This window comes from Paenibacillus vini (assembly GCF_018403325.1).
GTDB classification, from domain to species: domain Bacteria; phylum Bacillota; class Bacilli; order Paenibacillales; family Paenibacillaceae; genus Fontibacillus; species Fontibacillus vini.
Genome location: NZ_BOSL01000010.1, coordinates 174,955 through 222,346 on the forward strand (window position 1 = coordinate 174,955; position 47,392 = coordinate 222,346).

A 47,392-nucleotide genomic window follows, 5' to 3' on the forward strand; every position below is an offset into this window, starting at 1 on the left:
ACTTGTAAGTATATACAAAAAACGCGGCCCCCGGAAATTCCGGAGACCGTGAAGGATAGTTACTGGTAGAATCGAATATTATACTTTTTTTACCAGAACGACGACTATACTAAAGGTGGATTTAACGTTCAAATCTCTGGTAGAGCTTCTACGTTGAAAAACCGGCACGCTCAAGCTCCGGCAACCGAATATCCTAATTTAATTACAAACATTAATTTTGGGAAAACTGTGGTCGATTGCTTTCAGCTTTTTGTCCTGAACACGTGTCAAGGCTTCCTCTAAGGATATGATATCTTCAATTGCCCGGTAAGGACGTCTCCTCGATCTAAGACTCCACTAGGTCGTTTCTTGTAACTGGGATCGTCTTGGTTATCCCGGTCTTCTCATCATGTACCGTCATAACTTCCTTGATCACCTTCAATTCGTACAACACCCGCCGCTGCTTCTCACTCCGCAATAGCTTCCTTTCCATTTGAGATTCTTACCCCAGGATAAATTTGTATCCCCTTATTTAACCGCCTATTTAGTTTCATTCTATGAAGGACAGTAAGAAAAATATATTTCACAGCGACCACTCCATTTTTCAAAATGTTACCTTTAATTTTACATTCAGAAACCATTTTATTCTATTGTGCATAAAAGACCGGCTCATGCTGCCATCGGTACTGTGACCAGCCGAAGGAAGCGGCGTTCTTCACCCAGACGCATTGTGACCGGACCACAATGCCGGCAGCCTCCATTGCATCTTCAAACTCCCTCTGCTTGGAAGAAGGGTGAAATACATAGATCGCCGCCGTTGGATCCATAATTCCGGCGTAGCGTTTAAACACGGCATGAAGAAAGCCCGCAAATTCCTCCGCGGGCATATCATCGTTCATTATGAGTTGGTGCCGGCTTCTGCTAATCGTGCAGAATCACATTCCACGGCCACATTGTAAGGAGGATCCGTGACAACCAGAGTCGCCTTCGCATCGCCCATCAACATGGCTACATCCTCCGGATCCGTTGCATCCCCACACATCAGCAGATGCGGGCCGAGCTGCCAAACATCTCCGCGCTGCGTCTCAGGTTCTTTAATATCGCCCAATGCCTTCTCAATGTCAAAATCATCTTCGATTACCGGCGGATCCATTTCTGTGATACTCGGTAATGACGCGATCAGTTCACCGATCTCCTCCTGGTCAAATTCAGATAGGCCGATATCTGCCCCGGTCTCCTGCTGTTGTTCGAGCAGCACGGCCAGCGCCTCCTCATCCCAACGACCGGAAACTTTGTTCAAAGTGAGGTTAAGCAGCCGTTCCTGCTGGTCGTCCAGGTCAACGACGCTGACGGCCAGCTCCGTATGCCCCTGTTCATTAACCATGATTTTATACCGCTGCTTGCCCGCCGACCATGTTGCCGGTCCGCTCATTCCAGACAATCGGCTCTACATACCCGAACGAAAGAATAGAGTGCTTAAGCTTCTCATATTCCTTATCACCAGACTGAAGGTAAACTCGCGGGTTATAAGCTGCTGCGTTTATTTGATCGATAGGTATGATTTTGATGTTCATGATGCACCCCCAAAAGAAAAAGCACCTAGCAGGTGCTTAAAACTTATAATCTATCTTTTTTAATTCCAACTTATGTGTAACTGTAACGTCGAAACAATCTGGGTTGAAAAAACAATAATTAACTCCATCTGGATCAACTGCGCTTTGATATCTAATCCCATCAAACCCTTTCAATTTTATGTATTCTGCTATTGCTTGAGTGGGAAGATACTCAATATCTGCGATATTCGGACGGACAGGGGCGGATAACTTCTCGCTAATTTGTCGTTTGAAACTATTAGGTCGATTTTTTTCCTCTTCCGTGGGAACAAAGTCAATAACATTCATTTGCTTCTTAGGCGTTACAGTAGCTATAACAATTGTCGCATTAATCCAAGGTCTCATTTCAGCAGCAGCGGTTTTATCACCTTCTGCAGCATACAAATAACGAATTCTTCGAGGATTTAGTCTGCCTATGCCTACGTATTTTTCTGGAGGTGCTGTTAAATCTGAATCTGAATACTGATCAACACCCTCATCCAAAATTCTAGCTCTGAAGAGAACCTTATCTGGTTCAATAATATATGGTGTTTTCATAATTGTTTCTATATGTTGACTTAGTAAAGTAGTATTACTATTAATAAAATATCTTGAAGTTTTAAATGAATCCCAAAACTCTTTTAAAACTTCATCTGTGTCTTCAGGCGTGGCCACGTAAAAGTCGATCATTCTTCCCCTCCTTGTCTTTGTATAATTCAAAAAAGAACAAAACTCAAGCGAGAAATTGCAGAAGTAGTAGCTTGCGACGCTTACTGAATCCTAGCTTATGAAACCCCGCCGACAAAAAACAATAGCCTGGATTCGAACTCCGGACTTTCAATTGATCAACATATGTGATTATGCCGTCAGGTGGCGGCTGGCCCCATTCATCAATAGTAGCGGCCACTGCGATGCGGATCATGTCGCTACTGAGATAAGTAGATTCATTGCGGAAGATAGTACACTCCCATGCAAGGAGGCCGTCGTCTCGGATGCCTGACCAGGTAACCCAAACGGCGTTGCCGGTTGCTGTTCGCAGCACAAGATTACGTCCTGGGCGGCAGAATTGAGGACTCCCTACAGTCTGACGCGAATAGTGTCGATCAACAAGAAGGCGGCAAGATCGGTCGCCCTTGTGTGTCAATAACCATGGACCGTAGTCGGGTAAATTAAGCATTAGTTGCTGTACCTAACTGCCTCCTTTAAGTTGAGTTGGTTTCCCGTACGCAGGCGCAACAAACAGGGCCGTACAGCAACGCTGTGGTCCCGTCCTGCGATTCTCTTAACTCTTGCTTATATTCGCCCCCAGAACATATGTGCCTGTCCTAGGCAAAAGAAAAGCACCCGAAGGTGCTATTTTAGCCAGTCGCGAATTTCAATTAACCCCTTGTATGCTTTCCCCCACATACTATTATCTTTTAGGTATTGCTCACCTTTATCAGTTATTACTGGCCCTATTTTAAGGAGGAGAGGTCTGTTATCAGCCCAGAATACTCCAGCGATGTAATCTTCTCGCGAGAGATAATTCACTGCGTTATCAAACTCATCTTCACTGACTCCAAAGTCTTCTTCGGTTAGAGGTGTGTTTCCTTCATTGATTTCCTTTAAGATTGCAAAACGAAGTTTATCTTTATTCATAGACACTCAGTACCTTTCTAAATCAAAGTTTAGGATAGAAAAGAGCAATATGCCTTTCATCAAATGATGTTATTGTCTTTTCTCAAAGGTCCAGAACCTACAAACGAAGCTCTCCCAATCGTTTGGCCAAAGTTCTCATGGGTCAAAAGAATTTCTCCAGTGTACAAAGAATCATCAATCCCCCATGCTTCAAATTGAACATTAGAACCATGAATGTCATTAAAAGATGATTCTGAAACTGCTACATCTAAATCAAATGACTTGAAGCCGTTCGAAACATACCAGGATAGGGACGCATTTTCAAACGAAATGTCCTTCCCATGGATGTTTAATGATTTCAAAGATACCATTGACATTTTGCACTTCCTCCTTTGCCATCAACTTTTCAACATAAAAGATTTACTAAGAGTAAAAAGCATCCGAGGATGGTTAAAATTCATTAGATTGACAATTGATCTGCTATTTTTCTCAGAATAACTTCCCTAAGTATTTGATGAATATCTTCTGGAAATACCTCAACACTGATAGGAAAACTAGAATCATCAATGAGCGTGAGCACCTTGATGTCGTCTGGGTGAATTGTAATTATAACTCTGCCCACATTAATAAAACTAATTGTAACTTTTCATTCAAGAGGACTTAAGCCAATTAGTTCGCTATTTGAATGTATACCGTATGGTTCTGCCTTTAACTCTAATAAAACCTCCTGTAACGCCTTTGTGATCCTGTCTCTTTCTTCAATGTATTCATCAACCGTAGTTTTTAATTTTTCGCGCCAATCCATTTTAAGCGCCTCCTTCCTAAATCAAATTTCGACATTAGGAAGGACTTCCCTGCTTGATGCATCGGCTGGTTACTGTAGAACTGTTTCGCTCCTGTCCACGAACCCCACATGCATCTTTTGCACTTTGCTGGCTGCTTCGGTTCCGATCGCGGACGTTGCAATTGATTACGCTTACCGGCCATGTCGCCGTTCACCTCGGTTCCTCGGCGGTTCTATTCTGCCTTGTGTCACTTTAAAAAGGCTTTTGATGATTCTAATTCTCCCGGGTAATCACGCTCCTAAATATATAAAATTGATAGTCCCTTCCTCCTAATTAATTTCCTTTAATTCCATTATTTATATCATTAATTGCATAATATTGTTAAATTGGTATAATATAAGTACTTTACTATATTTTACAGATTTGAAAGTGAATCAGAGTGTGAAAGGAGGTAGCAAGGTAGAGCATTTATTTTCTAAAATTATATGAAAGAGGGATGAAAATGTTTAAAAAGGCTATTTTATTAATTTCACTTTCTTTGTTAATGGTGATCACACCAATTTCACAACCGGCAAGTGCATTCGAAAGGCAGAAAACTGATAAATCTAATATAGTAATATATCCAAAAGGTTTATCAATACCACAGGATATCATTCAAGATTTGAAAGATAGTAACCCTGATGCCGGAATAATTACTATTTATGAATATAGTGAGGTCCCAAGCGTTGAAGATAGAACTAGTCAAAATAGTGTCTCCCCCTTGGGCCTTCCTACAACATACGTCTATAAGTATATAAATAGCACAAAGGTTACTGTGGCCGATGCACTTAACAAAGATGAGTTCAAGTTTTCGGTGGCTAGAGGTGAGGAGGTAACATTATCCCGGACATATACTGGTTCTCTTACAGGGTCTCTTTCTGGATCACCTTTTGATAAAGGTGCTATCGGTGCCAATATAACTATAACAGCACAATACACTAAAGGAACAAAATACACAGGGCCATCTGAGTCCTCTAGCTTTAACACAAGAGAATTCAGAATGAAATTTTATGAGGAACGGGGCACTTGGAAACAAATCAAACAAGCTATCAGCACTATAAACCAAGAGGTAATAGCTACTGACACAAAAGAAGGTACCTATAAAAAGCCAACCCGTTTCCTATCTTATAGTATTGACAAGAAAATCTAATGAGAAGACGTAAACACACAATAGGCATTATCACTATTCTGTTACTTCTAGTTTCTTTACCAGCTGGAGCGATATTAGGAAATTTATCTCTCAAATTAGTGGATTTGACACCAGTGATGCAAGATGTTTTTATCCTTTTATCTATAACAATTTGCATATTAGCATCAATTATTTTTTATATAACTTTTTCAAAAGAAACTAAACCTTAAAGAACCTAAACACGGGAGGGTGTCACGAAGGTCATCAAGATTGATTAAGTGACTACCCTCTCTCCCTTTCCCTTTGGATAAAATAACCTCATATAGGTAGTTAAGGATATTCCCTATATGTGTACAAAAAAATAATATTTCAAATACATATGAATTTTTAGAAATGATACATACACTCTCAATTCGTATAGATCCTGATAATTGAGAAACTTTCTACTCCTAGATTAAGAAAAATTAAATAGATAGGCGAGAAGAGTTACGCCCCGGTTTCAATGCCGCATTCATGCGGCCGTGCATGTCATTCCCGCCTTTTTCCATGCTTACATTCTACACGGCAATTAATTCAAGTGGTGTTCAAATTTAATTCAACTTATGGTCAATTTTATCCGTCATTTATATGAAAAAGATGAAACTATTATTCAACTAGAAATTTTTACCTTCTCCCTTATTGGTATATATTGTATTATTTAATAGTATTATTAAAAAAAGTGAAGAGGTGCATTAAATGAAACATCATGTATTTAAGAAGGTTTTACTTGTGTCGTCTGTCATGCTTTTGTCGATCACTGGTTCCGCTTTTGCTGAAGATGCCGTAATTACAAATAAAGGTGAAAGATTACCTTTAGATGCAAATGTTCGTCTTTCCGTTAGCTTGAAGGATTCTGTAACCCCTGTAATCTTGCAAAGTGAATTGACTCTTGTCTCTGAGGAAATTGGAGTATATAATCAGCAAAAGAATGTCACGGTTTCAAGAGACTTTGCTCCAAACGAGACTATTCCTTCATCAATTATTTATACCGAGGATAACGGATCTCAAGGAAGATGGGGTGGAACCCTTAGTAGAACTAATGATCCTGCACCAGTAGCGCTTCCAGGTGGTGGACTTAGAGTCTACTACAAAGGAACTGTTTATAAGGATGTTGACTAAGCACTAATTTATTTTTAAATTGATAAAAAGCAAAAAGAATAGTTCCCTATTCTTTTTGCTTTTTTATTTGTTAAAGTTTCTATATCTCATCGTCCTCAAAAAATCCCATTAACTTCAATATGTTCGCTATGCCCACCGTTCCCTCTTCGATTTTCCACCGAATCGTACTGTCGCTCATGCTGTGCCGAAAAAACAACAACGTCTCCTTGCGAGAATAGCCCTGTATATATCTATAATCAATCGCCCGCCTCTCTTCAACATCTAAGATAAGCCCCCAGGCCCGCCGCAACTGCTGCGTATAAAACTTATATTGTTAATACACCCAACGTTGCTTTTCGATCAGGATTGCCGCGTTCGCAGTCTTGTCCGCATAAAGGTCTTCCTGATCGATCTGGCGCGCCGTTCCCCCTACGACTGCCGTCTGCTTCAGTTCCTCTTCATGTTCATCGAAATCCTGCATCAGCATCATCATCTCTTTATATTTCCCTAGCAGGTGCGCTGGACCTCCTGCTTCGAAGCTGTTGGAAAGAGTTCTTCTTGTTCCCATGCCATCGCACTCTTCCCCAAACTAAAAAGGTGAAGTTTGAAGTACGGAATGAGGATCAATTAAGAATATTCCTTGATTATGCTAAACGCAAACAGTACTTTATGGCATTCGAACTCGCTTTATCAATCGGAATGCGGCAAAGCGAAATCCTTGCGCTTCGCAGGATGGACGTCCATCTTGCCAATGAAACCGTATCCGTTCGCAAAGCATACACACTAGCTGAAGTCGGTCATGATTTTGATGATACCAAGAATGATTTTAATACCCGATCAATAGCCCTTTTTGAGAGTACTGTTCGGTTTTTAAAAGAACACTTTGACACTTCCAGCCGAATTATTGCTGAAAAACCCACTTTACTTAACTAAAGGGTAGAAAAATGGTAGAAACATCACGAATTGAACAAAAAAGCGCGGCCCCGGAAAATCTCGGAGACCGCGCCGTGCTTGAATCTTAAAGATGCTGATGAAGGGATTCGAACCCCCGACCTACGCATTACGAATGCGTTGCTCTACCAGCTGAGCTACATCAGCAGATTCACTTTTAAAGTGAAACAAAAATTATTATACTCCGTTTCGGGAATATTGCAAGGTCCAATCTCTGGAAAAATGGGAATTCTAACTCGGCCCTGTTACTATCCGAATCAACCGTTACAAGCCCAGCTTATCCTGCACTGACCGGAGCTTCTGCTCGGACGAACCCTCTTTGTCCCTGCGATCATCGATTTTGATCGATGTAGATACCCGTTTGGCATCGGAGTGAAACGGCGCCTCATGAATCGCCCGGATTGCGGCGAAAATATCATCCAGCGGCCCTTCAATAATGGTACTCATCGAGGTGAGCGTGTACTTGATTCCCTTTTGTTGTTCGAGTACTCGTTGCAGCTCGGCAACATAGGAGCTAAGACTAGTGGACCCTGTACCGATGGGAATAACCGTTACTTCCGCAATCGCCATAATTAAGCGCCTCCCTGATTATACGCATTATTATCTTGCCTTCCCTTATTGTAACAAGATTCGCTCCGGAATATCAAACCGGGGAACCACGAGTTATAAGATAAAAATCAGGGGGCGCCATGGATGTACACCGCGTTAGCGAGAACTTTGTTTCCCAGCCTTTAAGCCGACTGGTCTCCGAGCTCCTCCAGATCATCGTCTACCGGAAGCGAAAGACTCTTTTTGAGCAGTCCTTTGATGATGTTGGCGGACTTGACCTTGATATCTAAAGCAGGCGACACTTCAATCCGGTAAGCTCCCTCCTGAATCAATACTTTGAGTTCCTCCACGGTATCGAAATTCCGGTCAAACTCATTCAGGACGCTACCGTACTGCATGAACTGGTGCGTGTCGCTTCCGGCGACCACGGGGCGGCCTAGCCGTTTCGCAAACTCCCCGATTTTAGCGTGGTAAGCTTCGAGCCCTTGGGCGTAAACGTCTTTACCGTTCAGGTCAAAGGCATCCAGACGCTTCAACAATTCATCGGGCAAATGATGAAGCGGTGTCCCTTCCCGGAACGGATGGGCTCCGATTCTCAAGAACCCTCCCTCTTCACTCCAGTCGAGCAAGGTGCGAAAATCGACGAACCGGCCTTTTTCCGTATGCGGCTCCAGACGGCTTCTAAGCTCAAGCACGTTGTCCCGCTGACCGATGATCAGGATGTGTCCCGTCTCTTTAATGTCGACCTCGATGCCCGGGAACACCTTGATTCCCTCAGCTAAATAATAACCGTGTTCATAGGGATAATTGCGATCCAGCATCTCGTAAATATCCTCATAGCGCAAAGTGTTGAAATGCTCCGTCATTGCAATGGCGTCCAGCCCGTTCCCTTTAGCCTCGGCCATCATCTCCCTGAAATAAGCGGGGCTGAATTCACTCTTCTTGGAAAGCTTCACATGGGTGTGCAGATCGATTTTCATAAATGTTCTCCTTTATTTAGAGGTTAAATTGTGCGGCAAGAACATACAGAGCGGCCACATAGATCACCGAGACGGCCAGGAACAACGCATCGCGGCGCGTAAATTTCATGTGCGATAACTTGATCCGTTTGACCTCGGGCGATTGGTAGGCATAGGAGAAACCTTTAGTTTCCAACGCTTCCACCGTGGTGCGCGTTCTTTTCGCGATGCTCAGTATTAAAGGGTAAAAAGAGAGTACGGCGATTTTCAGAAAATAAACGATACTCCGCAGATATAAAATACCGTGCCGCTCCGGGGCCTTTCCGCGCAGCCGGAACGACAGGAAAATATGATGGTATTCCTCCAGCAGACTAGGGAGCATCCGATAGCCGTAGGCTATGCCAAATGAAACCTGCTTCGGCACTCCGATACTAAGCAGACCGTCGCTCAGCTTCTCCGGATCCATGGAACAGAACACGGTAATGCTGGCCAGCGAGATGACGGACAATTTCAGCGTCAGCTTCAGCAGCGGCAGAATGGTTTCCCCGCCTCCCCCAAAGAGCCACGATACGATCAGCAGATACCCGGCCTGGCTCAGCAGTCCGAGGCACAGTATTCCAATAATAAGCGGACTAACCCGCGACATCATCGTCGTCAGGGCCATAAGGAAGAACAAGCCGAACAATAAAATCACGTCATGGATGAACCACGGGGCAATCCCGAAATACAAATACCAAAGGAACGGGGTCCGCGGGTCCAGCTTGGCGAGAAAAGTATCGCCGTTGCCGTAGGCCGTATTAAGCAATTCAATTTTGACGCCCTCGACCGATACCCGGTCCATAAGCTTACGTACATACTCCATGAGCCAACGCCTCCCTTCTTCCGGCAGCCTTCCAGCGCTGCGCGAATTCATCCACCGTGTAGCAAAGCTGCGGCATTCCAAGAGACCGGCTCAGCTCCAAAATTTGCGGTGCGGTCAAACCGGCCAGCTCCAGCAAATCGGCATCGGCGAACACCGACTCCCGGGTACCGTTTCGGATCATCCGGCCCTGATGCATAACGATGACGCGGTTGGCCCACTCCGCAACGAGCTGCATATCGTGAGTCGCTACGATCACCGTTTCCACGTGGCGGTTCAGTTGCTGAAGCAGCCGCGTAATATCCTTGCGGGTTGCAATATCGAGATTGGCCGTCGGCTCATCCAGCAAGATGACCGACGGATTCATCGCTACTCCGATCGCCAGCGAGGCGCGCCGCTGCTGTCCGCCGCTCAGCAGGCGTCCGTCGCGGTGCTGAAGCTCCGTCAGCCCGAAGCTCTCCAGAATATCATCCACTTTCCGCTCGTATCCTTGCACGCTGCGGGCCTTCAGGAAGAACTCCACATCCTTTCGGATCGAGTCCTCAATGAACATCTCCTCGGGATTCTGGTAAATGTAAGTCACCATATCCGCCAGTTGCTCCGGTGGTGTTCGCAGCGTATCTACGCCTTTCACCCGGACATGACCGGCTTCCGGCTTCGTTACCCCGGTGATCAGCTTCAGGAAAGAAGACTTACCGGCTCCGTTATTTCCTACGAGGGCAACCAGGTCGCCCGGGTTGAAGGTTACGCTGACATCGTCCAGCACAATCTTCCGTTCCCTCGTAACCGTCCGGTAGGAGAAACGGGCATGCTTGACCTCGATGACCGGTTCAGAACCGTTTATCGAGTTTTCCGAGCTTATCGAGTCGCCTAGCCCCATCGTCGAATTGACGATCTCCAGAGAACCAAGGGGATCAACAGCCTCCCCTTCCCCCTCACGCTCCTCGCGATGCTCCCCCTGAAAACGGCCAAAATACTGTACAGCTTCCTCCAAGGTAACCGGATACTCCCCAATCCCTTCTCCGGTTCTTCCAGTCCCTTGCACATTACCGGACTCACCCACTTTTGCGGCGGCCTGCGTGACCTGAGGCGGAAAAATATGACTCGCCTCCAGTTGGCGCAGCTCGCGCAGCGCTTCCTTAACCGGCTTGGACCAGAGAACCCGCCCTGCATCCATAAGCACGACCGTCTTGCAATATTCGGCGATAAATTCGGTATGATGCTCGATCACGATAATCGTTTTTCCGTGAAATTCGTTCAAATTCCTCAGCAGATCGTAAATCTTCCCGGCATGGCTTGGGTCTAGCTGAGCCACCGGCTCATCGATAATCAGGATGTCGGGATCCAGCGAGATGGCACCGGCCAAGGCGAGCTGATGCTTCTGTCCGCCGCTGAGCTGCCAGATGAACTCCTTCGGATCGCACTGAAGATCAACCAGCCGTAGAGCCCGGCGCCCGCGCTCCATGTAATCCTCGAAGCCATAGTTCAGCGGGGCGAACCCCGCATCGTCCAATACCGTCGGGCGAATCAGTTGATTTTCGAAGTCCTGATACACGTAACCGACATGGCGTGACAGCTGCGCAACATTATGCTTCAGCGTATCGAGTCCGTTCACTTGAACGTTGCCCTCGTAATCGCCGACATAATAGTGCGGTATCAGCCCATTCAGCGTTTTGCACAGCGTGGATTTGCCGCTGCCGTTCCCTCCGATCACGGCGACGAAATCGCCGCGCTTGATCTCCAGGGAAACTCCGTTCAACACCGATTGCTCGGCACCCGGATATGTAAATGTGACCCCTTCCATGACAACGATATTGTTTTCATCACGCATTAAGCCTGACCGCTCCTATCTATTTGCTGTGGTGTTCTTTTGCCTTTGCGGATCATCAGCAGAATCGTAATCAATGCCACGATGGCAGCCGCACCGATACTAACCCAGATGAACCACCCGCCGATGCTCTCCAGGAAATCCGCATCCCAGTCGATCAGCGCCATATCCGACTCCGCCAGAAATTCTGCGCCGAACGCTGCAAAAGCCAGAACTATCGAGATAACGATCAACCGAGGAGCGATGATTTCACCCAGTGAATATTTCATCCGGTTATCGCGCGGTTTCATGCCGAGCAACGGCTCAATTTTGCCATATAAACGTGGGACCAGATACAAGGTCGGCAACAAAGCGAACAAAATACCGGAGAACAGGACGTCATTTAGAAAAGAAACCCCTTCTACAACCACTACGCTTTGCGCCAAGCCCGGCACGGCTTCGAATTCCTCTACCCCCACCCATACCTTGGCAATATCCACCGCACTGCTGATAAACTGGTGGATGACAACTCCGGTAATCGCGGCAATCCCGACCTGTCTGCGGTTACGCGGATCGTTGACGAGACTTCCGGCAATGAACATGGCGAGCGAAAATCCGATGAATTTCTCCAGTTCGCCGAGACCCCCGAATTGACCAAGCATAATCTCGCCGAATATCACTTCGCCCAGCGCTGCGCCGACGGCGGCATAAAACGGATGGAACAGGATACATAATGTCAGCGGAATAAACGCGAAGTACTCCACCGAGAATTCCACCGGGCCGAGACGCAGGGATGGAATCAGCTCCGTAATCATGTTGGACAAGCCATACAAGGACATAGACAACATAAACACCATCATTTTTTGCGATTGCGTAAGTACATATCTTTTTTGGGATTGAATCACTTGCTTTCCCTCCTTTTATATTTGGGTTGTTCAAACGCCCTTTCTTCAGGCTAATCCTAATATAGAGTCCAATTATTAAATTCGATGCCCGGGTACGTTAAAATAATGTAAATAAACTTACATAAATTATATTTATGAAAAAATACACGTCATAAGCCGTCCGTTCGCTGCTATTCGGATTGGGCATGAGTCGCTTTTGCCCTTCCTAAATCCGGTATGTTAATCTATTTCTAGCAACGCACCAGACAATGAAAGTGAGGCCGTCTCTCGTGAAACTGGACTGGAACACCGAGGCCCTGTCGCCGGGTCAGTTTAAAATTGCGGACTATATCCAAAAAAACTCGCAAACCGTCCTGTTCTCCACCGAACAGGAAATCGCCGACGCGCTGGGGCTGAGCATTGCTTCGGTCTCGCGGTTTTGGCGTACGGTCGGTTTCAAAAATATTAAAGATTTCAAAACCAAGCTGCGGAGTCAGCTCGACGTGACGCCCGCGGCAAAAATGAAAAATATTATGGACAAAGCGGACGCCAGCCCGCTCCCCCAGCAATTTCTCGCCACCACCATGAGGCATCTCGAAGAAACGCTGACCCATTATTCCGCGGATTCCTTCGAAGCCGCCGTCACGGCTCTGACTTCGGCAAAGCGCATCTACATCTATGGTCCGGGCCCTTCTGCCGGACTCACGGAATTGCTTCATTACAGGCTTGGCCGATTCGGCCTGTCCATCCATCGGCTGGACCGCGGCGGAAGCGAGATGTTTGAAGATCTTCTACATCTGGGCGAAGAAGATCTCGTAGTTCTGTTTGGGTTCGTCCGATTGCTGCCGGAAGCGAAGGTGATCGTCGATCATGCCAAAGAGACTGGCTACCGGACTTTGCTCATCACGGATCGGCTCGTTGCCAACTTTTCCGATCAATGCGATATCACGCTGTTTGCCAGCCGGGGTGAAACGTGGGAATTCCACTCTATGATCGCCCCTACGTTTATAGTAGAAAATTTAATTGTCGCGGTAGGAATGAGAAATCAGGACGATCATCTCCGCAAATTGAATGAGTTGAATCAACTACGAAAAAAATACGCCCATGAGCTCCCTAGATGATCAAAATATAAACCTGCTTTTCGTAATTTGGAGTCAAAATTTTTTTAATATTTTTTTCATCCCCGCTGGCCCGCACCGCGGTTGCTTTCAGAGGAATTTTCATTATTTTCAATCGTCAAATTCGAGCTAGGCCCATTTACAAACACAACATATTGGGGTAAATTAATATCACTACAACAAAATATAGTGTGAACGGGTGGTCCGGCGCCCAAGACGCCGGGTCTTAAAAGGGAAGGCGGTGAAAATCCGCTGCGGTCCCGCCACTGTAATCGGAACGCCTGGGAATCCGTCGTGATCCTCCCAAGGCAATTCGCCCGACATGATGCCACTGAGGGAATTTATCTCTCCCCCGGGAAGGCGTCGGCGCATCACCGAAAGTCAGGAGACCTGCCCGTTTGGAAGACACCGCGCTAACCTGCGAGGAACAGGGAGGTGTCCGATGCAGCTCATGCATAGCTTTGTTTTAACTTCTTTTGTTACGCCTTCCTATAGCTATCATTCTGGAGACATTCGGGCATTTTCAACCTTGCCGGGTTGGGAATGCTTTTTATATGCGAGTATTACCCAGTTATCAGGGAGGAGAACTAAGATGTCGTTGTTGAATGTAATCGATACGGAAGTAAACCGGGAGCAAATGATGGAGGAAGTTATCCGTCTTGGCGAAGAAATCGTCGAGAGTTCAAATTTGGAGATCCTGCGCGAAAACGCCAACTTAAACGGTGAAAGCTTCTCCGGCAAAATGAGCAAATTCGGCAGCGAGTACTCGAAATGGTATGCAAATCATTTTGTTATGCCGCCGCGGATCGTTCAAGCGATCAAGGACAATGTAGTCTATGTGCATGACCTCGATCAATACGCGATCGGCACGACCAACTGCATTTTCATTCCGTTTGCCAAGCTGCTGCGCGAAGGCTTCAACACCGGCAATGGCAGCGTCCGGCCGCCGAACTCGATCATGACCGCGATGGCGCTCGTAGCGATTATTTTTCAATCCCAGCAAAACTCCCAATACGGCGGCGTATCGGCCAACATGATTGACCACGACCTGGCTCCTTACGTAGCGAAATCCTTCGCCAAATACTTCCGCAAAGGACTGGAGTATTTTGAGGAAGGTGACGGCGAGGCCGACTTTGGCGGCGAAATCAATATGAGCCGGAGCGACCTTCAAGAGCAATATCCGAAATCTTTTAAATATGCGTTAAAAGAAACCGAAAGCGAAACGCTGCAAGGCGCGGAGAGTCTGATTCATAATCTGAATACGATGTCCAGCCGCGCGGGGGGACAAATCCCATTCACCAGCATCAACTACGGCACCTGCACGTCTCCGGAAGGCCAGCTCGTCATCAGCTCTCTGTTGACGGCAACGATGCGTGGACTCGGCAGCGGAGAAACACCGATTTTCCCGATTCAGATTTTCAAATGCAAACAAGGCGTCAACCAAAATCCGGGAGAGCCGAACTATCATCTCTTTCTGAAGTCGGCGGAATGCTCAGCCAAGCGGCTGTATCCGAACTTCGCCAACCTGGACGCCCCGTTGAATCTCATGCACTACGATCCGGCCGATCCGGATACCGAATTCGCTACGATGGGCTGCCGCACGCGGGTGCTGAGCGACCGCTTCGGACGCAATCACCTGTCCGGCAAAGGGAACCTTTCCTTTAATACGTTGAACCTCGTCAAGCTCGGACTTGAACATGGGATTGCATTGGGACGGAGAAACGTTGCGGATGAGCGCGGTTTCTACCATGAGCTCGACCATTACCTCGACATCGCGCTGGAAGGCCTGCTTCACCGTTACCAAATCCAGGCCGCGCAAAAAGCGAAGGCTTCCGATTTCATGATGCGCGAGGGCGTTTGGGAAGGCGGCGACAAGCTGGACCCCGAGGATAACGTCGGCGAATTGATCAAACACGGCTCCCTGTCCATCGGATTCATCGGGCTGGCGGAATGCATGAAGGCGATGTACGGCAAGCATCATGGCGAAGATGAACAGGTATACCAAAAAGCTTATGACCTGATCGCCTACATGCGCGACTACTGCGACAGACAAGGCGATCTGCACAACCTGAACATCACGTTGTTCGCCACGCCGGCGGAAGGGCTGTCCGGTAAATTCACCAAGCGTGACCAGGCCTTCTACGGCACCGTGCCGGGTGTCGTCGACCGGGAGTATTACACGAACTCTTTCCATATTCCCGTGTACTACAAAATTAGCGCCGCGAAAAAGATTCAGCTGGAGGCCGCGTTCCACGGACTGTGCAATGCAGGAGCCATCTCTTATATCGAATTGAACGGAAACGCCCGGAGTAATCCGGCGGCATTCCTGCAAATCGTTCAATATGCCTTGTCGCAGCAGGTCAGCTACTTCAGCATCAACCATCCGATCGACCGCTGCTCCGCGTGCGGGTTTGAGGGCATCATCGGGGCCACCTGCCCTTCCTGCAGCAGTCACGAAAAGGATGTTTACATCCGCCGGTTGCGCCGAGTGACCGGGTATCTGACCGGCGACTATCAGACGCGCTTCAATGCCGCGAAACAGGCCGAAGTCCGCGACCGGGTGAAACACGACGCATGAACATATGCGGCTACTACCCGGAATCCATCAATGAAGGCGAAGGACTTCGCGCGGCCATCTTCATCAGCGGCTGCCGTCATTACTGTAAAGGCTGCTTCAGCGCAGCCACCTGGAATTTCAATTACGGCGAGCTATTGACGCCTGAACGCGAGTTGGAGATCATCACCGATATCATAAACAACCCCCTGCTCAGCGGGGTCACCATTCTAGGCGGGGATCCGTTCTTCTCCGCCGCCGAGGTCGGCGGCTTAGTCGATCGCTTGCGCCTTGAAGCCGGGCGGTCCATACCGATCTGGATTTACAGCGGGTATACGTACGAAGAATTGACGGAGCACCGGGATACGCCGGAATTTCGATTACTGGAACGCTGCCAAGTGCTGGTAGACGGGCGTTTCGTCGAAGAATTGCGGGATCCCTCCCTGCTCTACAGGGGCAGCTCCAACCAGCGTCTTATCGATATTGAGGCCAGCTTGGCGCAAGGTCAGCCTGCCCTCTGGGAGCCAACTTTCTCTTTCTAGCTGTCTTACTTTCTAGTATAATTGATAATCTGTGATGCTTTTTATAGACAACATCCTACAAAAAGCGTCACAGGTACTCAGCAGCTTGATTTATTTAGGCTGCGGGGGCCCCGGGAATATAATCATTTGCATATATAAACATCATTCGCGTCTTTCCGGACGCCCTTTTATCCTCAATTATTCTCAATTTGAGAATTAAAAGATTAATAGATTTAACCGGATTGCATCCGGTCCATTATCTCATGCCAGGAAAGCGAGGAATTTTATTCATGCCACTACTCGTCTCTAAACCCAACAACCGTCAACTCGCGTTCGATAACGAACGTCTCGGTGTTTATGCCGATCGCATTCTGGACGGATTACATACCCTGGACAAGGAGCGGCTGCTGCGCGGCGTCAATGCCAAACTCAGACGCGACGAAGTTACCGGTGAGGAAATCAGCAACGCGTTCACCATGTCCGCCTTGGAGCTTGTTACCAAAGAAGAGCCCGACTGGAAATACGCGGCGGCCCGCTCGCTGCTTACCTCCCTTTATAAGAAGGCGGCCGTCAACCGCCGCTACAAAGCTTACCCGGAAGAGCCTTACGGGTCGTTCTACCATCTGATCACCGATTTGTGCAAAATCGGCATCTACCGCGAAGAATTGCTGGAGTGCTACACCAAGGAGCAAATCGAGGAATTGGGCCACACCATCGACGCTTCCCGCGACCTGCTGTTTGACTACATCGGACTGCTGACCTTGACCGAGCGTTACCTGGCTACCGATTTCGAAGGCCGGACGATGGAGCTGCCGCAAGAGCGTTATATGGTCATCGCCATGTACCTCATGCACCGCGAGCCTGCCGAAACCCGTCTGGAACTCGTTAAAGAAGCTTACTGGGCGATGAGCAATATTTATATGACGGCTGCAACGCCAACGATGTCCAATGCGGGTAAAAAAGTCGCCGGTCAGCTCTCCAGCTGCTTCATCGATACGGTTGACGATTCGCTGGAAGGCATCTTCGATTCCAACACCGACGTGGCCCGGCTCAGCAAAATGGGCGGCGGGATCGGCGTCTACCTCGGCAAAGTGCGTGCCCGCGGCTCCGACATCCGTGGTCACAAAAATACCAGCTCCGGCGTTATCCCTTGGATTCGCCAGCTGAACAACACCGCCGTCAGCGTCGACCAGCTCGGCACGCGCAAAGGCGCGATCGCCGTTTATCTGGACGTTTTTCATAAAGATATTCTCGCCTTCCTCGACCTCAAGCTGAACAACGGCGACGAGCGGATGCGCGCGCATGACGTGTTCCACGGCGTCTGCCTGCCGGACCTGTTCATGGAGGCTGTTGAAGCGCGCGGCGAATGGAACCTGTTCTGCCCGCACGAAGTGAAGAAGACGATGGGCTGGAAAGATGAGAACGGCCGCCCGCTCGGCCTGGAGGATTTTTACGATAACGAATTTGGCAAAGGACAATTCCGCGAGAAATACGAGGAAGCGGTCAATCACCCGACCTTGTCCCGCATCACAATGCCGGCGATCGATATCATGAAACGCATCATGAAATCGCAGCTGGAAACGGGAACGCCTTACATGTTCTACCGCGATACGGTCAACCGCGCCAACCCGAACCGGGCGCACGGCATGATCTACTCGTCCAACCTGTGCACGGAAATTATGCAGAACCAGTCGCCGACCGTAGTCGAACAAGAAGAACTCGTGACGAAGGACGGGCAAACCCGGATCGTCGTTTCGAAAATCCCTGGCGATTTCGTGGTCTGCAACCTGAACTCGATCCATCTGGCCCGGGCCGTACCGGCCGGCGTACTCGACCGTCTTGTGCCGATCCAGACTCGGATGCTGGACAACGTCATCGACATTAACAATATCGAAGTGTTGCAAGCTCAATATACGAACAGCCAGTACCGGGCCATCGGCCTCGGCACGTTCGGACTGCATCACCTGCTCGCGCTCGAAGGCATCCGCTGGGAATCCGACGAAGCTGTAGCTTATAACGATGCGCTTTACGAGAAAATCAACTACCTGCTGGTTAAATCCAGCATGGAGCTGGCCATCGAAAAAGGCCGCTATCCGAAATTCGCCGGTTCCGACTGGGAAAACGGACATTACTTCACCTACCGTGGATACACGGACGGCTCCCGCGAGGGCAAATTCGTAACGACGGAGCAATGGAAAGAGCTTGCCGAGCAAGTCAGCAAGAACGGCGTCCGCAACGCCTGGATGTTCGCGATCGCACCGAACGGCTCGACTTCGATCATCGCCGGTTCTACCGCAAGTATCGATCCGCTCTATGAGCTGCTCTCTTATGAAGAGAAAACGACGTACAAGATCGCTAACCCGGCACCGGATCTGTCCGAGAAAACGATCTGGTACTACAAGACGGCGTTCCTGGTCGACCAGCACGCGTCCATCAACATGGCGTCCGCTCGCCAACGCCACGTAGACCAAGCGCAAAGCTTCAACTTCTACGTGCGCCCGGATATCAAGGCGAGCGAGTTCCTGGAACTCCATCTGCACGCCTGGAAGGCCGGTCTGAAATCGACCTACTATGTGCGCAGCCGGGCCTTGACCATTGAAGAGTGCGAGTCCTGCGCATCGTAAGCTGTTACAGTTATAGCTTTCTCTAATTCCGCACGAGTCGGGCATGGTTGGAAAAAATACAGGGAGATTACCTTGATGACTCCATGCCAAGCCTCTCGATTGGATAAAATCCAATGAAGCGGCCTCAAAAACGCTACTTTAGCTTAAAAAGTGATTTTTGATTGGATTATATCCATCCATGCTTGGGAATTAGCTCATTTTAACGATAATGATTGGAAATATTCCAATGAGAATAGCATTTCCATTCCATCCGTAACTCAGAAATGAAAAGGGGCCGACATGGCCCCTTATAATCAAGGAGATGAAATCCATGCAACTGCAAACGATTTTTAATACGGAGGCACCGAACAAATCGACCCGGATCATCGGTGGCGAGTGCTCGGGGATTCTGAACTGGAACGACATCCGCATGCCACACATGTATAAGCTGTACAAAGTGCTGCTTCTCAATCACTGGATTGCCGATGAAATTCCGATGAATAAAGATGCCCAGCAATTCGCCCAGCTTGATTCCGAAGAACAGCGCACCTTTAAGATCAACATCTCGCTGCTCGCCGTGCTCGATTCGATGCAGACGATGTTCGTCGGCGACGTGAAGCGGTATTTTACCGACTCCTCGCTGGAGGCCATTTCGGCCATTATCGGGCAGCAGGAAGTCGTGCATAACCAGTCCTATTCCTATGTTCTCTCCTCCATCGTTTCCGACCAGGAGCAAAAGGAGATTTTCGAATACTGGAAGCATGACCCGGTTCTGCTGGAACGCAACAAATTCATTTCCGACATCTATCAAAACTTCCGTAACGAAGCTTCTCCGCAAACCTTTTTCGAGGCGCTGGTGGCGGATCTTATCCTGGAAGGCATTTTCTTCTACAGTACCTTCGCCTTCTTCTACAACCTCGCCCGCGACCAAAAAATGATGGGTACGAGCCAAATGATCTCTTACATTCAGCGTGACGAGAACCAGCACTGCTACTTCTTCGCCGAAGTGTTCAAGCAATTGCTGATCGACTATCCGGAGCTGAACACTAAAGAGAACATCGACTACTTGTACCGGACGATCGACCGGGCCGTGGAGCTGGAAACGAATTGGGCTTACTATACGCTTAAAGAAGTCCGTGGCATCGACCTGAACGAACTGTCCGACTACATCAAATACATCGCCAACAAACGCCTCACCCTGATGGGTATGGAAAAAGCCTATCAAGGCGTTGACGTGAACTGCATGCCTTGGATCAAGCCGTTCTCCGACGAAGCGCTCAATGCGACGAAGACCGACTTCTTCGAAGCCAAGTCCCGCAACTACGGTAAAGTCGGCGACGACAACGGATTCGACGATCTGTAAAAAAAGATTTGTAAAAAAGATCTATAAAAAAGAGGCCTTGCCCATCGGCAAGGTCTCTTTTTCATCCATCCATGATGGCTAACGGACATAGGAGCCGTTATTCGACTCATTTTCGGCCATTTCGGATTTTAACGGTCACAGCGGCTCTTATACGGCATAAAAGACAGACTTTGATTACGATTTGGGCCGTTTAAGGTCTATGGTGTCCGTTAAATATAAGAATGGCGTATTTTTCGACTGATAACGACTCTGGTGTCCGTTACGCTCCTTCGTAAGGGTTTATCGTTAAATCACTTCTTACTTCTTACTACTCACTTCTCACGTCCCTTACCTTCTCCCACGCTCTCTACGTTTATAGCTCTCACGCGAAGGGCGGACCAAGGCAGCGGAGCGCCATCCGGATGAGTCACGTAAACCGTTCGGCTCTCGCCCGGAAGCAAGTCGAAGTAGTTATCGCTGTAGCGGACGCGGCCGAGCGGGAGCTCCAGCTTGACGAATCGGGCGGCTCCCGAGCCCACCGCTTTGACAGTCACACTGCCCCCTTCCTCATCCGTCCGTACTTCGAGGACGGCGGACGGCAGAGAGATATCCTTCGGGGCACGCAGGTAGTATCGGTTCGCGGGGGCAGCAAAGCCATCGGCGATCAGCTCGACTAGTACTTCCTCCGGCGCTGCATCCTTCAGCGCTTCCGCTTCGCTAAGCGAGCCGATGCGAAGCGCAGACAGCGGGGCGACCTCCACTGGAAAGACGGCGGCGATCCAGGTGTCTGTCCCGTTTGCGTCCACATCCACGTCCACAAACTCCTTTGTCTCCAGCCTAGACACCTTGACTCGGACTTCTCCCTTCAACGTGTCCAAGCTGTCGTTGACGACCCAAATATTCAGGTCTTCTCCAGGCTCATGCTCCAACGACACCAGTAATGGGTGGAAGAACGTCTTGGCATAATAGTAAGAAGCCTTTGGCAGCAGTTCGTAATCGATCATCGACCAGCTTGTCCCCGGCCAGCTGTCATTCAATTGCCAGACGAGCGCCCCGCTATTGCGGTGACGGTTTCTCCGGAAATGTTCGATCCCGTACTTCAGCCCTTCAGCCTGTGTCAGCATCGAGAAATTCATGTATTCCTCTATGCTCTGGGGAATGCCTGTGTAACTCTCCATCAGCAGAATCCCTTTTTGATGATTCGTATCCTTGTTGCGATAAGCCATCTCAGGGCTGCCCCAATAGAACTCCCCTTCCGGAATATACTTCTCCAGCGTATAGCGGTTAGCTGACGCATGCATCCCGAACTCGCTGCTGAATAACGCGAAGTCTTGCTTGAAATTTTTGAACGACACGCCCTTCATGCTGTAATCAAGCTGCGGCGGCTCTCCCTCCATCCTCGGATAGACGGACCCGTGCCACACCTGCCAATTATGCCGGTCTCCGGTATGGGGATCGTTCGCATCGTAACCGTCTTCGGCCCCGTAAGGCGAGGACGGCCAGTATGGCCTTGCAGGATCCAGATCCTCCAGCACCTCGGGAATCAGCTCGTGGTAAATGCTTTCCCCAAAAAAGGCACCCGTAATATCCCCGCCGGCCGACTTCATATCGTACAGCCAGTCAATCTCATTGTTCCCGCACCAAAGTGCCAGCGAAGCCCGGTTCCGCAAACGTCGGACATTATCCTCAACTTCCCGGCGGACGTTGTCCATGAAATCGCGGTTAAAGTCTGGAAATAGCGCGTTGGCGAACGCAAAGTCCTGCCATACCAGCACCCCTTGACGATCGCATTCGTCGTAAAATACTTCTTTCTCATAAATGCCACCCGCCCACACGCGCAGCATATTCATCCGGCCTTCCACGGAAAGTTCGATCAACTCCCGGTATCTCGAATCCGGAATGGCCCCGATGAGGTGATCGGCCGGAATCCAGTTTGCCCCTTTGGCGTATATCCGAACACCGTTCAGGACAAAGGCAAACAAGCGCTCTCCCTCTGGATCCTCCAGCGCCAAATCAAGAGTTCTGATGCCAAATGGTTGTTCATACCGGTCCAACACCAGGCCATCCTCTGACCGCAGTACCACTTCTAAAGTGTACAAATACGGCTCGCCAAGGTCATGCGTCCACCAGAGACGAGGGGCTTCCACACCCAATTCCGCAGCAACCGTGATTTGCCGTCCTCGGCTTCCCGGTCCGTAAACTTTTTTCCGGGAACCAAAAGGGGCGATTGGCCTTACAGCCGTTGAACATACAGCACTTGGTTCTACAGCTCTCTGTTCTACAGCACTCGGTTCTACAGCTCTCTGTTCTACAGCACTCGGTTCCACAGCATCCGAACTTACAGCATTCGGTTCTGCAGCACTCGCTGCTGCCGAGCCCGTCACCAACTGCCCCCCGGCTTTCAACAACCGAATCTCTACTTCCATAGGAAGATCGGTGCGATAAGCCGTGACCTCCGTTTGAACCGACACCTTCGCCTGGGCTGAATCGGCCGTTATCGTATAGGCATAGACGCCTTCCAGTTTTGCGGAGCGCCGCCGTTCCAGCCGGACCTTGCCCCAAATGCCGACCGTAACCATCCGGGGGCCCCAGTCCCAGCCGAAGTTCATCGCGGCTTTACGCAGCCACGGTCTTTCTTTTGTATAAGAGGACCATTCGAATAGCTCTTTGTCACGGTTGTGGAGATACAGCGGATCGAATTTCACGGCCAGCGAATTCCACCCCGGCCGAACGATTCTCGTAACATCAAAGGAATGAGCCATAAGCATATTCTCGGCTGCTCCAACCTCATGTCCATTGACATAGATAGTTGCAAACGTATCAAGTCCTTCAAAAGTTAGCTCAAACCGTTCGCCCCCCTCTAAGTCCGGAGAAGCTTCTATAGTAAATCCCGTACGGTACCACCATTCCTTGCGCTCAATCCAACGGGATTTGGCGTCATTGTGACCCGTATACGGGTCGTCGATAATCCTTCTGGCGACCAATGTGGAATGCACATCCCCCGGGACCGATGCCGTAATCCAGAACCGGTCGTCCAAGCCGTAGGCGGCAAGCTCCTGCGGAGGTCTCTCTCCCGGTTCAAAATGCTGTATTTTCCATGGCCCTGTAAGCTCCATCATTAATCTCCCCTTTGCCTCTTCTTCACATCGTACTTGTTTCCAGGCCGTTCCCCGATATTACGCCGCCGCTACCCTCGCCGCCGCTAATATCTTCACCACTGCCAGGCAAGACTCCCTCCCGATATTCGCTGGGTGTTTTGCCCGTATGCTTCTTAAACAGCCGGCTAAAATACTTCACATCTTCATACCCTACCATCAGGGCTACTTCGCTGACCTTCGCCGGGGTCACGGTCAGAAGCTGCATCGCCTTTCGTATTCTCATCCCGGTCACGAAGTCGCCAAAGGTATTGCCGGTCTCTTTCTTAAACAGCTCGCTCAAATGGCCGGGATGAAGATGCACATGGCCGGCAACCTGCTGCAGACTCAGCTCCGGCGCCGGGCAGGATTCGATAAATGCTTTTGCCCGTTCGACATGGGATCGCTGACCTTCGCCCAGCCGGCTATGATAAATCGTCATCATTTCGTGCAAATGCCGGAACAGTTCTTCTCTCATTCCGGCCGCCTCATTCTCGTCCGTATTCCAAGGCTCCATCCGGTATTCCTCTTCCCGGCCGATGACGCTCAGCGTCCGGGCCAACCAGCGGTGGGCGGCGAGCACGGCCGAATGAATACAAGCCATATATGATTCCACCGTGCATTCCGGGTCGCTGATCAGCCCGTCGATCAAGCTTCCTGTCCATGCCCGCAGACCAACGGCATCCCGATCCAGAAGCAAAGAACCAAGCCGCGTTTCTTCATCTTGAGTTAGTACCGTTCTGCCGCCCCTTCTACTTCCAATCCCATCATAGTCCAGAATTTTTGCGGGAATCAAGGCATGATAACGGAACGCCGCCACGGCGGTGGAATAACTGTAATGCAGCTTCCGGGGAGTATCGGCGAGTTCTCCAACGGCCAACCGCAGCCTGCATTTCAACTGGCGTTCGACCCAATCGACCGCATTGCCGAGCCGCCCCAGCCGCCGCTGATGGTCTCGCTCTGTCGGTAATACGCAAATCAGGCACTCCCGCTGCATAAGGATCGACGCTTCCAGTAGCAGATCCTCCAGCATATTTTGCACGGCAAACAAGAGCAAGGATGGCGAGGAACCCGAGTCCCCCCATCCCTCAGCCTCTACTATGACAACCTGCCATACTTCCTCCCCGGCTCTGTCGAACTCCTCTTCGGATCGCAAAAATGCGGGAACCTCGGAACCGTCCAGGGCGACGTCTCCCTCGATAACCCATTGAAGAAATTGCCTCCGTTCTCCTTCCTTCGAAAGCCGCTCGGTCCTGGTTTCTTTTTCCCAGCGCTCAAGCAATCTGCGCTTCGCCTGAATAACCGCTTTCATGATTTCTTCGGGCTTGCTCGTCTTCAGCAAATAATCGCCGACCCCTTGGCGGAGCGCTTGTTGGGCGTAAGCAAAATCTCCATACCCCGACAGAATGATGACCTCAAGCCCGGGCAATATCCCGCAAGCTTCCTCTGCCAGCTGCAGCCCCGTCTTCCCCTTCATCCGGATGTCCGTCAGTAGGATTTGGGGCTTTTCCTCCAAAATTCGGGCCATCGCCTCCTCGGCGGAAGCGGCCGGAGTCAGCAGCGTAATCCCGAGCTCCTTCCAAGAGATCACACTGGCCAGACCCGTACGTATAATCGGTTCATCGTCCACGATCATCAGTTTCATGATGCCGAATCCTCCCTGAGCGGAATTGAAAAGGCAATTCGTGTTCCGGCTCCTTCCCGGCTGTCCACTTCCAATCGGGAAGCGGGTCCGTAGTGGAGCAGCAATCGTTCATTGACATTTCGGAGCCCATACCCGCTCCCTGAGGATGCCTCGCTCCTATTCTCTTCCTCCGTCTGCCCAGGTAGTCCGGGCTGTTCCTGCTCCTCCATCAGAAGCCGGATCTCCTGCAGTCTTTGCGGCGTCATTCCGGCCCCATCATCCAGCACAGTAACTGCCATGCGCTCCTGCTGCGACTGAAGGAGTATCGTGATCGTTCCAGAGCTGCCCTTTTTCTGAATGCCATGGATCAAGGCATTTTCTACGAGCGGCTGCAGCAACAGCTTTAGCATGATCTTGTCAGGCAAGCTCGAGTCCACGATATAATCGACGGTAAACTCCTCAGGAAAGCGAATCGACTGCACGCGGACATAATTGCGGATATGATCCAGCTCCTGTCTCACCGGACAAAATTCCTTGCCTCCGTTGAGGCTGATCCGCAAAAAATCGCTCAATCCCTCGACCATATCCGCAATCCGCTTTTCGCCGGACATGAGGGCGATCCAATGGATCGAAGATAGCGTATTGTACAAAAAATGAGGGTTCATCTGCGCCTGCAAGGCGCGCAGGTCCGCTTCCTTTTTGCGCGCCTCGCCCTGGATGACCTCTTGCTTGAGCCTTTCGATATGCGCGCCCAGCAGGTTATAGCTTTGGCCCAGCCTGCCGATCTCATCGTCCCGTACGGCGGGAAACCGCGGCAGCGGGCGGTCCGGATCAATCCGGGACAAGTGGCGGGTCAACACGCCGAGCGGCCGGGTGATCCGGCGGACCGTGAACCAGACGAGCACCGCGCTCATCAGCGCCGCTACGCCGACTGCTGCGGCGGTCAGGCCCAAAATGTACCGGTTCTCCGACCGGTACTGCTCGTAGGGAACCGTACCGATAAGCAGCCAGTTCGTGATCGGTTCACGGCGGTAGAGAACGGTAACTTTACTGTCCTCTTCTCCATAGACAGCGCTTCCGAAGCTTCCCTCCGGAATAAGCGGAAGCAGACCCGGAGAGAATTGCTCCAACGGATAGCCTAGCCGGGTTTTGTCCGCGGAGGACAACAGCAGCCCTTGCGAGCTGATCAATTCCACCGTCCCTGTGTTCTGCCCGAAATCGGGATGCCTCCAGTTCCGGGACAACTCCTCCTCGTCCAGGCTGATCGCCAGCCAGCCCAAGTGCTGAAAATTGTATACGCTGCGGATCGGGCGGACGAGCGTAATAACGTTCTGCACACCGTTATAGTTCTGAACCTGGTAGACACCTGACCAGGTCTTCCCGCCTCCGGCCGCTATTTCCGCAGGAGCGGGAAGACCATCGTCCGCCCAGGCCGCAGTGGACAGCGCGGGGCCGAACCGGTCCGGATAAATGGCGATGTTGGCGATATAAGACTTCGATGCGGCCAAATTCGTCATTCGTCCGACGATGGCGGCCCGGGTGGTCTCGTTGTCCTCTTTTCCCGTCAAATAGGACTGAATATCCCGCTCTCCGATCAGGAACACGGATAACGTCTCGGCATCGCCGAGCATAAACCGGAGGTTCGCTTCGATTTGCTCCAGCATGTCGCTGCCGGTCAGCTTAGTTTTCTCTTCCGTCACCTTGGAGGAGGTCAGAAATGCAAACAGTCCCAACGCGAGCAGCGGTACGATCACTGATCCGGCAATGACGACCGACAGCCTCCGTTGCAACGAAGTAGCCAGCCAGCTCCGCAATTTGACCCCTCCTTATCCGAGAACCCCGCCCCGCCGCTATTGCGGTTTACCCTTTGACCGCGCCCGCTGTCATACCTTTCATCATCTGCTCCTGGAACAGAAGATACAGCACGATCGTCGGAACGACGGACATCGTCATCGCCGCCAGCGTCAACCCGAAGTCCGTCTGATATCCGTCGGCGAAATTGGCAATGGCAAGGGGCAGTGTTTTTAATTCCGTTTTATTAATAAATACAAGTGCAAATGAAAAGTCGTTCCAGGCATGCAAAAAGCTCAGAATCGTCACCGTCGACAGCGCCGGCAGGGAGATGGGAAGCATGATGCGGAAAAACAACCCCCATAAGCCTGTTCCGTCAATAAAAGAGGCCTCCTCCAGCTCGCGCGGTATTCCCGTGAGGTAGGCGGTAAGCACGAAGATCGCCGTGGGAAGCGCAAAGGCCGTGTAGGGCAGTACCAGTGCCCAATACGTGTTCAACAGCGACATTTGCTTCATTAGTATAAATAACGGAACCAGTGTGCTGTGGATCGGAATGAGCATGCCGATAACAAAGAATACGGAGACCCAGCCTTTCCAGCGAAATTGAAATCTGGCCAAAATAAATGAACAAAGTGCCGCGAGGAACAACGTCAGCGCCAGCGAGCCGATCGAGACAATCAGCGAATTACCGAACGCCGTCCCCATCCTGGAGCTGTCCCAGGCACGGAGGAAATTCCCCCCGTTCCATACGTCGGGAAGTCCGAACGGCCGGTTATAGAAGTCCGTATTCGTTTTAAATGCGCTAATGAGCAGCCAAAAGAACGGATATAACGTTAAAATACCATAGATCCCGAGAGCCGTCCAAAAAATGGATTTCACTATTTTACGCAAACCCACCGAGGGGCCGCTGCGGATCGGCCTTTGGATCGTTGCCATCTGCGTTTTCATTTGCGGTTCTCCCTCCCTTTAGGTCTGCTTGCTCTTGTTACGGTTTGCAAGCCACTGGCTTGTTCCGATCAGGAGCAGACTGATTAGCATAATCGTCGTCGAAATAGCGCTGCCGAAGCCGTAGCGGTACGTGGTAAACGTGGAGTTGTACATATAAGTCGCGAGCAGTTCCGTCGCATGGGCCGGCCCGCCCTTTGTCATGATGTACACCAGATCAAATGACTTCAGACTGCCGGAGATACAGAGAATGACCGCGACCTGAACTGTATTTTTAATGATCGGTAAGGTAATGGTGGCAAGCTTTCGCGCCCCGGATACCCCGTCGATTTTCGCCGCGTCGTGGATCTCGCCGGGAATGTTCTGCAGGGCCGACATGAAGATAATGAGATACAACCCCACATAGCTCCAGATGAGCGGCGGAAGCAGCGAGTAAATCGCAATATCCCGGTCGGAGAGCCAATCGAGCTTCCAGCTGGAGAGGCCGAGTGAATCGAGCAGAAAATTAAGAATCCCGATTTGCGGATGATAAAAATACTGCCAGATCATCCCGATCACGACCGTGGACAGCACCATCGGCAGAAATACGGCCGAACGCAAAAAGCGCTGGAGCCAATTGCTTTTGTGGAGCAACACCGCCAGTGCAAGGGCCAGCGGAACTTGACCGAACACGGAGGCGAGGACGAAGATGACGTTATTTTTGAGCGCCCGCCAAAACACGGGATCACGCAAAATTTCCGCATAATTGTCCAAACCGATATACTTGGCCTCTCCGATGCCTGACCAATTAAAAAAACCGTAATACGCCGACCAAATCACGGGGACGAAAACAAACAACGTATATAGAAGGACGGCTGGCGCCAGGCCCGTCAGGATGAAGCGCCTGCTGCGCAGTGCATTCATGAGGTCTCACCCTTTCTAGGTAAAATAAAGCCCCTCCCCCTAGAGGGAAGGGGCTTCTCAGATTCAATTTCCGACGGCCGTCGCCTGCGCGTTCTGAATTTTGCTGGCGATATCCTCTGCTTTGCCTCCGGTCAACAGCTCCTGAAGTCCGTTGTTGACCACTTCTACGGTTGCCGAACCCAGCTTGGAATCGTAAACCGGGGTGATTTTAACGTGCTGCATTAACTCGTAAAGTTCCACGAACAGCGGATGCGCCTTCTCTTTGTCCAGATCAAGCTTGTAGCTGACAAGTGTGCTGCTGTTCAAAGTCGCCTGCTGTCCCTCCGGACCGGCCATTTCATAAAATAGCTTCATAGCGGCTTCCTTCTTGCTGCCGGTCAGCTTTTTGCTCACGCCGAGGCCCGTGCCCACAACCCCTGCCGTCGTTTCCGGATCGCCCTTGCCGCCTTCAATCGCCGGAAGGATGGTAATGTGGGTTTGATCCAGCACTTCCGGCGGCGCGTTGTTCACGAGATTGGCCAGCGCCCAGCCTCCGTTGATGACCATCGCCGCTTTGCCCTGGAAGTACAACTGCATCATTTGGGTTTCATCAATGCTGTTGAAGCCATCCTGGAACGCTCCTTTTTCACCGAGCTCTTGGAGTTTCGTGAGCGCTTCGATGAATTCGGGATCGGTAAACTTCGCTCCATCCTGTTCTACCGCCTTCAGGAACCAGTCCGTACCCGTTATGCGGTCCGCCAGCGTACTAAAAATCGTGGACTGTGCCACCCAGTTCGTCTTGTTACCCAGCACGATCGGGATGATTCCCTTGTCCTTGAACGTCTGAACTGCCGTCTCCATCTCGGCCCAAGTCTCAGGCACCTTGACATTATGCTCCTTAAAAAGGGCGTCATTGTAGTAAATAAATGAGCTTGGAGCTAGATTCATCGGCACGGAGTAAATTTTGCCGTCTACCGTGTAGCCGTCCAGTGCATTCGGAATGAAGTTGTTCTTCCATTCAGAATTCGCATTCAGCTCCTCATCAATCGGCTGGAGCAAATTGCCCTTGACGAACTCCTTCGTCATCGCGTCCGGCCACATCACGAATAAATCCGGCATTTCGTCTGCCGCTGCCACAGTCCGGAGCCGTGTACGCAGTCCGTCCGTCGGCAGACCTTCGTCAATTACTTCTATAGCCGGATTCTCCGTCCGGAAATCCTCGATGATTTTGCGCATCGCCACAGCCTTCGCATCCTGCCCTGTCCAGTTATGCCAGATCGTAATGCTGACCTTTTCCGTTTTATCCCCGTTCCCGGAGGTCTCATTCCCGCCGCAGCCCGCCAGCAGTAAAGCCAGCATCGCTGCCATAACCATAAACGCTAACCCCTTAAATGCAATCCCCTTTTTCATCTTCCGGCATCTCCTTCCGTGTGATTAAACTCATTGTAGGATAACTCCTGGGCTTCGATAAGGGGACGATCGGCGGATAAGGGGGTGAAAAATATCGGCTCCTTCCTCGAAGCCTAATCCTGCAACTACGGCAAATAAGGCGACATTAGGACTCGACGATCTGTAAAATAAAGAGGCCTTGCCGATGGGCAAGGTCTCTTTTTCATCTATCCATGATGGCTAACGGACATAGGAGCCGTTATTCGCCTCATTTTCGGCCATTTCGGATTCTAACGGTCACAGCGGCTCTTATCCGGTATAGAAACCAGACATTCATATCGTTTCCGGCTGGATAAGGTCCATGGTGTCCGTTAGATTTGGAAATGGCGTATTTTCGCCTTGATAACGGCGCTGGTGTCCGTTACGCCAGCTTTCAAGCTCCATAGAGGATAGCGATTTTTTATAGGGTTATCCTTTTCTTCTGACCGGGATCCAGACCTCGCTCTTGGAATCCACTTGCCGTTTGTCCAGCCAATAATATTTTTCGATGCACGGTCCTTCTACCTGCTCAAAATTAGCTGAAGGGAACCATTCGGCATAAATGCGACGCCATACTTCCTGAATTCCTGTTCCGATTTCGATATCTTCGGTAATCGCCTCGTAACCCTCAAATACAACATACGTTTGCTGCGGCGGAAGCTCCAATACAGTCAGATCGGAAGGAGCTTCGCGATCACCGGGAAACTCGCAGCCCATCAAATAACGTTTGCTTCCGTCCTCGGCGAAATCATAATGGTAGCCAAAAAGCAGCGAACCCGCTTCCCTGCCGGCAGCCTCATTGATCGCGTCATGCGTTCCGTCCTTCCAGATTTGCTCTACAAACCTCGGCACCTCGTCATTAGGATCGCTTTGGACGATAACCTCCTTGCCGATGACGGTATAACCCTTTTCCTCCACAATACGATAGTTCATTTCCGTTACCCCTCTAATTTGAATTTGAAAAGAGAGCGGCGGAAACGACTTCAGCTTCACGTCTTTCTTTCGGGCCGTGGAAGGCGATACGCCATGCAGCCGGATAAATGCCTTGGTAAACGCCTCCGGGCTGTCATAACCATACTTCAACGCGGTATCGATCACCTTACAGTAACCTCCGGCCAACTCCTCCGCAGCCAGCGTCAGCCGCCGGTTCCGGATGTACTCGGTTACGGTAAAGCCCGTCAGGGCATGAAACATGCGCTGAAAATGAAACTTCGAAGACAACGCCGCCTTAGCCACATCGTCGATCACGATTTCCGTTTGCAAATGCGTCTCGATATAATCGATGGCGTCACGCAGCAACCTCAGCGTTTCCATTCGCCTCATCTCCTTTCAAACCCAGTGTACCGGGGAATAAACAATTCTACCTGTCCGTTAATGCGCCATGTTGTCCGAAACCAACGGCATCGCGATCCCGGCGCGCGGTGCTTGGTCACACGGATCAAAATTGTGTACTATGCTCTCTCCCTATCAGCGGTGCCCAGATCTGCCTAACTCCTGATGCAAAAATGAATAGACTTTGGCGGCCGCCAGGGTCAAAGGTGCTTCCGGCACCCTGCTCAATAGGCCGAGGCTCATATCGATCGGCATCTCCATTTGTCGCGCTACGGTTCCGGCAGGTATCGGATTTAGCCCGATTTCCGGGACGAGCGCGATGCCGAGACCGGCTTCAACATAATGTTGAAGCGCCGTCATACCGCCGATTTCCATCGTATCCAGCGGAGTAGCTCCCGCTTCCTTAAGCACCATCTCCAGCTTTCTGCGGTACGGGCAAGTGGCCGATGTGATAAGCAAGCGATGCCCCTGAAAATCGGCCGGAGCCAAGGTTGACCGGTTGGTCAGAACATGGTTCTCGGGCAGAAGGACAACGAACTTTTCGTGAAACAGCGGCTCGAAATATAGACCGGTTGTCAGATCCGGGGCCGAACAAAGGGCGAATTCCAATCTGCTCGCTCATATTCAGACTGCTGCCAATATCAACGGACAGCTTTATTTTCGGATAGATGGCTTGGAATCGGCCTAACAATCTGGGCAAACGGTAGCTGGCCGTCGGCTCTGTCACGCCGAGGCGGACATGCCCCGCTTCTCCCGACTGAATATCCGCCAGATTACTTTGCAATTGCTCCAGCCTGTTCATGATTTGCAGGCTCTGCTCGTAAAACAGTCGCCCCGCCTCCGTTAGCGCGATGGTTTTGCCTCGTTCGAGCAGTTCCACGCCCAGTTCGGATTCAAGTCTCTGCATCTGCATCGTTACCGTAGATTGCGCATAATTCATTTCTTCGGCGGCTCGTATAAAGCTTCCGTATTTTACGATCAAGTGAAATGTCTTCAGGTTTTTGATATCCATGCTTTGCTCACCGAATTTCTAATTCAATATTTTTGAACATTTTAATCATTTAATTCAATTATACAAATAACTGAAGCGGAGATAAAATACGTTATATCACACCAATCAACGGGAGGTTTAACCATGAACCTGAACAATAAAGTAGCGCTCGTCACCGGTGGTGGAACGGGCATCGGCCGGGCGATTAGTTTGGCGTTAGCAGAACGCGGTGCTATCGTAGGGATCAATTATTCCCGCTCAAAGGACGAGGCGGAAGCCACGGTTCAGGAAATTACTAGCCTGGGAGGCCGCGCCGTCGCCATTCAGGCTAATGTGGCCAACGAGGCGGAAGTCCGGCATATGACCGATCAATTGGCCGCGCAATTCGGATCGATCGATTTGCTGGTGAATAACGCCGGAATTACGAAGCATATCCCGGTGGACGATTTGGAGGCGGCCAATGAAGCCGTATGGGACGAACTGTACGCGGTGAATGTAAAGGGGATGTTTTTCTGTGCGCGGGCGGTATCCCCCTGGATGAAGAAAAGCAAGGCCGGAGCCATCGTCAACCTTGGGAGCATAGCAGGCCAAACGGGATCAGGCTCCTCGCTTCCCTATGCCGTTTCCAAAGCAGCAGTTCACGGCTTGACCAAATCGCTGGCCCGGGCATTGGCCCCGGATATCACGGTCAACTGCATCGTGCCCGGTGCGGTGGCCACCCGATGGTGGGAGGGCAAAGAGGAACAAATGCATCAGCTTGCCCCTAATCTGCTCCTTCAGCGCATCGCTGAGCCCGAGGATATCGCCCGCATGGTATGCGCTGCCCTGGAGCAAGAGGCGATGACCGGCCAAATCATCACCGTGGATAGCGGACAAACGTTGTAAACGTTGGGCGGTGATGATCGCTGAGCTTGCCACTTTCCTGCATCTTTCCGAAATAAGCTAAAAAACCTCCAGCTATTCAAACGATTTTAGGCACATAAGTCCTCTAATCCCTGAATTAACTGGAGGTTTTCCAAGCGTCACATCATATTTACAGTGTTCTTCTTCTACGTATTCATGCTGATGTCATTCCAGGCTTCATCCCGGTGGCCGATCATCCAGAATAAGGCCCGGCGGCGCTCAAGCACGACGCTTTCGATCAAGCCGGCCGGGGCTTCTTCGCCCTTAATCCGCGCGTTGACGCAGGCCCAGTGGAGACGGTAGATTTTATCCGCTTCATCCAACATTTCCTCCGGGCGCCGGATAGACGTTTTATTCAAAAACTCGTCGAAAGAATCGCAGCTGGACACCACATTAATCGCATAATCGCAATCACAAGTTTCATCCGGGAAATCCAGCTCTTCCAACAGGCCAAGCCCCCATAACAAGCCCCAGTAGGCTTCATATTGCCAGACCAGATTGATGGCATCCTGCCGATCCGGCTCCGATTGCTCCAGCAGATCCCGTTCAAATTCAGTCAGCTCTTCAGTAACTCCGAATTTGTCCAGCATATTCTTCACGAACGCCTTCGATTCACTCAAGTCCTCATCCTGATTCACATCGCAGGCATATTGTATGACGATCAGCAGGGCAACGGCTCTTCGGGCGATTTGCTCCCGCGACTTCACGGCAAGCTCCTCCAGAGGAGGAAGCTCCGGTAAAGTTTCCAGATACGGAACTCCGTGCTCCTTCAGGTACTCGATACTTCTCTGTTTTCTTTCCCCGCCCTCCGCAGAGGATTTGTCTTCTCCCCGGATCTTTCTCGTGCAGGCAAAGGGTCTGAAATCGGAAGGACCGGATTTGCCGTCACCCGTTACGATCACCTTACCCTCCCCGTCCAACAGCATGCCGTCCGGAAGAAAACCGATGCCATTCAATTTTCCGGCCAGATCAGCAAATAATTTCAGATAGTCCTGGCCGTATTCCTTCTCGGTCTCGATCGCCAGCATCGTATTGATGACGGAAATCTGCGTCAAAACCCGGTATTGCAGGTCTTCGTCCTCGAACGGAATGCGTTGATAGAATCCCATCATCCCCGGGATATTGTTCTCAAAATAATCCGGATCGCTATCCTCGGAGGCTACCCGGATCGTGATTTTGTTTTTGTTAAACCAGCCTTTCGGTTGAATGACCCATTCAGGCGATGATCCTCCCACCTTGAACCCGCCGCTAAAAGTCTCATGAATAAGTGCATCGATATCCCTGGTATCGTTTCGCGATGCAAAGATCGTGAAGTATGGCATGCATTTTCCTCCTAGATATAAAGTAGATATAATTTCATCTCATCAATCATTTACGCGCTAAAATAAAAAAGCGATGCTCCCGGCTTGCTACATATCCATCTTGATTCAAACTTTTCTGCAGCTTGCAGAGCTGTCCGTAACAACGGTCCACCGAAAATCCGGGGAACTCCCATTCGATGATTTTGGCAAAGTACACCAATGCACCGATATCCAAAAACCGAACCTCAGGAAAGGCCTCCCGTTGTTCCAACACCGTAAAACCGGCTTGTTTCAACTCTCGAACACTATGATCCAAATCGAATTCCGCATCGGTGATCATCACATCCCCGCCCAGCAACAACCGGGACAACTCGCGATTGTTCATTCCGCCTACTTGCTGGGTTATAAATATTCCACCCGGCTTCAAAATCCGATAGACTTCCTCTACGTTGAACGCCTCATGCCGATTAATTACGAGGTCAAACATACCGCTCTCCAACGGCAAATCCGCATCATCCTCCACCAGTCTAACCTCTATGCCATATGAGGGCAGATGGGCACGACACAGCTCATAGTTGGGAAGATAGGCCTCAGTCGCATAGGTCCTGCCAGCCGGAGGCGACAGGGATAACAGAAACTCACCGCCACCTGTGCCCATATCGAGCATGACGGTTTGTTCACTCATGTATTTAGATACAACTTCTTTATAGTCCCAAGACAAGGACTCCTCCGCCATACGGCCGCTTAAATGGGAAAAGTCCCAACCCTGGAAGCCCTTCGCCTCTTCTAATTTCCAATACGCTTTTAAGTTCTTTTCATTCATAGATCTGTACCCCTCTCCCTTTTTTGTTCGCAAAAAGATAGAGCAGGTGCAGCCGCCTGATAACGCCAATCTTCAGCCCGGTACATTCGGTTATCAGCAAAATTGCAGCTGCACCGGGCAGTTACCGTATTGAATCACCTGTAACTTTAAAATCATCATGATCTCATCCCCCCATGCTTTCGAAAAGTTCTTTGATTTTCAGCTTTAACTCCTCATTGTGTATGTAATAATGACCGTTCGTGCTGCTTGGAGTAAATGACAGCTTCGCTTCCTCATGCTCGTATAAAGTGACCGCATACAAGTAACCCACTCGGTCCTCCTGATTAGGATCAGGGATAAATTCAAAGTGACGTACTTCGCTTACCCAATCTCTGATCACTGCCTGATCTTTGATTCTCACCAGCTCTCCGGTTGAACCGTCACGGATTTCGATATAGTCAACGTTGTCGATATCGCCAGGATATAATTCATGCAGTTCTTGGGTCGTCAGCTCCGGCTCCGGTTCGCGTTTGCCGCATCCGCTTAGCATCATAAGCAGCGAGAGCAGCAGAACTGCCGCAACTACCAGCATCGGTATTCCTATATTCCGTGATGATTTCCGGTTCATTTTTCTCGCCCTCCCGCTCTTCTTGCTCTCCCTATTCCAACAACTCTCGCAACATTTTGTCGCGATGGTTCATAAATTCCTTCATGATTACGAAATGATCGGTCTCCTCCAAATTTACCGTGCGGACCCCCTCGGGCGACAGTTGGTAAATCACGCTGTCCGGGTAAGCCATCAAAATGGGGGAGTGCGTCGATATGATGAATTGGGAATGTTGACCCACCAGTTCATGAATGCGCGCCAGCATCGCCATTTGCCGGAACGGAGATAGCGCCGCCTCCGGTTCGTCCAGAATATACAACCCTTTTCCGCCGAAACGGTTCATGAAAGTGGCAAAAAAAGATTCCCCGTGCGACATCATATGCAAGGATTTCCCGCCGTAGGAGTTGATGATCGGTGGCCCGAAGCTGGGCTGCCGATCCAATTCGTCAATTTCAGTCGCCAGATTATAGTAGCTTTCCGCCCGAAAGAAGAATCCGTCCCTGGGCTTCTGGAGCCCCCGGATCGGCCGGAGATAACGGTAAAGCTCCGAATGCGTAGCCGCCGTGGAAAAGGTGAAGTTCAGCGTACCTCCCTCCGGATTAAACCCGAGGGCCACGGCGACCGCTTCCAGCAGCGTCGACTTGCCCATCCCGTTTTCACCGACAATATACGTTACCTTCGGATGGAAATCGAGCCGATCCATCGAAGCGACGGCAGGCAGCTCAAACGGATACCTTGCAAAAGAGGGAACCTCTTCCCGCTGCAAAACCATGCTTCGCAAATACGCCTGTTTTTCGAACAAGTCCATTGCGCTTACCCTCCGTTCCCAGGTTCCGCTTCGGCTTCACGGTCTTCGATTTGACCATTATGCAGCTGGTTATAAAAGCCTCCTTGCCGCAGCAGCGATTCATGGGTCCCTTGCTCGATCAGACGGCCTTCCTTGAGCACCAGAATCTTATCGGCCTGGCGGACCGTGCCCAGCCGATGGGCAATGACGAAGCTGGTCCGGCCTTGCATCAGGCGCTGCAGCCCGTCCTGGATTTTAATCTCCGTTACGGTATCGATGCTGCTCGTCGCTTCATCCAGAACAAGAATAGAAGGATCGGCCAAAATCGCCCGCGCAATCGCCAACAGTTGCTTCTGGCCCTGGCTGATTCCTTCTCCGCCCACGCCAAGCATTTTATCGTAACCGCCCTCCAAGCGGACGATAAAGGAGTGAGCATTCGCCAACTTGGCCGCCTCCTCCACTTCGGCATCACTCGCGGACAGTCTGCCGAAGCGGATATTTTCCCGGATCGTCCCTTGGAACAGGAATGAATCCTGCAGTACAAACGCCATATGGCTGCGCAGACTATCCCGGGTAATCCCGGTAATATCGCGGCCATCCAGCGTAATCGTCCCTTTGTCCGGATCATAGAACCTAGACAGAAGCTGGATGAGCGTTGTTTTCCCCGCCCCGGTCGGCCCGACAAGGGCAATCATGTCCCCGGGCTCGGCCGTGAAGCTGATCCCCTCCAGCGTGTCCGCTTCCCCTTCATCTTCTTTTCCATATGAAAAGGTAACTCCCTTGAAGGATACGGCTCCCTTAACCTCTTTCAAAGTCGCCGCCTCCCGCTCATCCCGGGATTCCTCTTCCTCGTCCAGCACTTCAAACACGCGTTCCGCCCCGGCCATTGCCGAGAGCAGCGTGTTCCACTGGTTCGCGAGATCATTGAGCGGCCGCGTAAATTGTCTGGCGTACTCGACGAATACGATAATAACCCCGACCGTCACCGTTCCCCGGATGGCCAGAATGCCGCCAACCCCGGCGACGAGAGCAAAGCTGAGGTTGTTGAGCGCATTCATCAGCTTCGGGATGAAGCCCGAGATCGTTTGCGCCCAGAAACCGGACTGGCGGATCGCCTTGTTTCGCTCCCGGAATTCCCGGATCACTCGCTCCTCCTGAGAAAATGCCTTGATAATCCGCTGCCCGGACAGCGTCTCTTCGATATAGCCGTTCAAGTTGCCAAGATCGCGCTGCCGCTGTTTGTACAACGGCCCCGTCCGCCGGGTAATCCAGCGCATGCCAATCGCCATCAAAGGCACGATAAGAAAAGTCAGCAGAGTTAACAGCGGGCTAAGCAGCAGCATCACGGTTACCGTTCCCACCAGCGTCAGGACACTGGAAAAGATCTGGATCGCCGAGCTGTTCAGCGTCGAGCTGACATTCTCGATGTCATTGGTAACCCTGCTCATGATTTCGCCCTGCTGCCTTTTGCCGTAATAAGGAATCGGCAGGCGATGAAGCTTGGCAAACAGTTCGCTTCGCATGCGGTACACCGTCTCTTGAGCGACTTCGATCATCCATATATTTTGCAGCCAGCCGATCAGCGAGGAGCCCGCATAAACAAGCCCGAGCCCGGTCAAAAATAGCGCCCAAGGCCGTCCGCCACTTCCTTCGAGATAATTGTCGACGGCTACGCCCAGCAGATAAGGACCCAGCAGCGATAGTCCCGAGCTGAACACAACCATCAGCAGCACCAGCATAAGCTTGCCTTTTCGCCGCGCTAGATAATGCCAGAGCCGGCCCAGCGTGCCGGACCAGTTCTTGGCTTTCGCCTTTGGCTTCCGTCCCGCGCTTCCTCCCTGCTTGATCAACGACTCGGGAAACTCATGCCGGAACGGCTCAACGAATGCCTTGAACATGTTTATCCCCCTCCTCTTGCTGCGACTCCACAATCCGCCGGTATAACGGGGACTCCGCCAGGAGTCTCTCATGCTTGCCGCTGCCGATAAGGCGTCCGTCGTCGAGCAGCAGAATCAGGTCCGCGGAAGCGGCCCCCCGGACCTTCTGAGTAATCAAGAACGTCGTGCAGGACAGAGTGTCCAGCTCTTTAAGCAGCGCGGCCTCGGTCCGCGTATCCAGCGCGCTCGTGCTGTCATCCAAGATCAGGATCGACGGCCTCCGGACAAGAGCCCGGGCGATCGAGAGCCGCTGCTTCTGGCCTCCCGACAGATTGACGCCGCGCTGACCCAGCATCGTCTCGTAGCCGTGCGGCAGCGACTCGATCGTATCGTGAATCTGCGCTTGCCGCGCCGCTTCCTGAATTTCCGCCAGCGTTGCATCCTCCCGTCCCCAGGCGATATTTTCCCGTACCGTACCGGAGAACAGAATTACTTCCTGCGGCACATAGCCGATCGATTCCAACAGCAGGGTGCTGTCCATCTCACGGATATTCCTGCCGTCAATATTCACGGCTCCCTCCGTCGGCTCCTGTAAACGGAGAATCAGCTGAACGAGCGAAGATTTCCCGGACCCGGTCGACCCCAAAATCGCCACCCGTTGCCCCGGCTGAACCCTAAAGTTAATGTTCTCCAGAACGGCCAGATCGCTGCCCGGATATCGGAAGCCGACATTGCTAAATTCGACCTTGCCCGATATCGTTTCCTCATTGCCCTTAGAAGGTCCGCCTAGATGCGTATCCGTATTGCGATCCTCTGTGGACAGCACTTCACTAACCCGCTGACCCGAAGCCGCAGCCCGAGAGTAGGAAGTCATGATCCAGGACAACGCCGATAAGGCGTGGATGATCCGCAAAGAATAGTTGGCTACCGCCACTACCGCACCAACCGTTGCACCGCCGGAGGCGATGTCGATCCGTCCGAACCACAGGATAGCTAAAATGCCCGCATTCATAATGAACAACGCAAACGGCATGGTTGTTTCCGCTAATCGAAGCGCCGACACCGTCCCGTCCATCAATTCCTTGCTCTGCCGCTCAAAACGGGCATTCTCATGGTCCCGGCGCACAAACACCCGGATCAGCCTCATGCCGACCAGATTCTCTTGAACGACTCCGTTCACGCTGTCCAGCCGTTGTTGAACCTTTCTGAACCAGACCGAAGTCCGCTTGATCATCCAGAACACAAAAGCCAACAAAAGCGGAACCAACACCGTCAGCATCAGTCCCAGCTTCACGTTCACGATCATCGCCATAATCATACTGCCGAGCAGGACCAGCGGCACACGCGTCGCAAACCGCAGACTCATAAACACCATATCCTGAAGCTGGGTCACATCCCCCGTCAATCGCGTAATCAGCGACGAGGACGCAAACCTGCTGAACACGGGATACGAGAATTTCTCCACTTTTTCATACAGCTTGTCCCGCAGGTCGTAGCCAAACCCCTGACTTGCATGGGAAGCAAAAAACGAACTGGAAATTCCGGCCGCAAACGCGACCGCCGCGCTGACCAGGAGTACGCCTCCCCACAGCCAGACTACCGGGAGCTGATGCTTGCTGATGCCGTCGTCGATGATTTTGGAAATGAGTAGCGGCTGAGTCAGTTCCACCGCGAGCTCGATCAGCATCATACAGAACGCCGATATGGCGGCGACCCGGTATTTTTTTAGAAATGAAAAAATAAAAGCCATGAGTATCCCTCCTGTTGCGCAAGAACGGTCCCCTTCGCCCCAAATCCGCGATCCGAGCCGCTTGTTCATCAATGGCAAAGCCATGACTGCCCTGTAAACGTTTGGTAAACCACATTATTTTATTATAGAACAGATAGACTGCGATTTGTATGCCTTTACATAAAGGAGATGACTTTCGAATTTAAACTTGAGCCGCGTCAAGGTAATAGGAAGAATCGAGCTCTATACTTTAACCAGAAACATAAACCATCCCTTAAACGAGGAGGAACTAAAAATGAAGAAGCTCGTATTTGGCCTTGAACCGTTGTCCTGTCCTTCATGTATTAAGAAGATTGAGACCGCGTTGAATCATACATCCGGTGTGGAGGATGCCAAGGTCTTGTTCCATTCCGGCAAAGTGCGAATTCAATTTGATGAAGCAGTCGTTCAGCCTGAAGCACTGAGACAAATCATTACCCGGCTTGGCTATCCTGTGATTTCGGAAAAATCATCCTGAAGTGAGGTGGCGACATGAATGCCAGACAGACATCATTCCTTACCCTGATTTCCGGGTTATTGCTCTTAAGTGCCGCATTACTGCATGGGGCCGGCTGGCCTAAAGGGCAGCAAATCTCGCTTCTGATTGCGACGGCTGTCGCCGGAGCTCCTATTGCATTCAAGGCATACAGGGCGATTCTCGGAAAAGCGTTCAGTATTGAACTGCTCGTCACGATGGCCGTAATCGGAGCGCTGTACCTCGGCGAATATGTGGAGTCGGCGGCAGTCACCTTTTTATTCCTGTTTGGAGCCTTTCTGGAATCCCGGACACTAGAAAAGACTCGCTCCTCCCTGAAAGCCTTGATCGACATGTCCCCGCTCGAAGCCATCGTTCTTCGCAACGAGGTAGAGACCCGGGTGCCCGTTGGGGAATTGGCCGAAGGGGATCACGTCGTGATCCGCTCCGGGGAGCGTGTTGCAGTAGACGGAACCGTAATGAAGGGCCGTGCTGCCGTGAATGAATCTCCTCTAACCGGTGAAGCCGTCCCAGTCAATAAGACGATAGGCGATTCTGTTTTTAGCGGTACAATGATAGATAATGGATACGTTGAGGTTCTGGCGAAAAAAGTCGGGGAAGACACGGTCTTTGCCCGGATGATCGAATTGGTCGAGGAAGCCCAGGAGTCGAAATCGAAAACCCAGAAATTCCTGGACCGCTTTGCCCGAATTTACACCCCTTCCGCCGTGTTGTTATCCATTCTCGTATTTCTGGTGACCGGAAAGCTGGACATGGCGATCACCTTTCTGGTCATTGCCTGTCCGGGCGCCCTGGTTATCGGAGCACCGGTATCCATCGTGTCGGGAATAGGAAACGGGGCAAGGCATGGAGTATTAATCAAGGGCGGGGAAGTTATGGAGAACCTTTCCCGTGTGGATACCGTCGTCTTTGACAAGACGGGGACGCTTACGCGCGGCCGGCCTACCTTGAGGGAAATCTCTTCATTCAACATGGATAGCAATGAATTGTTACGCCTGGCCGCTGAGGCGGAGACGGTCTCGGAGCATCATCTGGGGCTTACCATCGTCAAAGAGGCGGCGCGAAGAAATCTGCCGCTTTCCGGCAAACCGGATCAGGCAGAAGTAATTAAAGGCAGCGGAATCCGGGTAGTTACCGGCGGAATATCGGTTGCTGTCGGAAACCGCAACCTGATGGAATCGGAAGGGATTGCCGTGAGCACCTCAGCGGAGGAGGATGCATCCCGCCTCGAAAAACTCGGAAACACCGTAGTGTTCGTGGCGGTTGACGGAAAACTGGAAGGTCTGCTCGCGATTGCCGATGAAATCCGGCCGGAAGCCGGGCAAGCGATACGAAAGCTGCGTGAAGCCGGCGTGAACAGGTTCATTATGCTTACTGGCGATAATCGCCATACGGCTGAGCTGGTCGGCCGCAAGCTGGGGATGGATGAAGTGCATGCCGGGATGCTGCCGGATGGAAAAGCCGACTTTATCAGCAAGCTAAAGGAACAAGGATACCGGGTTGCCATGGCCGGAGACGGAATCAATGATGCTCCTGCGATCGCGACGGCCGACATCGGTTTGGCCATGGGCGAAGGCGGGACCGACATCGCCATGGAAACGGCGGATGTCGTGCTGATGGCAGATCGCCTGGATCAATTTGCCCACGCCTACTCGCTTGCCAAGACCACGGTACGGAACATGAAACAAAACACTTTTTTCGCGGTCGGAACCGTTGCTCTCCTATTATTCGGTGTGCTGACCGGGCAAGTATTCCTTGCTTCCGGTATGTTCATTCATGAATTAAGCGTCCTACTCGTCATCCTGAATGCCGTCCGGCTTGGACGATTTAATAGTAAATCATTAAATAAGATTGGACTGATGAAGAGGATACAGGCAAGGGAGTAAAATGATTCCGAAGAAGCGGAGCGGTCGCCTTTGGTTCCGGATTTCTCCCGATTAAGATTCAATAGTATTATGAAATCTGAAACCAACAGCGATCGTAGGAACATTTTACGTACTTGCCCCACATCCATATCAACAGTTCATCTCTTTTAAGAAAGGCGTTGATGAAGACCATGTCAGAGGAAAAAAGCAGCTGCAATCATAAAGAGCATGACAAGAACAGCTATTGCGTTTCGATCGTTCCTATCTTCAATCATTTGGAGGCTGCCGAATTGAAGGAAATCGCCTCGACCGCCCGATCGGTATCCCATCCCCGCGGCCAAATGATCTACCGCCCCGGGGAGCCTTCCGAAGGCATTTATATCGTGCATAAAGGAAGTATGAGGATCTTTCGCGAATCAAGCGGAGGAAAGGAACAGCTCGTTCGAATACTTGGACCCGGGGAATTCAGCGGAGAATTGGCGCTGTTTAACGAATCGGTGCATGACGCCTACGCCGAAGCCCTGGAGCCATTGGAAATATGCATGATAAGTCGGGAAAGCTTACAGGCCTTTTTGCTGAAATACCCGCAGATTGCACTAAAGATGCTGGCCGAGTTCTCCTCGCGTCTGGCAACCAGCGAAGAACAGGCGGCACGAATCGCCATGGAAACCGTAGAAACCCGGATTGCCATGTATCTCGCCGGCCAGGTGGAAGCGTGGAAGAACGCCCGCATCAAGCTGCCGATGCGCCGTAAGGATCTCGCCTCCCACCTCGGTACCACGCCGGAAACGATCAGCCGCAAGCTGGCTGACTTTGAAGCTGCCGGCTGGATTCGTCAGACCGGGCAACGCGACATTGAAGTCATTGATTTGGAGGCGCTATTGCTTGTTTAATGACCCGGCGCGGGCCCCGGGGGTATCGACGGGTTCTGCTTACCACTTATGCAAAAAAACCGCCGGAGCCATGCTCCAGCGGTTGAATTTCAATTCAGGCTCAATTCGCCGTCATTTCACCGAGATTATCCTCTGGCTAAGGATTGCTGGCTGATTGCCCGGTTCCTTCCTATTCCCCGGCAACGAACCGATACACGTTCTCCGCCTTTTCTTCCGTCAGCTCACCGCTATTGTCGAACACGTACACAGAAGATTCGGGGATATCCCAGTTGATTTCCGGTACGAACTGGACGCGGTGCTTGAAGTCATCCCAATGCTCCAATTTCCAGGTGTCACGCTCGGTTTGTCTGTCGATGATGCGCTCTTTTTGCGTCTCCATATCCTTCAGGGCGACCACCACTACCTTGACGTCGACATCCTGTTTGGATTTTCCGGCCGCTGCCAGCACTTCTTCGATCCATGCCTTGTTTTTTAATTCCGCTGTAAAGGGCGAAATCATAAACACGTTTTGGCCGGCCGCCAGGTTCTCGATGCAAATATCCTTCGTGGTGTCGTATTCCAGATCCCGCAGATGCTTCTTATAAAAATCGGAGTCGCGGTCGTTGACATCCAGGCCGTTCATTTCCAGAATCTTCTCCACAAAGCGTCCGCCGACCGTATCCCGGTCCAGAAAGGCAGCTTGCATGCGTTCCGCCAATTTACGGGCCACCGTGGTTTTGCCGGTCCCGGCCACTCCTACAAAGAACACTAATTTTTGCATATCTCTCGTGAATCCCCCTTTAATTTAACTTTCAGCTTTCTTCATTGTACTACCCGCATCGCTTCATTCCAACCGTCTGTACAATAATCCGTGCCACAGCCAGGTCTTGTTGCCGTTTCAGGAAACGGCGTAATAAAAAGGCAGGCTATTCAGGACGCATAATCCCGAACAGCCCGCCTAGCCTAGCGTCATGGTCAGCTTATTTATTTGGCCAAATCCGCGGAAGCGATCCGCCGGCGAGTTTCCTCGGCCAGTTCCTTGATGTTCTCTTCCAGTCTCCCTTTCAACTCTTCCGCGATATCGAATCCGCCTTGCTCTGTCCGGGCTACCTGAGAATCGACCGTATATACCCCGCCTAGAATATGGCGCGCGCCAAGCGCTGCCAACACCGGCTTCAATGAATAGTCAATCGACAGTAGATGCGCAAGACTTCCTCCGATAAATAACGGCAGGATGATTTTTCCGGCCAATCCTTTTTGCGGGATCAGATCCAAAAAGGTTTTGAGCACGCCCGTGTAGGAAGCCTTGTATACCGGGCTGGCTACAATTACAGCGTCTGCTTCGGCAACCAGTGCATTGGCTTTGACGATGTCTTCACTCTCAAATTTCGTATGTATCAGATCCTCGGGAGGTAGCTCGCCTACATTCACATGCTGCACTTCAAAACCTTCCTTGGCGAGCAAATCCTCCGCCAGGGAAACTATCGCGGTCAGCCGGGATCCCGGCGTCGGCGTTCCGTTGATGATCGTAACTTTTGCCATGCGGGTAACACTCCCTTATCTCAAATTGAATTCCGATTAAATCAGTATACTTTAAAATGATGCTATCAATATTTTTACAAAAAGTCAATCGAGGCATAACGGGAAGCAGACTGCTTCGCGACCGCTTGCGGTCACCTTTCTCTGGGCGAACGCATAGAATGATTCATAACGATAGCCAGTGGACATTGTCCAGGGAGGAGCTTGAAAAATCATATGATTCCCGTATACCCTTATGTCGGTAAGGAAACGGTATGCCGCGAGCAGCCCATCGCCTTTCCGCCGCAGCATCAGCCGGTACAGCCCGGTCTTGAGAGCCTCATGAACCCCAGACCGATTTCCGAAAATCCGGAGTACCGCGGCAGCGGCAAACTAAAAGGCAAGGTGGCGATTATTACCGGAGGTGACAGCGGCATCGGCCGGGCGGCGGCGATTGCTTTTGCCAAGGAGGGCGCTGACCTCGTCATTCCGTATTTGTGGGAAACCACGGACGCGATGGACACCAAACGGCGGATCGAGGAACTGGGGCAGCGCTGCCTGCCGATCAAAATAGATCTCCGCCACAAATGCAACTGCGAGTTTGTCGTTCAGGAAACCATCCGCTGCTTCGGGCAGCTTGATGTCCTCGTAAACAACCATGGCGTCCAGTATCCGCAAAAAAGCATCGCCGATATTTCAGAAGCCCAGTTATATCAAACTTTCCAAACGAACATCTTTCCTTTTTTCTATATGGTCCAGGCGGCGCTTCCTCATCTGAAATGCGGCAGCTCGATCATTAACACCGCCTCCATCACCGCATACCAAGGCCACAAAACGCTGATCGACTACTCGTCGACCAAAGGAGCGATCGTCTCCTTCACGCGTTCGCTTGCGCTCTCGCTGATCGACTGCGGCATCCGCGTCAATGCCGTCGCTCCGGGCTCCATCTGGACTCCGCTGATCCCGTCCAGCTTCTCTGCGGAGGAAGTGGCCGTTTTCGGCACGGACGCCCCGATCAAACGCGCAGGCCAGCCGTTCGAGCTTGCTCCCGCCTACGTCTATCTCGCAAGCAGCGACTCTTCCTTCGCCACCGGCGAAGTGGTGCACGTAAACGGCGGTGCTATGGTCACGACGTAGTCGGGGCAGGTAGGTTTGAGGGGGCGGGTTATGGATAGCCTAGATGCTGGCCCGAGGGGCAACGAGATCCCCTCATTGGAATAAATCCAACCATTTAATACCATGGGTTAAAAATGAGCCTCCTCATTGGATAATATCCAATCATTTCCCGCCAAATGGACTCCTTTCGCTCAAAAACCGTCTCTTCCGGCCGGGCCCCCGAATATTGGACACTTTAGGATCAAACCCTGGTTACACGCAGTTATACGGCAATTTTAAATGCAGTTACTTCGTTTTTCTCTAACTTTTCTATAAATTGAGCAGGGGAGTAGCCGTATAAACTCATGTGAATTCGGCGGTTATTATAGAAGTCCATGAATTGGTCAAGAACATCGAATGCTTCTTCAAAACTCATAAAGATATGGCATCTGAAACACTCTCGTTCCAAGATGCTGTGAAACGATTCAATATACGCATTTTTGTTTGGCGTTCGATTCGGTGTTCTTTCATGGATCAGCATTTCGTTGTTTTCAAAAAACGCTCTGAACTTGTGGCTCTTGAATTGCGGACCATTGTCGGTACGCACTACGAGTGGCGTTCCTTGCGTGTACACACTTCTTTTTAAAAGAGCCTTGTGCAGAGTAGTAAGCAAGTCTTCTGTCTTGGATTCCTTGCCACGGTACTGTCCAACTACGCTACGATCGTATACATCTATAATGCTTGCAGTGTAAAAATACCGCTCCAGGCCAGCGATGAAACCATACTTAATGTCCATTTGCCACAATTGGTTTGGACCTGTTACTTCCATGTTGTTCGCTAGTCTGCGCGGATAGGAGTGTTTGGGTTTTACAGGCTTGCCTAGGATACCAAGTTCTTTGCAGAGCCTGTACACCTTCTTTTTGTTAATCTTAAGGTTATGTTGCCGGCG

43 protein-coding genes, 1 tRNA gene, 1 pseudogene and 1 riboswitch are annotated in these 47,392 nt (G+C 50.9%); of the genes and pseudogenes, 13 read left to right on the plus strand and 32 right to left on the minus strand.

Going from position 1 to position 47,392, the window contains the following annotated elements:
- Positions 1-325 precede the first annotated feature (325 nt).
- The 8 genes from KJS57_RS16260 to KJS57_RS16285 form a co-directional block, all read right to left on the minus strand.
- Positions 326-472: a hypothetical protein gene (locus tag KJS57_RS16260; protein WP_213655590.1), complete on the minus strand. Its 147-nt coding sequence runs from the start codon at positions 470-472 to the stop codon at positions 326-328.
- A gap of 154 nt (positions 473-626) precedes the next feature.
- Positions 627-878 (minus strand): hypothetical protein, encoded by a 252-nt coding sequence (locus tag KJS57_RS26715; protein ID WP_306434238.1) that lies wholly within the window; start codon positions 876-878, stop codon positions 627-629.
- Positions 878-1,411 (minus strand): ParB N-terminal domain-containing protein, encoded by a 534-nt coding sequence (locus KJS57_RS26720; protein WP_306434239.1) that lies wholly within the window; start codon positions 1,409-1,411, stop codon positions 878-880. Before KJS57_RS26720 ends, KJS57_RS26715 begins: the two co-directional genes overlap by 1 nt.
- Positions 1,368-1,553, minus strand: coding sequence for a ParB N-terminal domain-containing protein (locus KJS57_RS26725; protein WP_306434240.1), 186 nt, complete (start codon positions 1,551-1,553; stop codon positions 1,368-1,370). The genes KJS57_RS26720 and KJS57_RS26725 overlap by 44 nt, the downstream gene beginning before the upstream one ends.
- A gap of 36 nt (positions 1,554-1,589) precedes the next feature.
- Positions 1,590-2,261, minus strand: a complete 672-nt coding sequence (locus KJS57_RS16270; RefSeq protein WP_213655591.1) for an RES family NAD+ phosphorylase — start codon at positions 2,259-2,261, stop codon at positions 1,590-1,592.
- Between the two features lie 663 nt (positions 2,262-2,924).
- Complete coding sequence (locus tag KJS57_RS16275) at positions 2,925-3,209, minus strand: YjcQ family protein (RefSeq protein ID WP_213655592.1); 285 nt, start codon at positions 3,207-3,209, stop codon at positions 2,925-2,927.
- A 59-nt stretch (positions 3,210-3,268) separates the two neighbouring features.
- Positions 3,269-3,565, minus strand: coding sequence for a hypothetical protein (locus KJS57_RS16280; RefSeq protein ID WP_213655593.1), 297 nt, complete (start codon positions 3,563-3,565; stop codon positions 3,269-3,271).
- A gap of 269 nt (positions 3,566-3,834) precedes the next feature.
- Positions 3,835-3,993, minus strand: coding sequence for a hypothetical protein (locus KJS57_RS16285; protein WP_213655594.1), 159 nt, complete (start codon positions 3,991-3,993; stop codon positions 3,835-3,837).
- Positions 3,994-4,475: 482 nt separating this feature from the next.
- On the opposite strand from KJS57_RS16285, the gene KJS57_RS16290 reads away from it, so the two are divergent.
- Complete coding sequence (locus tag KJS57_RS16290) at positions 4,476-5,162, plus strand: hypothetical protein (protein ID WP_213655595.1); 687 nt, start codon at positions 4,476-4,478, stop codon at positions 5,160-5,162.
- A 714-nt stretch (positions 5,163-5,876) separates the two neighbouring features.
- A complete protein-coding gene (locus KJS57_RS16295; protein WP_213655596.1) occupies positions 5,877-6,299 on the plus strand; it encodes a hypothetical protein in 423 nt (140 codons plus the stop codon).
- 313 nt (positions 6,300-6,612) lie between these two features.
- On the opposite strand, the gene KJS57_RS26525 is transcribed toward KJS57_RS16295, so the two are convergent.
- Positions 6,613-6,846 carry a hypothetical protein gene (locus KJS57_RS26525; protein WP_244861592.1) on the minus strand — a complete coding sequence of 78 codons (234 nt, stop codon included), beginning with the start codon at positions 6,844-6,846 and terminating at the stop codon, positions 6,613-6,615.
- Here KJS57_RS26525 and KJS57_RS16305 point away from each other — a divergent pair.
- A complete protein-coding gene (locus KJS57_RS16305; RefSeq protein WP_213655597.1) occupies positions 6,837-7,211 on the plus strand; it encodes a site-specific integrase in 375 nt (124 codons plus the stop codon). The genes KJS57_RS26525 and KJS57_RS16305 overlap by 10 nt on opposite strands.
- A 92-nt stretch (positions 7,212-7,303) precedes the next feature.
- Here KJS57_RS16305 and KJS57_RS16310 read toward each other — a convergent pair.
- From KJS57_RS16310 to KJS57_RS16335, 6 genes are all read right to left on the minus strand, one after another.
- A tRNA-Thr gene (locus KJS57_RS16310) sits at positions 7,304-7,376 on the minus strand.
- 117 nt (positions 7,377-7,493) lie between these two features.
- The gene (locus KJS57_RS16315) at positions 7,494-7,799 is read right to left on the minus strand and encodes an MTH1187 family thiamine-binding protein (RefSeq protein WP_213655598.1); all 306 of its coding nucleotides are present in this window, start codon (positions 7,797-7,799) and stop codon (positions 7,494-7,496) included.
- Positions 7,800-7,960: 161 nt separating this feature from the next.
- Positions 7,961-8,758: a PHP domain-containing protein gene (locus KJS57_RS16320; RefSeq protein WP_213655599.1), complete on the minus strand. Its 798-nt coding sequence runs from the start codon at positions 8,756-8,758 to the stop codon at positions 7,961-7,963.
- A gap of 16 nt (positions 8,759-8,774) precedes the next feature.
- A complete protein-coding gene (locus KJS57_RS16325) occupies positions 8,775-9,599 on the minus strand; it encodes an energy-coupling factor transporter transmembrane component T family protein (protein ID WP_213655600.1) in 825 nt (274 codons plus the stop codon).
- Positions 9,583-11,427, minus strand: coding sequence for an ABC transporter ATP-binding protein (locus tag KJS57_RS16330; protein WP_213655601.1), 1,845 nt, complete (start codon positions 11,425-11,427; stop codon positions 9,583-9,585). Before KJS57_RS16330 ends, KJS57_RS16325 begins: the two co-directional genes overlap by 17 nt.
- Positions 11,427-12,308 carry a DUF8171 family membrane protein gene (locus KJS57_RS16335; RefSeq protein ID WP_244861593.1) on the minus strand — a complete coding sequence of 294 codons (882 nt, stop codon included), beginning with the start codon at positions 12,306-12,308 and terminating at the stop codon, positions 11,427-11,429. The genes KJS57_RS16330 and KJS57_RS16335 overlap by 1 nt, the downstream gene beginning before the upstream one ends.
- Positions 12,309-12,577: 269 nt before the next feature.
- On the opposite strand from KJS57_RS16335, the gene KJS57_RS16340 reads away from it, so the two are divergent.
- From KJS57_RS16340 to KJS57_RS16360, 5 genes are all read left to right on the plus strand, one after another.
- Complete coding sequence (locus tag KJS57_RS16340; protein WP_213655602.1) at positions 12,578-13,408, plus strand: MurR/RpiR family transcriptional regulator; 831 nt, start codon at positions 12,578-12,580, stop codon at positions 13,406-13,408.
- Between the two features lie 177 nt (positions 13,409-13,585).
- Positions 13,586-13,817: riboswitch (cobalamin riboswitch) on the plus strand.
- A gap of 225 nt (positions 13,818-14,042) precedes the next feature.
- Positions 14,043-15,983: an anaerobic ribonucleoside triphosphate reductase gene (locus KJS57_RS16345; protein ID WP_373316829.1), complete on the plus strand. Its 1,941-nt coding sequence runs from the start codon at positions 14,043-14,045 to the stop codon at positions 15,981-15,983.
- A complete protein-coding gene (gene nrdG / locus KJS57_RS16350; protein WP_213655604.1) occupies positions 15,980-16,501 on the plus strand; it encodes an anaerobic ribonucleoside-triphosphate reductase activating protein in 522 nt (173 codons plus the stop codon). The genes KJS57_RS16345 and nrdG overlap by 4 nt, the downstream gene beginning before the upstream one ends.
- A gap of 269 nt (positions 16,502-16,770) precedes the next feature.
- Entirely contained in the window at positions 16,771-19,104 is a 2,334-nt protein-coding gene (locus KJS57_RS16355) for a ribonucleoside-diphosphate reductase subunit alpha (RefSeq protein ID WP_213655605.1), read from the plus strand.
- 310 nt (positions 19,105-19,414) lie between these two features.
- Positions 19,415-20,446 carry a ribonucleotide-diphosphate reductase subunit beta gene (locus KJS57_RS16360; RefSeq protein ID WP_213655606.1) on the plus strand — a complete coding sequence of 344 codons (1,032 nt, stop codon included), beginning with the start codon at positions 19,415-19,417 and terminating at the stop codon, positions 20,444-20,446.
- 311 nt (positions 20,447-20,757) lie between these two features.
- Here the strand turns inward: KJS57_RS16360 and KJS57_RS16365 are convergent, their stop codons facing one another.
- The 8 genes and pseudogenes from KJS57_RS16365 to KJS57_RS16400 all read right to left on the minus strand — a co-directional run bounded on the left by KJS57_RS16365 (position 20,758) and on the right by KJS57_RS16400 (position 32,573).
- Positions 20,758-23,541: a glycoside hydrolase family 2 protein gene (locus KJS57_RS16365; RefSeq protein WP_213655607.1), complete on the minus strand. Its 2,784-nt coding sequence runs from the start codon at positions 23,539-23,541 to the stop codon at positions 20,758-20,760.
- A gap of 25 nt (positions 23,542-23,566) precedes the next feature.
- On the minus strand, positions 23,567-25,204 hold the full coding sequence (locus KJS57_RS16370; protein WP_213655608.1) for a helix-turn-helix domain-containing protein: 1,638 nt from the start codon (positions 25,202-25,204) through the stop codon (positions 23,567-23,569).
- Positions 25,201-26,997 (minus strand): cache domain-containing sensor histidine kinase, encoded by a 1,797-nt coding sequence (locus tag KJS57_RS16375; RefSeq protein WP_213655609.1) that lies wholly within the window; start codon positions 26,995-26,997, stop codon positions 25,201-25,203. The genes KJS57_RS16370 and KJS57_RS16375 overlap by 4 nt, the downstream gene beginning before the upstream one ends.
- A gap of 46 nt (positions 26,998-27,043) precedes the next feature.
- Positions 27,044-27,922, minus strand: a complete 879-nt coding sequence (locus tag KJS57_RS16380; protein ID WP_244861594.1) for a carbohydrate ABC transporter permease — start codon at positions 27,920-27,922, stop codon at positions 27,044-27,046.
- Between the two features lie 18 nt (positions 27,923-27,940).
- Entirely contained in the window at positions 27,941-28,822 is an 882-nt protein-coding gene (locus tag KJS57_RS16385) for a carbohydrate ABC transporter permease (protein WP_213655610.1), read from the minus strand.
- A 63-nt stretch (positions 28,823-28,885) separates the two neighbouring features.
- Positions 28,886-30,211, minus strand: a complete 1,326-nt coding sequence (locus KJS57_RS16390) for an extracellular solute-binding protein (protein ID WP_213655611.1) — start codon at positions 30,209-30,211, stop codon at positions 28,886-28,888.
- 447 nt (positions 30,212-30,658) lie between these two features.
- Positions 30,659-31,543: an AraC family transcriptional regulator gene (locus tag KJS57_RS16395; protein ID WP_213655612.1), complete on the minus strand. Its 885-nt coding sequence runs from the start codon at positions 31,541-31,543 to the stop codon at positions 30,659-30,661.
- Between the two features lie 153 nt (positions 31,544-31,696).
- Positions 31,697-32,573, minus strand: a pseudogene (locus KJS57_RS16400) (LysR family transcriptional regulator).
- A gap of 123 nt (positions 32,574-32,696) precedes the next feature.
- On the opposite strand from KJS57_RS16400, the gene KJS57_RS16405 reads away from it, so the two are divergent.
- Positions 32,697-33,437, plus strand: coding sequence for an SDR family NAD(P)-dependent oxidoreductase (locus KJS57_RS16405; protein WP_213655613.1), 741 nt, complete (start codon positions 32,697-32,699; stop codon positions 33,435-33,437).
- A 164-nt stretch (positions 33,438-33,601) separates the two neighbouring features.
- Here the strand turns inward: KJS57_RS16405 and KJS57_RS16410 are convergent, their stop codons facing one another.
- From KJS57_RS16410 to KJS57_RS16435, 6 genes are all read right to left on the minus strand, one after another.
- On the minus strand, positions 33,602-34,777 hold the full coding sequence (locus KJS57_RS16410; protein WP_213655614.1) for a DUF4272 domain-containing protein: 1,176 nt from the start codon (positions 34,775-34,777) through the stop codon (positions 33,602-33,604).
- A 46-nt stretch (positions 34,778-34,823) separates the two neighbouring features.
- Positions 34,824-35,579 (minus strand): class I SAM-dependent methyltransferase, encoded by a 756-nt coding sequence (locus KJS57_RS16415; protein WP_213655615.1) that lies wholly within the window; start codon positions 35,577-35,579, stop codon positions 34,824-34,826.
- 163 nt (positions 35,580-35,742) lie between these two features.
- Positions 35,743-36,186, minus strand: a complete 444-nt coding sequence (locus KJS57_RS16420) for a hypothetical protein (protein ID WP_213655616.1) — start codon at positions 36,184-36,186, stop codon at positions 35,743-35,745.
- 31 nt (positions 36,187-36,217) lie between these two features.
- Positions 36,218-36,973, minus strand: coding sequence for an AAA family ATPase (locus KJS57_RS16425; protein WP_213655617.1), 756 nt, complete (start codon positions 36,971-36,973; stop codon positions 36,218-36,220).
- Between the two features lie 5 nt (positions 36,974-36,978).
- Entirely contained in the window at positions 36,979-38,850 is a 1,872-nt protein-coding gene (locus KJS57_RS16430; protein ID WP_213655618.1) for an ABC transporter ATP-binding protein, read from the minus strand.
- The gene (locus tag KJS57_RS16435) at positions 38,831-40,579 is read right to left on the minus strand and encodes an ABC transporter ATP-binding protein (RefSeq protein WP_213655619.1); all 1,749 of its coding nucleotides are present in this window, start codon (positions 40,577-40,579) and stop codon (positions 38,831-38,833) included. The genes KJS57_RS16430 and KJS57_RS16435 overlap by 20 nt, the downstream gene beginning before the upstream one ends.
- Before the next feature lie 274 nt (positions 40,580-40,853).
- Here KJS57_RS16435 and KJS57_RS16440 point away from each other — a divergent pair, with 274 nt between their 5' ends.
- From KJS57_RS16440 to KJS57_RS16450, 3 genes are all read left to right on the plus strand, one after another.
- Complete coding sequence (locus KJS57_RS16440) at positions 40,854-41,075, plus strand: heavy-metal-associated domain-containing protein (RefSeq protein ID WP_213655620.1); 222 nt, start codon at positions 40,854-40,856, stop codon at positions 41,073-41,075.
- A 14-nt stretch (positions 41,076-41,089) separates the two neighbouring features.
- A complete protein-coding gene (locus KJS57_RS16445; RefSeq protein WP_213655621.1) occupies positions 41,090-42,979 on the plus strand; it encodes a heavy metal translocating P-type ATPase in 1,890 nt (629 codons plus the stop codon).
- A 170-nt stretch (positions 42,980-43,149) separates the two neighbouring features.
- Complete coding sequence (locus KJS57_RS16450; protein ID WP_213655622.1) at positions 43,150-43,851, plus strand: Crp/Fnr family transcriptional regulator; 702 nt, start codon at positions 43,150-43,152, stop codon at positions 43,849-43,851.
- A gap of 169 nt (positions 43,852-44,020) precedes the next feature.
- On the opposite strand, the gene KJS57_RS16455 is transcribed toward KJS57_RS16450, so the two are convergent.
- Both KJS57_RS16455 and ssuE read right to left on the minus strand, forming a co-directional pair.
- Positions 44,021-44,611, minus strand: a complete 591-nt coding sequence (locus KJS57_RS16455; protein ID WP_211022209.1) for a P-loop nucleotide/nucleoside kinase family protein — start codon at positions 44,609-44,611, stop codon at positions 44,021-44,023.
- Between the two features lie 203 nt (positions 44,612-44,814).
- Positions 44,815-45,372 carry an NADPH-dependent FMN reductase gene (gene ssuE / locus KJS57_RS16460; protein WP_211022210.1) on the minus strand — a complete coding sequence of 186 codons (558 nt, stop codon included), beginning with the start codon at positions 45,370-45,372 and terminating at the stop codon, positions 44,815-44,817.
- A 213-nt stretch (positions 45,373-45,585) separates the two neighbouring features.
- On the opposite strand from ssuE, the gene KJS57_RS16465 reads away from it, so the two are divergent.
- Entirely contained in the window at positions 45,586-46,485 is a 900-nt protein-coding gene (locus tag KJS57_RS16465) for an SDR family oxidoreductase (RefSeq protein ID WP_211022211.1), read from the plus strand.
- Positions 46,486-46,726: 241 nt separating this feature from the next.
- Here the strand turns inward: KJS57_RS16465 and KJS57_RS16470 are convergent.
- On the minus strand, positions 46,727-47,392 hold a 666-nt coding region (locus KJS57_RS16470; protein WP_213655623.1), incomplete at its 5' end, for a DDE-type integrase/transposase/recombinase.

What these genes read in the sequence shown, in the direction of transcription:
- KJS57_RS16260 (WP_213655590.1), bottom strand. Translation starts at nt 472, where the DNA reads ATGGAAAGGAAGCTATTGCGGAGTGAGAAGCAGCGGCGGGTGTTGTAC.
- KJS57_RS26715 (WP_306434238.1), bottom strand. Translation starts at nt 878, where the DNA reads ATGAACGATGATATGCCCGCGGAGGAATTTGCGGGCTTTCTTCATGCC.
- KJS57_RS26720 (WP_306434239.1), bottom strand. Translation starts at nt 1,411, where the DNA reads ATGAGCGGACCGGCAACATGGTCGGCGGGCAAGCAGCGGTATAAAATC.
- KJS57_RS26725 (WP_306434240.1), bottom strand. Translation starts at nt 1,553, where the DNA reads ATGAACATCAAAATCATACCTATCGATCAAATAAACGCAGCAGCTTAT.
- KJS57_RS16270 (WP_213655591.1), bottom strand. Translation starts at nt 2,261, where the DNA reads ATGATCGACTTTTACGTGGCCACGCCTGAAGACACAGATGAAGTTTTA.
- KJS57_RS16275 (WP_213655592.1), bottom strand. Translation starts at nt 3,209, where the DNA reads ATGAATAAAGATAAACTTCGTTTTGCAATCTTAAAGGAAATCAATGAA.
- KJS57_RS16280 (WP_213655593.1), bottom strand. Translation starts at nt 3,565, where the DNA reads ATGTCAATGGTATCTTTGAAATCATTAAACATCCATGGGAAGGACATT.
- KJS57_RS16285 (WP_213655594.1), bottom strand. Translation starts at nt 3,993, where the DNA reads ATGGATTGGCGCGAAAAATTAAAAACTACGGTTGATGAATACATTGAA.
- KJS57_RS16290 (WP_213655595.1), top strand. Translation starts at nt 4,476, where the DNA reads ATGTTTAAAAAGGCTATTTTATTAATTTCACTTTCTTTGTTAATGGTG.
- KJS57_RS16295 (WP_213655596.1), top strand. Translation starts at nt 5,877, where the DNA reads ATGAAACATCATGTATTTAAGAAGGTTTTACTTGTGTCGTCTGTCATG.
- KJS57_RS26525 (WP_244861592.1), bottom strand. Translation starts at nt 6,846, where the DNA reads ATGGGAACAAGAAGAACTCTTTCCAACAGCTTCGAAGCAGGAGGTCCA.
- KJS57_RS16315 (WP_213655598.1), bottom strand. Translation starts at nt 7,799, where the DNA reads ATGGCGATTGCGGAAGTAACGGTTATTCCCATCGGTACAGGGTCCACT.
- KJS57_RS16320 (WP_213655599.1), bottom strand. Translation starts at nt 8,758, where the DNA reads ATGAAAATCGATCTGCACACCCATGTGAAGCTTTCCAAGAAGAGTGAA.
- KJS57_RS16325 (WP_213655600.1), bottom strand. Translation starts at nt 9,599, where the DNA reads ATGGAGTATGTACGTAAGCTTATGGACCGGGTATCGGTCGAGGGCGTC.
- KJS57_RS16330 (WP_213655601.1), bottom strand. Translation starts at nt 11,427, where the DNA reads ATGCGTGATGAAAACAATATCGTTGTCATGGAAGGGGTCACATTTACA.
- KJS57_RS16345 (WP_373316829.1), top strand. Translation starts at nt 14,043, where the DNA reads ATGATGGAGGAAGTTATCCGTCTTGGCGAAGAAATCGTCGAGAGTTCA.
- nrdG (WP_213655604.1), top strand. Translation starts at nt 15,980, where the DNA reads ATGAACATATGCGGCTACTACCCGGAATCCATCAATGAAGGCGAAGGA.
- KJS57_RS16355 (WP_213655605.1), top strand. Translation starts at nt 16,771, where the DNA reads ATGCCACTACTCGTCTCTAAACCCAACAACCGTCAACTCGCGTTCGAT.
- KJS57_RS16360 (WP_213655606.1), top strand. Translation starts at nt 19,415, where the DNA reads ATGCAACTGCAAACGATTTTTAATACGGAGGCACCGAACAAATCGACC.
- KJS57_RS16365 (WP_213655607.1), bottom strand. Translation starts at nt 23,541, where the DNA reads ATGGAGCTTACAGGGCCATGGAAAATACAGCATTTTGAACCGGGAGAG.
- KJS57_RS16370 (WP_213655608.1), bottom strand. Translation starts at nt 25,204, where the DNA reads ATGAAACTGATGATCGTGGACGATGAACCGATTATACGTACGGGTCTG.
- KJS57_RS16380 (WP_244861594.1), bottom strand. Translation starts at nt 27,922, where the DNA reads ATGAAAACGCAGATGGCAACGATCCAAAGGCCGATCCGCAGCGGCCCC.
- KJS57_RS16385 (WP_213655610.1), bottom strand. Translation starts at nt 28,822, where the DNA reads ATGAATGCACTGCGCAGCAGGCGCTTCATCCTGACGGGCCTGGCGCCA.
- KJS57_RS16390 (WP_213655611.1), bottom strand. Translation starts at nt 30,211, where the DNA reads ATGAAAAAGGGGATTGCATTTAAGGGGTTAGCGTTTATGGTTATGGCA.
- KJS57_RS16395 (WP_213655612.1), bottom strand. Translation starts at nt 31,543, where the DNA reads ATGGAAACGCTGAGGTTGCTGCGTGACGCCATCGATTATATCGAGACG.
- KJS57_RS16405 (WP_213655613.1), top strand. Translation starts at nt 32,697, where the DNA reads ATGAACCTGAACAATAAAGTAGCGCTCGTCACCGGTGGTGGAACGGGC.
- KJS57_RS16410 (WP_213655614.1), bottom strand. Translation starts at nt 34,777, where the DNA reads ATGCCATACTTCACGATCTTTGCATCGCGAAACGATACCAGGGATATC.
- KJS57_RS16415 (WP_213655615.1), bottom strand. Translation starts at nt 35,579, where the DNA reads ATGAATGAAAAGAACTTAAAAGCGTATTGGAAATTAGAAGAGGCGAAG.
- KJS57_RS16420 (WP_213655616.1), bottom strand. Translation starts at nt 36,186, where the DNA reads ATGAACCGGAAATCATCACGGAATATAGGAATACCGATGCTGGTAGTT.
- KJS57_RS16425 (WP_213655617.1), bottom strand. Translation starts at nt 36,973, where the DNA reads ATGGACTTGTTCGAAAAACAGGCGTATTTGCGAAGCATGGTTTTGCAG.
- KJS57_RS16430 (WP_213655618.1), bottom strand. Translation starts at nt 38,850, where the DNA reads ATGTTCAAGGCATTCGTTGAGCCGTTCCGGCATGAGTTTCCCGAGTCG.
- KJS57_RS16435 (WP_213655619.1), bottom strand. Translation starts at nt 40,579, where the DNA reads ATGGCTTTTATTTTTTCATTTCTAAAAAAATACCGGGTCGCCGCCATA.
- KJS57_RS16440 (WP_213655620.1), top strand. Translation starts at nt 40,854, where the DNA reads ATGAAGAAGCTCGTATTTGGCCTTGAACCGTTGTCCTGTCCTTCATGT.
- KJS57_RS16445 (WP_213655621.1), top strand. Translation starts at nt 41,090, where the DNA reads ATGAATGCCAGACAGACATCATTCCTTACCCTGATTTCCGGGTTATTG.
- KJS57_RS16450 (WP_213655622.1), top strand. Translation starts at nt 43,150, where the DNA reads ATGTCAGAGGAAAAAAGCAGCTGCAATCATAAAGAGCATGACAAGAAC.
- KJS57_RS16455 (WP_211022209.1), bottom strand. Translation starts at nt 44,611, where the DNA reads ATGCAAAAATTAGTGTTCTTTGTAGGAGTGGCCGGGACCGGCAAAACC.
- ssuE (WP_211022210.1), bottom strand. Translation starts at nt 45,372, where the DNA reads ATGGCAAAAGTTACGATCATCAACGGAACGCCGACGCCGGGATCCCGG.
- KJS57_RS16465 (WP_211022211.1), top strand. Translation starts at nt 45,586, where the DNA reads ATGATTCCCGTATACCCTTATGTCGGTAAGGAAACGGTATGCCGCGAG.